General features: G+C 36.2%; 59 protein-coding genes and 1 riboswitch (2 of these 60 running past the window's edge). Of the genes, 36 read left to right on the top strand and 23 right to left on the bottom strand.

The annotated features are described in order from the left end of the window. Both FUA48_RS13455 and FUA48_RS13450 read right to left on the bottom strand, forming a co-directional pair. Positions 1–82 carry the 5' end (the start) of an L-threonylcarbamoyladenylate synthase gene (locus FUA48_RS13455; RefSeq protein ID WP_129749900.1) on the bottom strand. The gene continues 539 nt to the left of window position 1, outside the view, so only the first 82 of its 621 coding nucleotides appear in the window; the start codon lies at positions 80–82; the stop codon falls past the left edge of the window. Positions 83–157: 75 nt separating this feature from the next. Then, on the bottom strand, positions 158–2,497 hold the full coding sequence (locus FUA48_RS13450) for an ATP-dependent helicase (RefSeq protein ID WP_147585007.1): 2,340 nt from the start codon (positions 2,495–2,497) through the stop codon (positions 158–160). A gap of 200 nt (positions 2,498–2,697) precedes the next feature. On the opposite strand from FUA48_RS13450, the gene FUA48_RS13445 reads away from it, so the two are divergent. From FUA48_RS13445 to FUA48_RS13420, 6 genes are all read left to right on the top strand, one after another. After that, the gene (locus FUA48_RS13445; protein WP_147584005.1) at positions 2,698–3,222 is read left to right on the top strand and encodes a DUF7935 family protein; all 525 of its coding nucleotides are present in this window, start codon (positions 2,698–2,700) and stop codon (positions 3,220–3,222) included. 49 nt (positions 3,223–3,271) lie between these two features. Next, positions 3,272–3,448: riboswitch (cobalamin riboswitch) on the top strand. 101 nt (positions 3,449–3,549) lie between these two features. Further along, the gene (locus FUA48_RS13440; protein WP_240732464.1) at positions 3,550–4,245 is read left to right on the top strand and encodes an adenine nucleotide alpha hydrolase; all 696 of its coding nucleotides are present in this window, start codon (positions 3,550–3,552) and stop codon (positions 4,243–4,245) included. An 18-nt stretch (positions 4,246–4,263) separates the two neighbouring features. Then, a complete protein-coding gene (locus FUA48_RS13435) occupies positions 4,264–4,647 on the top strand; it encodes an acyl-CoA thioesterase (protein ID WP_147584003.1) in 384 nt (127 codons plus the stop codon). Positions 4,648–4,709: 62 nt separating this feature from the next. Next, on the top strand, positions 4,710–5,300 hold the full coding sequence (locus FUA48_RS13430) for a hypothetical protein (RefSeq protein WP_147584002.1): 591 nt from the start codon (positions 4,710–4,712) through the stop codon (positions 5,298–5,300). A gap of 7 nt (positions 5,301–5,307) precedes the next feature. After that, entirely contained in the window at positions 5,308–5,880 is a 573-nt protein-coding gene (locus FUA48_RS13425; protein WP_147584001.1) for a hypothetical protein, read from the top strand. A 1-nt stretch (position 5,881) separates the two neighbouring features. Then, positions 5,882–6,139, top strand: a complete 258-nt coding sequence (locus FUA48_RS13420; protein WP_147584000.1) for a DUF7660 family protein — start codon at positions 5,882–5,884, stop codon at positions 6,137–6,139. On the opposite strand, the gene FUA48_RS13415 is transcribed toward FUA48_RS13420, so the two are convergent. Next, positions 6,140–8,215: a M1 family metallopeptidase gene (locus FUA48_RS13415; protein WP_147583999.1), complete on the bottom strand. Its 2,076-nt coding sequence runs from the start codon at positions 8,213–8,215 to the stop codon at positions 6,140–6,142. A gap of 106 nt (positions 8,216–8,321) precedes the next feature. On the opposite strand from FUA48_RS13415, the gene FUA48_RS13410 reads away from it, so the two are divergent. Together FUA48_RS13410 and recG are read left to right on the top strand one after the other, a co-directional pair. Then, the gene (locus tag FUA48_RS13410; RefSeq protein WP_147583998.1) at positions 8,322–9,236 is read left to right on the top strand and encodes a hypothetical protein; all 915 of its coding nucleotides are present in this window, start codon (positions 8,322–8,324) and stop codon (positions 9,234–9,236) included. A 15-nt stretch (positions 9,237–9,251) separates the two neighbouring features. Next, complete coding sequence (recG, locus tag FUA48_RS13405) at positions 9,252–11,354, top strand: ATP-dependent DNA helicase RecG (RefSeq protein ID WP_147583997.1); 2,103 nt, start codon at positions 9,252–9,254, stop codon at positions 11,352–11,354. A 51-nt stretch (positions 11,355–11,405) separates the two neighbouring features. On the opposite strand, the gene FUA48_RS13400 is transcribed toward recG, so the two are convergent. The 3 genes from FUA48_RS13400 to FUA48_RS13390 all read right to left on the bottom strand — a co-directional run bounded on the left by FUA48_RS13400 (position 11,406) and on the right by FUA48_RS13390 (position 13,114). Continuing rightward, on the bottom strand, positions 11,406–12,062 hold the full coding sequence (locus FUA48_RS13400) for an HAD family hydrolase (RefSeq protein WP_147583996.1): 657 nt from the start codon (positions 12,060–12,062) through the stop codon (positions 11,406–11,408). Then, entirely contained in the window at positions 12,062–12,718 is a 657-nt protein-coding gene (locus tag FUA48_RS13395; protein ID WP_147583995.1) for an HAD family hydrolase, read from the bottom strand. Before FUA48_RS13395 ends, FUA48_RS13400 begins: the two co-directional genes overlap by 1 nt. Positions 12,719–12,793: 75 nt before the next feature. Next, positions 12,794–13,114: a four-helix bundle copper-binding protein gene (locus tag FUA48_RS13390; protein WP_147583994.1), complete on the bottom strand. Its 321-nt coding sequence runs from the start codon at positions 13,112–13,114 to the stop codon at positions 12,794–12,796. Positions 13,115–13,264: 150 nt separating this feature from the next. Between FUA48_RS13390 and FUA48_RS13385 the strand changes: the two genes are divergently transcribed. The 3 genes from FUA48_RS13385 to FUA48_RS13375 are packed head-to-tail and all read left to right on the top strand — an operon-like array spanning position 13,265 to position 14,696. Further along, positions 13,265–13,807, top strand: coding sequence for an RNA polymerase sigma factor (locus FUA48_RS13385; RefSeq protein WP_147583993.1), 543 nt, complete (start codon positions 13,265–13,267; stop codon positions 13,805–13,807). A 30-nt stretch (positions 13,808–13,837) separates the two neighbouring features. Continuing rightward, positions 13,838–14,251 (top strand): hypothetical protein, encoded by a 414-nt coding sequence (locus FUA48_RS13380; protein WP_147583992.1) that lies wholly within the window; start codon positions 13,838–13,840, stop codon positions 14,249–14,251. 4 nt (positions 14,252–14,255) lie between these two features. Next, a complete protein-coding gene (locus FUA48_RS13375) occupies positions 14,256–14,696 on the top strand; it encodes a sensor of ECF-type sigma factor (protein WP_147583991.1) in 441 nt (146 codons plus the stop codon). A gap of 63 nt (positions 14,697–14,759) precedes the next feature. Here FUA48_RS13375 and FUA48_RS13370 read toward each other — a convergent pair whose 3' ends face one another. Continuing rightward, positions 14,760–15,806 carry a WD40/YVTN/BNR-like repeat-containing protein gene (locus FUA48_RS13370; RefSeq protein ID WP_147583990.1) on the bottom strand — a complete coding sequence of 349 codons (1,047 nt, stop codon included), beginning with the start codon at positions 15,804–15,806 and terminating at the stop codon, positions 14,760–14,762. Between the two features lie 174 nt (positions 15,807–15,980). Between FUA48_RS13370 and FUA48_RS13365 the strand changes: the two genes are divergently transcribed. Continuing rightward, positions 15,981–16,508, top strand: coding sequence for a hypothetical protein (locus FUA48_RS13365; protein ID WP_147583989.1), 528 nt, complete (start codon positions 15,981–15,983; stop codon positions 16,506–16,508). Between the two features lie 15 nt (positions 16,509–16,523). On the opposite strand, the gene FUA48_RS13360 is transcribed toward FUA48_RS13365, so the two are convergent. Then, positions 16,524–16,892, bottom strand: a complete 369-nt coding sequence (locus FUA48_RS13360) for a DUF983 domain-containing protein (protein WP_147583988.1) — start codon at positions 16,890–16,892, stop codon at positions 16,524–16,526. A 92-nt stretch (positions 16,893–16,984) separates the two neighbouring features. Here FUA48_RS13360 and FUA48_RS13355 point away from each other — a divergent pair, with 92 nt between their 5' ends. The 8 genes from FUA48_RS13355 (at position 16,985) to FUA48_RS13320 (ending at position 24,815) form a co-directional block, all read left to right on the top strand. After that, positions 16,985–17,866 (top strand): AraC family transcriptional regulator, encoded by an 882-nt coding sequence (locus tag FUA48_RS13355; RefSeq protein ID WP_147583987.1) that lies wholly within the window; start codon positions 16,985–16,987, stop codon positions 17,864–17,866. 63 nt (positions 17,867–17,929) lie between these two features. Then, positions 17,930–19,144, top strand: a complete 1,215-nt coding sequence (locus FUA48_RS13350) for an RsmB/NOP family class I SAM-dependent RNA methyltransferase (RefSeq protein WP_147583986.1) — start codon at positions 17,930–17,932, stop codon at positions 19,142–19,144. A 65-nt stretch (positions 19,145–19,209) separates the two neighbouring features. Continuing rightward, the gene (locus tag FUA48_RS13345; protein WP_147583985.1) at positions 19,210–19,791 is read left to right on the top strand and encodes a Crp/Fnr family transcriptional regulator; all 582 of its coding nucleotides are present in this window, start codon (positions 19,210–19,212) and stop codon (positions 19,789–19,791) included. Positions 19,792–19,862: 71 nt separating this feature from the next. Further along, on the top strand, positions 19,863–20,324 hold the full coding sequence (locus FUA48_RS13340; RefSeq protein WP_168196986.1) for an acyl-CoA thioesterase: 462 nt from the start codon (positions 19,863–19,865) through the stop codon (positions 20,322–20,324). Between the two features lie 38 nt (positions 20,325–20,362). Beyond that, positions 20,363–21,136, top strand: coding sequence for a helix-turn-helix transcriptional regulator (locus FUA48_RS13335; RefSeq protein ID WP_205729411.1), 774 nt, complete (start codon positions 20,363–20,365; stop codon positions 21,134–21,136). A gap of 67 nt (positions 21,137–21,203) precedes the next feature. Further along, entirely contained in the window at positions 21,204–21,941 is a 738-nt protein-coding gene (locus FUA48_RS13330; RefSeq protein ID WP_205729410.1) for an antibiotic biosynthesis monooxygenase, read from the top strand. A gap of 33 nt (positions 21,942–21,974) precedes the next feature. Next, positions 21,975–23,225, top strand: coding sequence for a GldM family protein (locus tag FUA48_RS13325; RefSeq protein WP_147583983.1), 1,251 nt, complete (start codon positions 21,975–21,977; stop codon positions 23,223–23,225). Positions 23,226–23,390: 165 nt separating this feature from the next. After that, entirely contained in the window at positions 23,391–24,815 is a 1,425-nt protein-coding gene (locus tag FUA48_RS13320) for an L-serine ammonia-lyase (protein WP_147583982.1), read from the top strand. 46 nt (positions 24,816–24,861) lie between these two features. Here the strand turns inward: FUA48_RS13320 and FUA48_RS13315 are convergent, their stop codons facing one another. Further along, complete coding sequence (locus FUA48_RS13315; RefSeq protein ID WP_147583981.1) at positions 24,862–25,299, bottom strand: nuclear transport factor 2 family protein; 438 nt, start codon at positions 25,297–25,299, stop codon at positions 24,862–24,864. A gap of 126 nt (positions 25,300–25,425) precedes the next feature. On the opposite strand from FUA48_RS13315, the gene panB reads away from it, so the two are divergent. The 5 genes from panB (at position 25,426) to ypfJ (ending at position 30,359) form a co-directional block, all read left to right on the top strand. Beyond that, entirely contained in the window at positions 25,426–26,244 is an 819-nt protein-coding gene (gene panB, locus FUA48_RS13310; RefSeq protein WP_147583980.1) for a 3-methyl-2-oxobutanoate hydroxymethyltransferase, read from the top strand. Between the two features lie 42 nt (positions 26,245–26,286). After that, positions 26,287–26,976: an RluA family pseudouridine synthase gene (locus FUA48_RS13305; protein ID WP_147583979.1), complete on the top strand. Its 690-nt coding sequence runs from the start codon at positions 26,287–26,289 to the stop codon at positions 26,974–26,976. A 165-nt stretch (positions 26,977–27,141) separates the two neighbouring features. Further along, complete coding sequence (locus FUA48_RS13300) at positions 27,142–28,512, top strand: hypothetical protein (protein WP_147583978.1); 1,371 nt, start codon at positions 27,142–27,144, stop codon at positions 28,510–28,512. A gap of 18 nt (positions 28,513–28,530) precedes the next feature. Next, the gene (locus tag FUA48_RS13295; protein ID WP_147583977.1) at positions 28,531–29,424 is read left to right on the top strand and encodes a hypothetical protein; all 894 of its coding nucleotides are present in this window, start codon (positions 28,531–28,533) and stop codon (positions 29,422–29,424) included. Between the two features lie 74 nt (positions 29,425–29,498). Beyond that, on the top strand, positions 29,499–30,359 hold the full coding sequence (ypfJ, locus tag FUA48_RS13290; RefSeq protein ID WP_147583976.1) for a KPN_02809 family neutral zinc metallopeptidase: 861 nt from the start codon (positions 29,499–29,501) through the stop codon (positions 30,357–30,359). Here the strand turns inward: ypfJ and FUA48_RS13285 are convergent. Next, the gene (locus FUA48_RS13285; RefSeq protein ID WP_129749930.1) at positions 30,356–30,589 is read right to left on the bottom strand and encodes a hypothetical protein; all 234 of its coding nucleotides are present in this window, start codon (positions 30,587–30,589) and stop codon (positions 30,356–30,358) included. The genes ypfJ and FUA48_RS13285 overlap by 4 nt on opposite strands. A 127-nt stretch (positions 30,590–30,716) precedes the next feature. On the opposite strand from FUA48_RS13285, the gene FUA48_RS13280 reads away from it, so the two are divergent. From FUA48_RS13280 to FUA48_RS13265, 4 genes are read left to right on the top strand one after another with little or no spacing between them, the layout of a single operon-like run. Further along, a complete protein-coding gene (locus tag FUA48_RS13280) occupies positions 30,717–31,214 on the top strand; it encodes a metallophosphoesterase family protein (protein WP_147583975.1) in 498 nt (165 codons plus the stop codon). Next, on the top strand, positions 31,214–32,497 hold the full coding sequence (locus FUA48_RS13275) for an anthranilate synthase component I family protein (RefSeq protein WP_147583974.1): 1,284 nt from the start codon (positions 31,214–31,216) through the stop codon (positions 32,495–32,497). The genes FUA48_RS13280 and FUA48_RS13275 overlap by 1 nt, the downstream gene beginning before the upstream one ends. Before the next feature lie 33 nt (positions 32,498–32,530). Continuing rightward, complete coding sequence (gene tilS / locus FUA48_RS13270; protein ID WP_147585004.1) at positions 32,531–33,841, top strand: tRNA lysidine(34) synthetase TilS; 1,311 nt, start codon at positions 32,531–32,533, stop codon at positions 33,839–33,841. Positions 33,842–33,847: 6 nt separating this feature from the next. Then, positions 33,848–35,821, top strand: a complete 1,974-nt coding sequence (locus tag FUA48_RS13265) for a protein-disulfide reductase DsbD family protein (RefSeq protein WP_147583973.1) — start codon at positions 33,848–33,850, stop codon at positions 35,819–35,821. A 32-nt stretch (positions 35,822–35,853) separates the two neighbouring features. On the opposite strand, the gene FUA48_RS13260 is transcribed toward FUA48_RS13265, so the two are convergent. Beyond that, the gene (locus tag FUA48_RS13260) at positions 35,854–37,209 is read right to left on the bottom strand and encodes a CoA-disulfide reductase (RefSeq protein WP_147583972.1); all 1,356 of its coding nucleotides are present in this window, start codon (positions 37,207–37,209) and stop codon (positions 35,854–35,856) included. A gap of 76 nt (positions 37,210–37,285) precedes the next feature. Next, positions 37,286–38,347, bottom strand: coding sequence for a T9SS type A sorting domain-containing protein (locus tag FUA48_RS13255; protein ID WP_147583971.1), 1,062 nt, complete (start codon positions 38,345–38,347; stop codon positions 37,286–37,288). 98 nt (positions 38,348–38,445) lie between these two features. Here FUA48_RS13255 and FUA48_RS13250 point away from each other — a divergent pair, with 98 nt between their 5' ends. The 4 genes from FUA48_RS13250 (at position 38,446) to FUA48_RS13235 (ending at position 43,206) form a co-directional block, all read left to right on the top strand. Beyond that, positions 38,446–39,981, top strand: a complete 1,536-nt coding sequence (locus FUA48_RS13250; protein WP_147583970.1) for a YifB family Mg chelatase-like AAA ATPase — start codon at positions 38,446–38,448, stop codon at positions 39,979–39,981. A gap of 88 nt (positions 39,982–40,069) precedes the next feature. Further along, positions 40,070–40,582, top strand: coding sequence for a hypothetical protein (locus tag FUA48_RS13245; RefSeq protein WP_147583969.1), 513 nt, complete (start codon positions 40,070–40,072; stop codon positions 40,580–40,582). 130 nt (positions 40,583–40,712) lie between these two features. Further along, positions 40,713–41,456, top strand: coding sequence for a tRNA pseudouridine(38-40) synthase TruA (truA, locus tag FUA48_RS13240; RefSeq protein WP_147583968.1), 744 nt, complete (start codon positions 40,713–40,715; stop codon positions 41,454–41,456). Between the two features lies 1 nt (position 41,457). After that, on the top strand, positions 41,458–43,206 hold the full coding sequence (locus FUA48_RS13235; RefSeq protein ID WP_147583967.1) for an ABC transporter ATP-binding protein: 1,749 nt from the start codon (positions 41,458–41,460) through the stop codon (positions 43,204–43,206). 366 nt (positions 43,207–43,572) lie between these two features. Here FUA48_RS13235 and FUA48_RS13230 read toward each other — a convergent pair whose 3' ends face one another. Continuing rightward, complete coding sequence (locus FUA48_RS13230) at positions 43,573–44,058, bottom strand: DNA-deoxyinosine glycosylase (protein ID WP_147583966.1); 486 nt, start codon at positions 44,056–44,058, stop codon at positions 43,573–43,575. Positions 44,059–44,235: 177 nt separating this feature from the next. Between FUA48_RS13230 and FUA48_RS13225 the strand changes: the two genes are divergently transcribed. The 3 genes from FUA48_RS13225 to ligD all read left to right on the top strand — a co-directional run bounded on the left by FUA48_RS13225 (position 44,236) and on the right by ligD (position 48,229). Continuing rightward, positions 44,236–44,811 carry a YciE/YciF ferroxidase family protein gene (locus FUA48_RS13225; RefSeq protein ID WP_147583965.1) on the top strand — a complete coding sequence of 192 codons (576 nt, stop codon included), beginning with the start codon at positions 44,236–44,238 and terminating at the stop codon, positions 44,809–44,811. An 83-nt stretch (positions 44,812–44,894) separates the two neighbouring features. Continuing rightward, the gene (ku, locus tag FUA48_RS13220; protein WP_147583964.1) at positions 44,895–45,677 is read left to right on the top strand and encodes a non-homologous end joining protein Ku; all 783 of its coding nucleotides are present in this window, start codon (positions 44,895–44,897) and stop codon (positions 45,675–45,677) included. A gap of 5 nt (positions 45,678–45,682) precedes the next feature. Beyond that, on the top strand, positions 45,683–48,229 hold the full coding sequence (ligD, locus tag FUA48_RS13215) for a DNA ligase D (protein ID WP_147583963.1): 2,547 nt from the start codon (positions 45,683–45,685) through the stop codon (positions 48,227–48,229). A 50-nt stretch (positions 48,230–48,279) separates the two neighbouring features. Here the strand turns inward: ligD and sucD are convergent, their stop codons facing one another. The 10 genes from sucD to FUA48_RS13165 all read right to left on the bottom strand — a co-directional run. Beyond that, entirely contained in the window at positions 48,280–49,152 is an 873-nt protein-coding gene (sucD, locus tag FUA48_RS13210; protein ID WP_129749945.1) for a succinate--CoA ligase subunit alpha, read from the bottom strand. A 192-nt stretch (positions 49,153–49,344) separates the two neighbouring features. After that, positions 49,345–49,707, bottom strand: a complete 363-nt coding sequence (locus FUA48_RS13205) for a nuclear transport factor 2 family protein (RefSeq protein WP_147583962.1) — start codon at positions 49,705–49,707, stop codon at positions 49,345–49,347. A gap of 2 nt (positions 49,708–49,709) precedes the next feature. Next, positions 49,710–50,639, bottom strand: coding sequence for a UDP-3-O-(3-hydroxymyristoyl)glucosamine N-acyltransferase (locus FUA48_RS13200; protein WP_147583961.1), 930 nt, complete (start codon positions 50,637–50,639; stop codon positions 49,710–49,712). A gap of 63 nt (positions 50,640–50,702) precedes the next feature. Further along, positions 50,703–51,269 carry an elongation factor P gene (efp, locus tag FUA48_RS13195; RefSeq protein WP_129749948.1) on the bottom strand — a complete coding sequence of 189 codons (567 nt, stop codon included), beginning with the start codon at positions 51,267–51,269 and terminating at the stop codon, positions 50,703–50,705. A gap of 22 nt (positions 51,270–51,291) precedes the next feature. Continuing rightward, the gene (gene lpxA / locus FUA48_RS13190) at positions 51,292–52,077 is read right to left on the bottom strand and encodes an acyl-ACP--UDP-N-acetylglucosamine O-acyltransferase (RefSeq protein WP_129749949.1); all 786 of its coding nucleotides are present in this window, start codon (positions 52,075–52,077) and stop codon (positions 51,292–51,294) included. 10 nt (positions 52,078–52,087) lie between these two features. Continuing rightward, positions 52,088–53,476 carry a bifunctional UDP-3-O-[3-hydroxymyristoyl] N-acetylglucosamine deacetylase/3-hydroxyacyl-ACP dehydratase gene (locus tag FUA48_RS13185; protein WP_147583960.1) on the bottom strand — a complete coding sequence of 463 codons (1,389 nt, stop codon included), beginning with the start codon at positions 53,474–53,476 and terminating at the stop codon, positions 52,088–52,090. Between the two features lie 10 nt (positions 53,477–53,486). Further along, on the bottom strand, positions 53,487–54,509 hold the full coding sequence (gene lpxD / locus FUA48_RS13180; RefSeq protein WP_147583959.1) for a UDP-3-O-(3-hydroxymyristoyl)glucosamine N-acyltransferase: 1,023 nt from the start codon (positions 54,507–54,509) through the stop codon (positions 53,487–53,489). A 23-nt stretch (positions 54,510–54,532) separates the two neighbouring features. Then, positions 54,533–55,777 (bottom strand): HD domain-containing protein, encoded by a 1,245-nt coding sequence (locus tag FUA48_RS13175; RefSeq protein WP_147583958.1) that lies wholly within the window; start codon positions 55,775–55,777, stop codon positions 54,533–54,535. Positions 55,778–56,359: 582 nt separating this feature from the next. Next, positions 56,360–56,593: a hypothetical protein gene (locus tag FUA48_RS13170; RefSeq protein ID WP_147583957.1), complete on the bottom strand. Its 234-nt coding sequence runs from the start codon at positions 56,591–56,593 to the stop codon at positions 56,360–56,362. Positions 56,594–56,610: 17 nt separating this feature from the next. Then, positions 56,611–57,671 carry the 3' portion of a THUMP domain-containing class I SAM-dependent RNA methyltransferase gene (locus tag FUA48_RS13165; RefSeq protein ID WP_147583956.1) on the bottom strand. 109 nt of this gene lie beyond the right edge of the window, so 1,061 of the gene's 1,170 nt are visible here — the last part of the coding sequence; its start codon lies off the right edge, out of view — the gene reads right to left on this strand; the stop codon is at positions 56,611–56,613.

Genomic DNA, 57,671 nt, shown 5'->3' with positions numbered 1-57,671 from the left:
CTCCGTCCTTTAGTATTTTAATCACTTTAGCAATTTCTCGCTCATTCGGATTTTCGGGGTATATTTTAATGAACTGTGCCATAGGTCGTCTATTTCAGTTTTCGAACTTTAAAGTTACGAAAGGGATTTATTATAAGCGTTAATTTAAATGTAAAGCTTATCCTATAACGTCAAGTTTTGCAAAACGTAATAAAAGTTTTTTAATCCCTCCTACATCAAATTTAATTTCGGCTTTCTTATCAGGCCCTGCTCCTTCAATATTAAGCACCTGCCCTTTACCAAAGCGTTCGTGCATTACAACATTCCCTACCGCTAGTTTACTGTCCGGCATGGCAGGTCCTGATGAAGCTGGTGCCGAACCGCTCGACATAGGCTTAAGCCTGCGTATACCGCTATCCGGTTTAGGATCATTATCAGTAACCCACTTAGGCGGAATACCATTTGTTGGCTTATTTAATCTTAGTTTTGATTTATCTACGTCACCAAAAATATCATTATTTATCATTGGTTTGTAGCGATAATTAGTCTCTACAGGGGTAAGGTATTCCAGGAAAGAATCTGTAATTTCCTCTATAAATCGTGAAGGTTCACTATCAACCAGTTTCCCCCATCTGTAACGCGATTGTGCATAGGTAAGATAAGCCTGATGTTCTGCACGTGTAAGCGCCACATAAAACAGCCTTCGCTCCTCCTCCAGTTCACTACGTGTATTCATACTCATGGCACTAGGAAATAAATCTTCCTCCATACCTACAATAAACACGTGAGGGAATTCAAGGCCTTTTGCAAGGTGAATAGTCATAAGCGCTACCCTGTCATCATCACCGGTGTCCTTATCCATATCGGTAGCCAGAGCCACATCTTCAAGGAATTCAGATAAAGCTCCTCGTGCTCCGTCTACCTCTTTCTGTCCTTCAATAAAGTCCCTTATACCGTTTAGTAATTCTTCTATATTTTCTATACGGGCAATACCCTCGGGAGTTGCATCTTTTTTAAGCTCCTGTATTAATCCCGTTTTCTTGGTAACATGTTCTGCCAGATAAAAGGCATCCTGAGTCTCATTAATTATCTGGAAGCTCTTAATCATGGTTACAAAATCCTGTATCTTGTTTTTTGTACCGGCATTTAATCTAAGGTCTATCCTGTCTATGTTTTCCATTACTTCAAAAATGGAACGCTTATAGTGGTTAGCGGCAACAGTAAGTTTTTCTATAGTCGTACCCCCTATTCCCCTTGCAGGATAGTTGATAACCCTTACCAGAGCCTCTTCGTCTTTAGGATTGATAACAAGCCTTAAATAGCCTAATACATCTTTTATCTCTTTTCTTTGATAGAACGATAATCCTCCGTAAATCCTGTAAGGAATGTCACGTTTACGCAAAGCATCCTCAATTGCCCTGGATTGTGCATTGGTTCTGTACAGCACCGCAAAACTTCCGTTTTTAAGCTGCTGTTGCATTTTCTCCTCAAAAATAGTACTGGCTACAAACCTGCCTTCCTCACCATCGGTAAGGCTTCGGTGCACTTTAATTTTAGGTCCGTCCTCATTGGCCGTCCAAACCACTTTATCAAGCTTGGTTTTATTCTTATCTATAATAGAGTTTGCTGCCTCTACAATGTTTCGTGACGAACGGTAATTTTGCTCCAGGCGGTACATTTGTACATTATCATAATCCTTTTGGAAGTTAAGGATGTTGTTGATGTTAGCCCCCCTAAAAGCATAGATACTTTGTGCATCATCACCTACCACACAAATATTCTGGAACCTGTCTGATAACGCCCTTACAATTAGATACTGCGAGTGATTGGTATCCTGATACTCATCTACCAGTATATAACGGAAACGATCCTGATATTTCATCAGTACATCCGGGAAACGGTTAAGCAACTCGTTAGTACGTAACAGAAGATCGTCAAAGTCCATCGCTCCCGACTTAAAGCAACGTTCCACATACTGCTCGTATATTTCGCCAAGTCGTGGTTTTTTAGACATTGCATCTGCTTCCTGAAGTTCAGGGTTGTTATAATAGGCCTTAACGGTAATAAGGCTGTTTTTATAAGTAGAAATACGGCTTAGTACCTGCTTTGGTTTATAGACATCCTTATCAAGCTGCATTTCCTTGATAATAGAACCTATAAGGCGTATACTGTCCTGAGAGTCATAAATAGTAAAGTTTGACGGATAACCAAGCTTATCGGCCTCAAAACGCAGTATTTTAGCAAAGATTGAGTGAAAGGTACCCATCCATAAGTTTTTAGCTTCAGAGTTACCCACAATGTCGGCAATACGCTTTTTCATCTCACGGGCAGCCTTATTGGTAAAGGTAAGTGCAAGTATATTAAATGCATCCACTCCCTGTGCCATAAGATAAGCAATACGCATGGTAAGCACCCTTGTTTTACCCGATCCTGCACCCGCAATTACAATCATAGGCCCGTCTTTCTGTAAAACCGGAGCCCTTTGCGCTTCATTTAACTGGCTTATATATCTTTCTATTTCCGTCATAACTTTTATAAAGAGCAAAAGTAACGAATTTTGGTTGGGATTTAAACCTCTTATTTATCTCTACTACCCTACTTTTTGTTAAAAATTATTCACAATAAATTTACCTTACAAAAAGTATTTGATTATTTTCGCCTCTTACAATTTTATAATAAAAAACTGCGTTACACTATTACACCAAACTATTACTAAACATGGATTTCACAAAATTTATTGATGTACTTGCCTATACACTACCTTCTATAATAGTAGGATTTGTTGCCTACTATTTTTTTGACACACAACGTAAAAATGACGAAGGCCGCCGCCGTTACCTTTTACACAAAGATGCACAAAAGCATGCAATGCCTTTAAGGCTACAGGCTTATGAAAGATTGGTGCTTTTTCTTGAAAGGATTAATCCTTCTAAACTACTTATAAGAATTGCACCGCAGTCATCAAACAAACTTGATTATGAAGATTATGTAATTGCACAAATTGAGCAGGAATATGAGCACAATCTTACTCAGCAGATATATATATCGGCTGAAAGCTGGGATATAATTACTACTGCTAAAAATGCTACCATACAAATGATACGTAAGGCTAGTATGAGTGAAAAGGTAGATTCTGCAAACAAATTAAGAGAGGTTATACTTACCGATTTGTTTGATAAACAAAGCCCCAGCAGTGTAGCTGTTGCTTACCTTAAAAATGAGGTAGCAGAAATGTGGCAATAACATCTTTACAGTATTTTATATAAGGCATCCCTAAAAAGGATGCCTTTTTAGTTTATATTTGCCAAAAGGTTCTGCTTAACGCAGATTAATAGGGAACCGTGTGAAAATCGCGGGCTGTCGCGCAACTGTAAAGTACTATAAAAGTTTTATCAAAATATCCACTGCCAGTGCGGGAAGGAAGATAAAATGTACGAGCCAGGAGACCTGCCTTACTAAATAATGACTATGCTTTCGCGGTTAAAGTGATGTCCTGGCACTAATCTTTGTTTAAAGAGAAAGTGTGCCATGCCTTCACCCTGCTCCGCAAAGCATTATAAACTCAAAAAAGTGACGGAGAACAAACAAAAAACTTATTTTAACTGGAGCAGCGGCAAAGACAGTGCGCTTGCACTACATTATCTGTTACAGGATAAAAACTACAGTGTAGACTGCCTGCTAACTTCGGTTAACTCTCATTACGATCGTGTAAGCATGCACGGACTACGAAAAGAACTTCTTTTAAAACAGGTTGAAGCCATTGGTATACCTATAACAACCATAGAACTCCCGTTACAACCAAGCAATGAAGATTATGAGGCTATAATGCGTGCTAAGGTTGATGAATTACTTGAGCAAAATTATACTACGGCTGCTTTTGGAGATATCTTTTTGGAAGATCTTAAAGTTTATAGGGAAAAGCAACTGGAACCATTTGGCCTTAAAGCGGTATTTCCCCTTTGGAAGAAAGACACAAAACAATTGCTCACTGAATTTATAGACTCCGGATTTAAAACCATAACGGTTTGTGTAAACGGTACTAAACTGGACAAATCATTTGTGGGCCGTGTTATTGACCATGATTTTATTAAGGAACTTCCGGACGATGTAGACCCATGTGGTGAAAACGGAGAGTTTCATACCTTTTGCTTTGACGCCTCTTACTTTAAAAAACCAGTAGATTTTACTATTGGTGAAACTATTTACAGAGAATATGATAATCACGGCACCAAAACCGGATACTGGTTTTGCGACTTATTGCCTTAACAAATAACTTCCATAAACATGACAACTGAAGAAAGAATAAAACTATCGGAAACAAGAATATTTAAAGCTGTATTTCCTAACACTACAAACCATTATGATACGCTATTTGGAGGAACTGCCATGCATCTAATGGACGAGGTTGCTTTTATAACCGCAACACGTTTTAGCCGTCAGCGTATGGTAACCGTTAGCAGTGACCGTATCGACTTTAAAAAGCCCATACCTGCGGGAACTATTGTAGAACTTATAGGTAAGGTTACTTATGTAGGTACAACCAGCCTTAAGGTTAGAGTAGAGATTTATGTGGAGCAGATGTATGAAAACAGCAGGGAAAAAGCAGTAACAGGAGAATTTACTTTTGTGGCTATAGATGAAAATAAAGTCCCTGTAAAAATCGTTTAATTAAAAGGCATCTGGAATCGGATGCCTTTTTTGATTATGTTTGCTACTAAATAATTTAAGCCATGAAAAAGACATTAATAGCCCTTTTACTTCTGTTAAGCGTAAGTTCTGCCTTTGCACAAAAAATATACAACAACAAGGCTTTCGGGTTTACTATTGAGATTCCGCAAACATGGTGGGAAGACAATCGTGACGGATTTCCTGCACATATTGAGGTTAGTGATGCCGAAAGAAGAAAAATACTGGACGACAGCCGTTCTGTATTCCTTACTCTTTTTTATGACAGGGAAACTATTAAAGAAGGTGGTAATTATACTCCTAAAATGCAGTTTAATGTAGCCGGCAATTCTGAAAAAGATCCTAAAAAACTTTTAAAGGCTACCGAGAAAAATGCTGAAGCCTTAAAGAAATACCAACTGGACTTTAAATTTGTACAGAAGCCTAAACAAATAGAAATTTCAGGGATAAAGAGCGTATATTATATTGCTACCTACTCTATGATGGTAAACGGTAAGAATACTACAATACGTACTTATACCTACGTTATACCATATAAAAACTATGTTTTCCATCTTAATTTTACCGATGAGATAAAAGGCAAAGACCGTTCTAAAGAATTTGAAGCAGCGGTAAAGACTATTAAAGTTGGTTAATAAAAATATGAAGCAAAAAATATTTTACACCTTACTTATTTGCTTTAATCTATCATTTGCACAAGAAAGATTTGAAAGTAAAACTTTTGGCTTTTCAATAGATATTCCTGAAGGATGGGTAATCGATAATGGGGATGATGTGACAATAGTCCCTCCAGATACGATATTAAGTGAAGCCGAAAAGGATGATTTATTTAAAGACGGTTATCTAGTTTCTTTAGTACATTCTATAAAACCCCATAATAGAATTTACCCGCACATGACATTTAGCATGGTTTTAAACATAATAGATGATTTTGATATTTTTAAAAAAGAAGTAACATCTGGTTTAAAAAAAGTAGACTACTATGATAATTTCAAAATCTTAGTCGAACCTACAGAAATTATTATTAATAACAATAAATACCTATATCTAATAATGACTTATACTACAGAAAATAGTGACCAAGTCATTAGAAACACAGTTTACTTAACACGTTATAAAAAATATGTATATCAGATGGAATTTCTAGATATTCCGTCAGAAGATGACTATTCAAAATTATACTCAGAACTTATCAAAACGGTGAAAATTGAGTAACATGGAAGATGAACTGTATAATAAACAAATTACAAGTAGGAAAGATTTTGTTGAGTTTCTAAAACTTCTGCATAAATACTACACCTCAAAACCAGAAAATTGGGAGAACAATGCCCTCGAATCTTTTTTAGAAGCACTGTCTGCTTACGCTGTGGATATACCTGGTGCACATAAAAATACAAAACAAGACAGAAATCCTGATATAGCAGACTGGCAGGTATTTGCAGATATACTAAGAGGAGCTATTGCCTACGAATAACTATTCTACCAGTAACTGCTCGAGTCTTTTTCTTTCGTTATCCTTAAGCTGAGGCAATATTGCTGTAAAGGCATCCCTATAACCGTCTTTTTTAAGGAGCTTTCTTATGTTGTCACGGCCAAATTTGGCAAACTGCCATTTGTGGTGCTGTGTGGCACGGGCAAGATTAATTAAAACAACCTCGTCCTGTTTACCAATATACATAAGATTAGACAATGCATTTTGGCGGATACTGCTTTCATATTTAGGAGAGGCATACTCCTGAAGTTCGCTATAATAACTTTCTTTAAGGTCACTTCGATAACCTTCGGTAGTATAGGCAAAAGTAAGCCACAGTATACGAAGATTCTTGTCATTAAACCCAACCCAGGTATCCGAAACATCTAAAAACTCCCCTATCTTTTCAGGAAAGCGGGTACAAAGTACATTCAAGGCTATTTCCCTTGTAATGTATGATTCATCCTTCATTAAGGATTTATATTCATCAAAAAACTCGTCCGGAATAGTTGTAACTGTTCGTGCTACAGCCTGCCTAATCTTTACATTATTTGTTTTCATGGCAGCTCGCACTATTACCGCCTTTTTATCAAAAGGAACTTCTGCCAGCTGAAACAATACTTCTTCCTTTAAAGGCCAAAAAGCATCCGACTCCATTATATTCGTAAACATTTCCTGATTTTCCTCAAAAGGCTTATCCTGCAGGCCGCCTATAGCAAAATACTGCTGAATAAATTCGTTTTTCTGTAAAAGGTCTATGGCCTCCCCTACTTCAAACTTCGGGTTTTCCAACCAGCGCTTTTTAAACGATTGAGTGTCGTAATTAGATACTTTATTTATCTCTGCCAGGAAATCATCGGTATCAACATTTTTAAAAGCATACTTTTCAAGATAAGCCTTTACTGCTTTCCTAAAGTTTTCATGCCCTACGCCTTCTCTTAGAACATGCAATGCCCAGGCACCTTTTTGGTAAAAGCTTAAAGAGCTTGCCTTTTCGTTAAGTATAGGTATCGTATCAGTTTTTGAAGCCTGTTGAAGCCTTTCGGCCATTTGGTAGAGTTCGTAATAAAAATGATTGTCTCCATAAAGCTCCTGTTCTGCAAGCAATGCATAATAGGTAGCAAAACCTTCCTGTAGCCAGTGATGTTCACCTGATTTGGCCGTAATAAGATCGCCAAACCATTGATGTGCCAGCTCATGGGCATTTACATTTACATAAGTGCGATCGTTAAAACCTATATTATCAACCACATAATCCTGAGAGAATATGGTAGAAGTCGTGTTTTCCATACCGGCATAAAGAAAATCCAAAACAGGTATCTGCCTGTAAATTCCCCAGGCATACTGTACCCCTATTTCCTTTTCAAAAAAATCGAATATCTGTTTGCTGTAACGATAAGTCGGTTCAAATTTACTTAGATCTTCAGGCCTATAATATAAATGTATTGGTGTTCCTGATTGTGAAATCTCAATTTTTTTATCAAATTTTCCTATAGCCAGCATTACAAGGTAGCTGCTCATAGGGTTTTGCATTTTGTAATGCCAATAGAGGTTTTTGTCACCAATAATAGATTGAGTATGCGCTGATCCGTTTGATAAAACGGTAAATCCCGGTTCATAGCCAATAGTAATATTAAATATTACCTTTTCATTCATATCATCAAAACTGGGTAGCCAGTGGCTGGTATACTTCCCCTGCCCCTGTGTCCATATCTGTAGACCATCTCCCTCACCTACAAAATACAGCGTTTGCTTGGGTTGGGCTGTATAGTCAAACTCCAGCGTATTCTTCCCTTTTTTATAACCTTTGTATAATTTTAGAGCATGCGGGGCATCTACAAAACCTGCTTTTTTCCCATTAATGGTTACGTTAGCATAATCCATGTCGTGGGCATCAATGGTAATGGTGTCGGTTTTTTCAAGTAAATCAAAAGTATATTTTACCTTACCCATCACTTTTTTATGAGAAACATCAAACGTAAGATATGCATCAAGTGTTTTAAAGTCCGCTTTTTTATATTGTTGGGCAAAACCCGAAAGGCTTAGTAAGAGTATAGCGGCAAGAAAATAGTGTTTCATGGAAGTTCTTAGCATTTACACAAATCTAATAAATACAGAGGTAAATATTACGTTTTAGTTTTATTGAATAATCTTTATCTTCGTAACTCAATCCTTATAATTAAAAATGAAGAAACGAATTTTAATCTTACTGACATTATTTTCAATGCAACTTTTGTTCAGTCAGAAAAACATTTCTTTTGATAAAAATATACAGCCAACAGCTAAGAAACTTATTATTACCCGATATTCTCTGAAGGATAGTATATCGGTACTTTCTCTAAAAAGAGAAGCCAAAACTGTTGGTGATGTTATTGGAAAAGATACAATATCAGTAATTGTAATAGATGGTGGATATACTCTTGAGGGTTTACTATTAGAGTTTACAAAAGGTAAAATAACACCTAAATATTATTACTGGGATGATGGTGGTGGTATAGTTACTCTAAGAGATTTTGATTCTTATGAACTTGTTCTAAATAATGACTTTTTTAATTGGGACGAAACCATTACAGGCAGGTTTATTGGTACTATTAACAAAATGAACTATACAAACGGAACAGAAGATTTTAAGATCAGTATTGAAGGAGATTTTACACATGTTATGGAAGATACTCCACATAAAGATGAAAGAATTTATGAGGCTGTTAAAAAGAGGGAATATTGTGAAACAGGTTTTTACACAACAATAAGTGACTATTACACACACAAATATAAACTTCCTGCATACAAATATTTAAATCTGGACGAAGAGACATCTATTAGTTACCGTAAAAAGCTTGATAACAGTATATTTAAGGGTGTTGTTATGGAGCAGACCGATGATACAGAGTTAAAAGCAAAATTTTTACTCAAAACAGAATACTTAAATGACTGGACTAACGTCAACAAGGGTTCATGTATTTATGTAGTTAACAATAAACTTCTAGCGTACTGCTCTTATAAAGACATATTGGAAAACGGAATCCTTATTACTGTTAAAACAAAAGATAAAGCCGAAAAACTTTCTGTTTATAAAGAGATAATTGAAAGTTTTAAATAAAGAATACAAGCCAAAATGAATAACCTGTTAGAAACTCCTATAGAATACCTTAAAGGCGTAGGCCCTGCCCGGGGTGAATTGTTGCGCAAGGAGTTGGGCATTCATAAATATGGCGACCTTATAAATCTTTACCCCAACCGATATATAGATCGTACACGCTATTACCGTATAAACGAACTGCAAAACAGCAATTCGGAAGTACAGATAGTTGGTAAGGTTGTAAATATTAAAACCGTTGAGCAAAAGCGCGGCAAACGCCTTGTAGCTACGTTTACAGATAATACCGGACAAATGGAACTGGTTTGGTTTCAGGGACATAAATGGATAAGGGAAAACATAAAGATCAATGTTCCCTATGTTATTTTTGGTAAAGTGAGTTCTTTTAACGGAGTGTTCAATATGGCGCATCCTGAAATGGAACTGCTTACTGAGCATGAACAAAGCCTGCGCAGTGCCATGCAGCCCATTTACCCCAGTACCGAAAAGCTTACACAACGCGGTATCACTAATAAGGTGGTAAACAAGATAATGCAGCAACTGTTTATTGAAACACAGGCATTGTTTAAGGAAACGCTTCCGGCAAACCTGTTACAGGAATTAGCGCTTATCCCTAAAAATGCAGCACTGTTTAATATTCACTTCCCTAAAAGTCAGGAAATACTGGCTAAGGCACAGTTCAGGCTAAAGTTTGAAGAATTGTTTTTTATTCAGTTACAACTTATCACCAAAAATCTTATCCGTAAGCATAAAATAAAAGGACATGCGTTTGATAAGGTTGGCGATATGTTTAATGGCTTTTATCAAAACCATTTGCCGTTTGAACTTACCAATGCCCAAAAACGTGTGCTTAAAGAAATAAGGAACGACATGGGGCAGCCTGCACAAATGAACCGATTATTACAGGGAGATGTAGGTTCGGGTAAAACCATTGTGGCATTAATGAGTATGCTTTTGGCTCTTGATAACGGTTTTCAGGCTTGCCTAATGGCACCTACCGAGATTTTAGCCAATCAGCATTTTTCAGGTTTATCTGAATTGGCTAAACCTTTGAATTTAAATATAAAAATACTTACCGGTTCAACTAAAACTTCAGAACGAAAAATTATTCATGAAGAGCTTGAAAACGGTACACTCGATATAATAATAGGTACTCATGCCCTGCTTGAAGATAAGGTACAGTTTAAAAACCTGGGACTTGCCGTTATAGATGAGCAACATCGTTTTGGTGTAGAACAACGTTCCAAACTATGGAAGAAAAATGAAATTCCGCCACATATACTGGTGATGACGGCTACCCCTATTCCGCGTACGCTGGCAATGAGTTTGTATGGCGATCTTGATATATCTGTTATAGATGAACTTCCTCCGGGACGTAAGCCCATTAAAACAGTACACCGTTACGACAGTAACCGCCTAAAAGTATGGGCTTTCCTTAAAGAGGAAATTGCTAAAGGAAGACAGGTTTATATAGTATATCCGCTTATTCAGGAAAGTGAGAAAATGGATTATAAAGACCTGATGGACGGATATGAAAGTATTTCGCGCGATTTCCCTTTACCGCAATACAGTGTCAGTATAGTACACGGCCAAATGAAACCCGCCGAAAAAGACAGCGAGATGGAGCGTTTTGCCAAAGGTAAAACCAACATCATGGTTGCCACTACTGTAATTGAGGTTGGTGTAAATGTACCTAATGCCAGTGTTATGGTTATAGAAAGTGCCGAGCGTTTCGGGCTTTCTCAGCTGCATCAGTTAAGAGGTCGTGTAGGCCGTGGAGCCGAACAGAGTTACTGTATTATGATGACAGGAGGTAAACTTAGTAACGACAGCAAAGTGCGTATGGATACTATGGTAAGAACTAATGATGGCTTTGAAATTGCGGAAGTTGATCTTAAACTGCGTGGTCCCGGAGATATTATGGGCACACAGCAAAGTGGTGTGCTTAACCTACAAATAGCCGATTTGGTTAAAGACCGGGAAATACTGCAAATGGCAAGGCATTTTGCTATTAGATTACTTAAAGATGACCCTAACCTTAACAGATCGGAACATGCTGCCTTAAAGCATACTTTTATTGAACTTACAAAGAAGAAAAATATCTGGAATTATATTTCTTAATCTAAAGCTTAAAGTCGAAAGTCATAAAGCTTTTGCTAATAATATTAGCAATTAAATAAGATTCTTTATTGTTTTATAATCAAGCTGTTTAAAATCTGTTATAACCTTATCTGCCAGCGAAGTATTTTGTCCCATTGAGTGTTCACTCTGGTAACCTACACAAAACACACCTGCTCCTTTTGCTGCTTTTATACCGTTAGTGCTGTCTTCTATAACTATACATTCTTCCTTTGGGAATCCGGTTTGTTTTACAGCTTCCACAAATATGGCGGGATTAGGTTTTGATTGTTCAAAATCCTCACCGCTTATTTTGGTTTTGAAATATTTGTGCAAATCAAACCTTGTAAAAACGGCCTCAATTTTCCTTTTTGCCGCAGAAGATGCTAACACTAAGGTCATCCCGTTATTATACAAATCTATAATAAGGTCTTTTACACCGGGTAACAGCTCAAGATCTTCACTGCTTTCAAAAGCATCAAAGTAATACTTATAGCTCTCTTCAAGCAATTCTTCTTCCGATTGTTGCAAATCAAATATATTGCGCAGCTTCTGGATAATATTCTTATCGGAATTACCTATAAAATCAGAATAGATTTCATCGGTAACATCTATCCCAAGGGTTTTATAAAATTTGCGGTTCGCTTCAAGTCCTACGGGTTCAGTGTTAACCACTACCCCATCCATATCAAAAATTACAGCGTTTACCATTACTTAATATCCCTTATTTTTAGGTAATCAAGCTCACTAAAATCGCCAATAATCATATCGGCCTCGGCAAGTTCCTGTAATTTTGAATTTTCACTCTGATAACCTATGCAGTAAATCCCAGCAGCTTTAGCTGCTTTAATTCCATTAGTACTGTCTTCTATGACTACACATTCTTCTTTTGGTGCTACAGATAACGAAGCTGCATGCTCAAAAATAGCAGGATGCGGTTTAGACTTAGGAAAATCTTCCCCACTAACGATATGCGTAAAATACTGATGAAGCCCGAAACGGTTAAAAACCCTCTCGATAGTAACTTTTGATGCCGAAGAAGCCAGTATAAGCTGTACTCCGTTATTATAAAGATCTACAATAAGTTGTCTTACTCCCGGTAAAAGGTCCAGATCTTCCTTAATATCAAAAGCTTCATTAAATAAAGATCTTTTGGTTTGTACCAAATGCTCTACCTCATGCTCAAGACCAAAAGCCTCTTTTAATTTTTGGTATACATTTTTTGTTGAGTTTCCGGTAAATGTAGCATACATTTCGTGGGTAACTTCAATGTCAAGGTTTTTAAAATGCTGGTAGTATGCAAAATGATGTACGGGCTCTGTATCAACAATAACCCCATCCATATCAAATATTACAGTCTTTATCATAGTGAAAATTAAAGCTGCAAAATTACAACATACAATTGGAAGCCAAAAGCTTTAGGGAATTAAGATGACGTTAAATTAGTAGGCCATACATTCTTCTGCACATTTACGGCAGGCTTCTGCACACTCTTTGCAATGGTCGTCTTCATCTGCAAATTTTTCACACTCATCGGCACAGGCATTACAAACATCAGCACATAATTTCATTAATTGCTCCTTATAGTCAGAGCCTCTGCTCATAAACTTAACGCACAACATACATATTTCAGCACAATCACGGCAGCTGGCAATACATTTTAAATGTTCTTCATTTACCATTTTAATACATTCGGTAGCACACAGCTCACATGCAGCAAAACACGCAAGGCATGCATCAATCATAGTTTGATTTTTTTTCATGACTAATTGTTTAAGGTTGAACTTATTACAAAGTTACCAAGCACATTCCCTAAAGCTCGTAATGCTATGTTAAACGTTTCTGTAAAAAATTATAAATAATTTATTTAAACCTTTTGCCTTAACTTTAGTCTTACCTATAAATAATTAAAATTGCAGGACGAAAAGGCTTTTATAGCAGAATTGCTTAATCCTGAAACGCAAAATAATGCGTTTAGGCAGCTTGTATCCCAATACAGCAGGCCATTGTACAGTCATATCCGAAATATTGTGCTGGATCATGATGATGCTAATGATGTGCTGCAGAACACCTTTATTAAAGTTTTTCGTAACCTGTCAAATTTTAAAGGCGAAAGCAAACTTTTTTCCTGGATTTACCGCATTGCTACAAACGAAGCCCTTACCTTTATTACCCAGAAAGCCAAAAAAGCAGGGATAAGCAACGAAGAAGTATTAGAGAAACAGGCACAGGAACTGCATGCCGATAATTACTTTGACGGTGATGAAATTCAGCTAAAGCTGCAAAAAGCAGTCGCCAAGCTTCCTGAAAAACAACAGCTTGTTTTTAAAATGCGGTATTTTGAAGAAATGAAGTACGAAGACATATCAGAAATACTGGATACTTCTGTTGGGGCACTTAAGGCTTCCTATCATCATGCGAGTAAAAAAATTGAAGATTATTTAAATAACGATTAAACCTTTTGTAAATTATTCAGTCTTAAATATATGAAACCATTTAATTTAGATAAAGAGCCAAAAATAAAATCAGGGTTTACCACACCTGATAATTATTTTAATGACTTTACCGAAAAACTGATGCAGCAGCTTCCTGAGCGGGAAGTTAAGGTTGTACCGCTATACAAAAGGGCAACGGTTTGGGTATCATCAATAGCGGCTATATTAGTGGTAGCACTTGGGGTTTCAGTATTTTTTAAAATGGATACCCAAACTGTTGTTCAACCAGATGCAACAACCCTGGAAAACTATCTGGTTTACCAAACGGATATAACGCCAAGTGATTTCATTCAGGGATTGGATGAAAGTGATATTAAGGAACTGGAAGCTTCTATTGCTGTTAGTGATGAAGCTATAGAGAACTATTTTTCTAACGAGAATTATGATATTTACATAAATGAATAAGACTATGAAAGCAAAGTTATTACTAACCTTATTTTTAAGTTTTTCTTTAAGTGTTTTTTCACAGGACCACAAAGAAAAACGTGATCAGATTAAAGCTTTAAAAGTGTCTTTTCTAACTACCGAGCTTAACCTTACCAGTGACGAATCGGCTAAATTCTGGCCGGTATATAATAATTATGAGGAAAAAGAATATCAAATAAGACACGATAAAATGCGTTCTATCATTAAAAAGATAGATCAGGCAGGAAATACTTTGACCGAGAAAGATGCCAATGCTTACCTTACTCAGCTACAGGAAGCCGAAGAGGAGCTCTTAGCGTTGAGAAAAAAGATGGTTACTGAACTTAAACCAATAATAGGTGCAGTAAAGGTAATAAAAATGCAAAAGGCAGAATTTGACTTTAAAAGAAAATTACTCTCTAAATACAGGGATAAAAAGAAATAGTTTAGTTAGGTTATTTTGTTTACTTTGGATAGGAAGACCAGTTGTGTATACGACTGGTTTTTTTTATTTAAGTTTTATCCTGATTATCTTGTTTTGCCCGGCAGCTATAATAGTCTTATTGTCAGCAAAACGCAAGGTATGTAACTCTTTATCATCTAATATTTTTTTCCAGGATCTACCTCTGTCATAAGAATAGAATACTCCCGAAGGGCCTGCGGTAACCAGTTCGTAACCTTCACTATCTGGTAAAAACTGTACACAAGAAGCATAGCCAAAACCTATTCCGTCACCAACGTTCTTCCATCGCCTGCCTCCTTTTACGGTGACAATCTTGTTTCCTGTGTTCATATCCGGTTTTGTATAATCTCCCCCTACGGCAAAACCAATATTCTCATCATAAAAATCGGCAGAATATATCCCTTCAGTTTCCGTGCCCTGAACTATAGGTGTCTTATACTGTTTCCATTTATTTCCTTTATCCGGTGAGTAATACACTCTCGATTTTTTACCTCCCGAAACAATCCATGTCTTATCTCCTTTTACAATGAGGTTTGTATTGCTTGCCGCAAAAGCAGCTTCTCCCTCCTCTACTTCAGGAAGTTTGTCGCAAGATAACTTACTCCAGCTTTCACCTCCGTCTCTGGTAATAATTACAGAAAGACAGTCATCAGTAGGGTCCCCTATAGCAATACCTTCTTTGTCATTATAAAACTGCATACTGTCATAAAACACCTTTTCTCCTTCTTCAGTGTATACTACTTTATTACTCTTTCCGTCTTTAGCTATTTTATATAGCTTTGCCGGCGAACCCACATTAAGAATAAAAATATCTGTTTCGGTCTGGGCTATAGATCTAAACTCGGGTAAACCATTTTCCATAGCCATTACTCCGGTAAAAGCCTTTCCTTCCCCTAACGAAACATAACCATATTTACCTCTGCTACCTGCATACCAAACCTTATCATTATCTGTGGTTATAGCACGTATACTTATGCTGTCTGTAAGTAATGTATCTGTTTCTACTTCAGTAAATGAGGGTTTAAAATCTTTTTTCTCCTCTTTACAGGAAACTAAGGCAAGTATTAATAGTAAAGGTAAAATCTTTCTCATAAGCTAATTTTAGCCCTAAATTAATAAAATTGCTCAATAAACTTTCATAATTAAAACTTTATCATAAATGTATTTCATCGGTCATTTTTAACATTTCAACTAATCATTACTATCACATTATCAGTATATAGTGTTAAAATTTTATATTTACTGGTAACCATAAACCAACCAAAAATGAAAAAAGTTATCTTGACCATGGGACTCCTGTGTCTCATCAGCTCAGGGTATGCCCAAAGCCTTCAGCTACCTACGGTTGACCCTGTTACCCTTGAATCACTACCGGCTGCAGTATCAAGAAGTATCGAACTCAAAGAATTTGAAAAAGCAGCACTACAGGCTTCCGACTTTATTATAGCTTCACCTGTTAACGAGGTGAACGATGAAAAAGTTAAAGCCAGTAAAGGATATTTATTAGGATGGATGCAGGATAGTCCGGACTTTAATTTTGCAGTAGACCATACCATAGCGGTATTTGAAGACAATGACCCTTTAATGTGGATCTATATGGCATGTATGGCAAAATATACCATAGAACACAAGGAACAATCGGGTAATACCGATTATATAAAACTAGGCACTTGGGAACTCGTAGCCGGTTATATAGATAATCCTGACAACCGTGTTGCCAAAACCGAAAAACTTAACATGCTATGCAATGCCTATCGAAGCGGGGAGCTCGATGCGTTTCTAAAAAGCCTATAATAAAAAAAGAGCAGGTTAAGCCTGCTCTTTTTTTTCTTCCTTACTGTCAAACATATATATCCAAAGCATTCTCGACAACCTGAAATTAAACATACTGAGTGCTACTGCCATAAAAGCTATAAGTGCCAGCATGTAACCGAAATCTTTTATGAAAAAGTGTGCTATAGCGTATACACCAATCATTTCGGCTACTGTTAATCCATAACTTACATACATTGCCCCAAAAAAGTATCCGGGTTCTCTTAAAAACTTATGGTCACATACTTCGCAATGTTCATTCATTTTAGGTAAACGAAAAAGAAACAAACTCCCTTTGCTTTTAAACACTTTACCCTGTCCACATTTAGGACATTTTTCCTCTACTATATCTGTGAATTTTGACATCTTATTTTTATTTCAAATTTACGGCAACTATTAAAATACGGCAATAGCTTATTTACGCAATAATTTGTACTTTTAGGACATATTAAGCAATCATGAAGAAGACAGCCATATTAGATATCAGTCAGTTTAAACAAACCGGGTTAGAGGATTTTTATGTAAATACACTGGAAGATCACCTTATTACAAGCCATAAGGATATCGCTTTGCCTCATAAGCACAATTTTTATCTGGCAATACTATTTACCCATGGCATAGGAATACATGAAATTGACTTTACCGTTTATGATGTTAAGCCCGGTAGTCTTTTTTTTCTTAATCCGGGACAAACACATCATTGGGAATTATCCCCAGACACTAAAGGCTACATCTTCTTTCATACACAGGCATTTTATAATTTATATTATACTCAGAATCATATCAATAACTTCCCTTTCTTTTATAGTATGCACAGCTCTCCATGCCTTTATCTTGAAGGCGAAGAGTTTAAAGACGTAACACTCCTCTTTAAACAAATACTGAAAGAAAATGAAAGAGATGAGATATTGAAAAAACATCGCATCATTAACCTGGTTCAATATGTATATATAGAATGTACCCGTATTTATGCCAAACAAAATCCGGTAGCCGCTTTAGATACCCATAACAGTTATTACAGTAAGTTCCTTAAGCTGGAAGATTTAGTTAACGAACATTTCGTAAAAGAGAAATCTCCTGCCGTTTATGCAGAGATGATGCACATGACACCAAAGCATCTTAATCGTATTACACAGGCAGTAGCAGGTAAAACAACTTCAGATGTTATAACCGACAGGGTTTTACTGGAAGCCAAAAAGGAACTGATTTTACAACAGGATAATTTTGCCGGAGTTGCCGAAATGCTGGGGTATGAAGATTACGCCTATTTTTCCCGGTTGTTTAAAAAGAAAACTAATGAAACACCAAGTGAGTTTTTAAACAGGTATAAGAAAGGATAATACCCAATTTCATTAACAAACTTCTGCTAAAAAATAATACCTTTGCAGCTTCAATTCACAAAAATGAGATTACACAGAAATTTAGTGTTTACGGTTATCGACTCCCTTAACTTTATATTTAATGAGGGAGAATATGCCGATAAGGTTGTGGCAAAGGCTTTAAAGAAAGACAAACGTTGGGGAAGCCACGACAGGAAATTTGTTGCGGAAACAATATATGAAATAGTTCGCTGGAAACGCCTGTATGCAGAAATTGCAGAGGTTAAAGAACCTTACAACAGAGATAACCTTTGGAGAATATTTGCCGTTTGGGCTGTTCTTCGCGGGTATAACCTACCAGACTGGAAATATTTTGAAGAAACTCCGGTACGACGTATAAAAGGCCGTTTTGATGAGCTTTCTAAAGTAAGAAAATACCGTGAGTCTATTCCTGACTGGATGGATGAGCTTGGTGTTAAAGAGCTTGGTGAAAAGAAATGGGAAAAGGAACTTGCCGCACAAAACGAGCAGGCAAAAGTTATACTTCGTGTTAACACCCTAAAAACTACAAAAGAACAGCTTCGTGCCATTTTAATGGACAGCAATATAGAAACCGAATTTCTTAAGGAATATCCGGATGCGCTTGTATTAACAGAGCGTGCTAATGTATTCCTTACACAGGCATTTAAAGACGGGCTTTTTGAAGTTCAGGATGCATCGTCTCAGCTTGTGGCACGTTTTCTTGAAGTAGAACCCGGTATGAGAGTGGTTGATACCTGTGCAGGTGCGGGAGGTAAAACGCTGCACATGGCCTCTATGATGGATAACAAAGGACAGATTATTGCTATGGATATTTATGAAAGTAAATTAAAGCAATTAAAGCTGCGTGCAAAAAGAAATAGTGTTTTCAATATAGATTACCGTGTAATTGAAGGCACCAAAACTATTAAGAAACTTCATGAAAAGGCAGACAGGGTTCTTATTGATGCGCCTTGTAGCGGGCTTGGTGTTCTAAAACGTAATCCGGACAGTAAATGGAAACTGGAACCTGAGTTTATAGATAACATCAAGAAAACACAGAGAGAAGTATTGGAAAGCTATTCTAAGATAGTAAAGCCTGGAGGTAAAATGGTTTATGCAACGTGTTCGGTATTGCCTTCTGAAAATGAAGAGCAGGTAAAACACTTCCTTACTACAGAAATTGGTAAACAATTCACTTTCATAAAAGAAAATAAAGTATTGGCTTCAGAATCCGGATTTGACGGATTCTATATGGCACTTCTTGAAAGAAAAAAATAATTTAAACCTCCCAATCGGGAGGTTTTTTATTTGTGTAACTTTGAGTTATCCAAATAATTACTGCTATGCTAAAAACAGAAAAGAAAGTCAGTTTTTTTGACAGCGTCTCCCCTTTTGTAAAAGTAAGCCCGCAAAGTAAATCGGCACTTCTTTCTGTAATGGTAAAAGAACATTTTCCTAAAGGGCATGTTTTAGTACCTTTGGGTAATATCTGCAGGCATGTATATTATATAGAAAAAGGATTATCCCGTACATTTTATATAAAAGACGGCAAAGAAATAACTGAGAAGTTTTGCATAGAAAATACGTTTACCTGTTCTATGCCGGCATCTATAACCAATGTGCCAGACAACAGACAGATTGAGCTTTTAGAAGCTTCCATTATTTGGTCTATGCCATACACCGAACTGGAAAAACTATATGACGATTATCATGATATAGAAAGACTGGGACGTTTTGTGGTTACTAACGAGCTTGTAGGCATGCACCAAAGATTAAGCGATCTTCAGTTTCGTTCAGCAGAAGAACGTTATAATAACCTTGTACAAAACAATCCTACCCTTTTGCAAAGGGTTTCACTCGGACTCATTTCTTCCTATCTGGGTATAACTCAGGAAACATTAAGCCGTATACGTTCCAAAAACTGATTTTTTGATAAATGTCAAAGGAAAAGCATTTGTACTGTTCCAACTTTGTTTTCATCAAAAAAGAAACAATTATGGAACTAAAAACATTTTACAAAATCAGGTTTAACGACTGCGATTCATTTAAGCACCTTAATAATTCAGGTTATATAGATTATATGCTTAACGCCCGTGAAGATCATTTAAAAGAATTTCACGATATAAGCATGACTTATCTTTACAGTAAAGGATCAGGATGGATGGTAAACAAACACGAAATAATTTACCTTAATCCTGCCAATTATGGCGAACAGGTATGTATTAAATCTAACCTGATGAAGTATGGTAATGATTCATTACTGGTAGAAATGACAATGTGGGATGAAAACGAAACCCATATCAAAGCCATTTTATGGACAAAATTCACACACATAAACCTGCTTACAGGCAAAAGGGATAATCATCCTGAATGGTTTGAAAAAATTGCCATACCACTGGAAAACAGCGAAATATTAGTTAGCTCATTATCAGAAAGGCTTAAAGTTTTAATGGCTTAAAAAGTATAATTTGTAAATTTGAATAAAGTTTACAGGAAATGAAAATCAACAACTTTTCTCCTTCTCCTTCATTAAAACCTTACATAAAAGGTTACATGGTTATTGAAAGTATGGAAGGGATGAATACTACAACACTTCCTGACACTTCAATAGTAATAGCTTTCAGGTTAAGGGGGAAAGTTAGTTTTATTCATAACAATACAGTTAATACCATAACATCCAGCTCGGTTAGCGGATTGCGCAAAGGCGTACGTCAATTTAATTACTCCGCTGATACTGCTACTCTGTTGGTAAAATTTAAGGAAGGTGGAGCCTCTGCCCTTTTTAAAGATCCCATGCACGAGCTGTTTTCACACACAGTGTCTTTAGATAATCTTGTTAGAAATTCTATAGTAAGAGAAATTGAGGAAAGAATAGCCGAAGCTGACAATTATTATCAGGCTGTATTGATACTTGATGGCTTTCTTATGACCCTAGTTAAGAATAATGAGAAGGACAGCTTAATACACGAGGCCATAAAAAGAATACAACTTGCCAAAGGAAATATAAGGATAAACGAACTTGCCGGGTCTTTACCTATAAGCAGGGATCCTCTTGAGAAACGTTTCCGTAAAATAACAGGCACTTCGCCAAAACAGTTTGCATCCATTATTCGCTTAAGGAATGTTATTAGCAACCATAAAGAAAATACAAGCTTAACCACCATAGCTTTTGATGCCGGATATTACGATCAGTCACATTTTATAAAAGACTTCAGACTATTTACAGGAAAAGCACCTCAGGACTTCTTTACTTCCGGTCAATGGTGGTAATTCAATGATTTTTTACAATTACAGGGTTTTTATAGCGGCTAGCTTTGTATAAGCTAAATAAACTGATATGAAAACAAAATTTTTAATGTTGGTATACCTATTGGGCATCCAACAACTAACTGCACAAAATGATAAACCTGTAAATCAAAAAACCATGAACGAATACACTCTGTTTTTCCACTACCCTGCTATTAATTATTCTGATAAGCAAAACGAACAACTTAAGCAACAATGGCAGGCCGTGCTTAAAAACTGGAAAGAAAGAGATATTTATATCTCTGCAAATGTGTATCAGCCCAATGCCATAATTGTGGAGCAAAACTACAGTAAGGAAACCGACTTTACATCCGAAGGTAATTTTGTAGGAGCCATAGTAAAAATCAAAGCTGCAAATAAAGATGAAGCTATAATCTTAGCAAAAGAAACACCTGTTTTTTCTGTAAACGGCAGTGTTGAAATAAGAGAAGAACGACCTAGACCTAATAAAACGGTTCCGATACTATTTATAGATACTTTTACGGTCCCTGACAATGCAAAAGCAGATTTTTTGACCCGTGTAAAAATAAACAGGGATTTGCTTAAAACCTTACCCGGATTTATTGAAGACCATGCTTATGAAAAAACTGTAGGAGATGGTAGCTTTAATTATGTTACCATAGCGGCTTGGGAAAATGAGGAAGCTATTGAAAACGCGAAACAACAGGTAATGGCATCATACAAAAAATCCGGATTTGATATGCCTAAATTCTTAAAGAAGAACAAGATAATACTTCATCGGGCTACATATAAAGAAATAGAAAACTAATTTTACGTATGTTTGTTTCAAACCTTACACATTATGAAACAAACATTTTTCTTTTTGTTTTTATTTCTTACCAGTCAACTCTTAACCGCGCAGGATACTAACATCTCTGTTATTTCTGTAGAAAAATCAAACATAGTTTACAGAGGTATAAGCAACCCTATTAAGATTGCCGTGCCGGGAGCAAAATCGTATAAAGCTACCAGTAGTGGTAAGCTAACCAAGAAAGATTCTTTAGGTAATTATCTGTTAAATGTTAATGGTATTCAAGGACGGATAGTCAAAATAAATATTGAAGCGACGCTTGAAAATGACAGTATAATAAACGAGTACAAAGAATTTGAAGTAAAGGAAATTTCTACACCAAGAGCAAATATATTGAGTAGCTATTATAGAGGAGCCTGTGAGATGACTTTATCTCAGCTAAAAGAGCTTAATCTTAATATAGTAATTGATAATCTTGCTTTTACGCCAGACTCAACTTTCTTCAGAATACGCTCATTTGAAGTATATGTAAAAGGAAAAGAAAGAATATGGATAAATGGAAGTAAAATGACTGAAAAAGCTTTCGAATCCATTAAAGATATTCCTGTAGGTACTGAAGTTTTAGTTAATATTCATCAACACACTCCCTATGGTTATAGATTGAGGCCTATACCTCCTTTAAAGATAGAAATAATAGAGCCTGAAAACTTCAATATCCCACTACCGGAAGTATATACACAATATGGCAGTGATATTGTTTACAGGGGAATAGAAAATACCTTAAATATACGTGTGCCTGAAGCAAAATCATTTAAAGTAAAAGGTAAAGGGCTTAAAATGTTACATGACAGTACTTATGTTATAAACGTAAGTAAAATTAAGAAAGACAAAATCTTCCTGGATTTTGAAATAATAAACAAAAACGATTCGGTAATTCGTACTCAGGAGGTATTGTATATAAAAGAAAGGGATACAAGGCCTAAAAAAATTACCGTAAACGGAAAAGGATGTTCTGATTGTATTTTGAAAATGAAATTAGAAGAATTGAAAGATGCAATAATTGATATAAGGGTTGACGATGCTGAAAATACTCTTGCTCCACAAATAGTGGAACAATTTGAGATCAGTCTATCAGAAAACGAAACACTTTCAATTAATGGTAATACAATAAGTGAGAGCGCTTTTGAGCTATTATCTGTATTACCTGAAGAATCAGTTATTACAATTAAAGCTTCGTTTTATCTCACATTTAGTTTTTCTCATGATCCTACCCCTTTAAAGGTTATGATTACAAACGAATAATTGTTACTCAACCAACAAAAAATTTAAAAACTAACAATTTAGATGTTGTTTGTTATAAGCATTTTGCTATATCAACAATTTTTCATCTACATCGTTATAGTATCATCAATTTAATTACCTTTGGGCGCTTTGATTAAGCAGCAATAATTATATTTTTGTATTACTATGAATGAATGTATTTCAGTTTTCGATATGCTTAAAATCGGCGTTGGGCCTTCAAGTTCGCATACTTTAGGTCCATGGCGTGCTGCCGAACGTTTCCTTCAGGAGCTTCGTGATCAGGGCATTTTTGAAAAAATAGACCGCGTTAAGGTAGACTTGTACGGTTCACTTTCCCTTACAGGAAAAGGCCATGCTACAGATCTTGCCGTGATGCTTGGTTTAAGCGGTGCCGATCCTGAATATGTTCCCATAGAAAGTATACAAACAACTATAGATGATATTAACCTTCAAAAACAGCTGTTTTTAGGCAGCCTTAAGGTTATACCGTTTAACCCTGAAACCGATATTGTTTTTAACAGAGACTTCCTTCCTTTTCATGCTAACGGAATTACTTTTACAGCTTATTATGACAAGGTTGAGTATATCTCTACATTTTATTCTATAGGAGGCGGTTTTGTTGTTAAAGAAGAAAGAACCAATGCTCTGGAAAATGCCATTATTAAATGTGCATTCCCTTTCCCTACAGATAAGGCTGATGACTTGTTGAAATTTACACAGCAGGAAAACAAAATGATATCTGAGATTGTGTATGAAAATGAAAAATCCATACGCACTGAAGAAGAAATTCATAACGAATTAATGCGTATATGGAATACCATGTTGGAATGTATGTATATTGGTTGCCATAGTGAAGGTGTATTACCAGGCGGACTTAACGTTCGTCGTAGGGCTTATGATATGCACCGTAACCTGATTGGCGAGCTTCCGTACAACAATCCTCAGGAGTGGCTTCAGGTAATTAGAAAAACAGAGGTTAAATTCCGTCAGATATTAAAATGGGTAAGTTGTTTTGCCCTTGCCGTAAACGAAGTAAATGCGGCACTTGGCCGTGTGGTTACTGCCCCTACTAATGGCAGTGCAGGCGTAATACCGGCTGTACTTATGTACTATATGGTAATTGAAAACCACGATGCTAACGAAGAACACATAAAACAATTCCTTATGGTTGCCGGAGAAGTAGGCAGTATCTTTAAAAAAGGTGCTACCATATCTGCTGCTATGGGAGGATGCCAGGCAGAAATAGGTGTATCTTCAGCTATGGCTGCAGCTGCACTTTGTGAAGTTATGGGTGGTTCTCCGGAACAGTGCCTTATCGCTGCCGAGATAGCAATGGAACACCACTTAGGTATGACATGCGATCCTATTGGCGGGCTTGTTCAGGTTCCTTGTATAGAGCGTAACACAATGGGTGCAATTAAAGCTATTAATGCTGCCGAACTGGCACTTGAAACAGATCCTAAAAATGCTAAAGTACCATTAGATAAAGTGGTAAACACTATGTGGCAAACGGCTAAGGATATGAACAACAAATACAAAGAGACATCAGAAGGCGGACTAGCCGTTACAGTAAATATTGCCGATTGCTAATTTTATTAGCAACAATTTAAAAAGCCTGCTTTATCAGCAGGCTTTTTTATGCTCTTTTTCGGGTATCTATTATATATACTATTTTCCAGACTCCATTATCATTAAAAAGCTGAAAGGAATTTACTCCCTTATGGCTTAGCTTGCCATCAACATAAAATTCATAGGGTGTCCATACATGTGCCATTGCACCGTCATACTGAATTTTGTACTCTAATAGTTTTTCTTCCAGTTTTATAGCATTAGGCACAGCAGCGATAGCAGCAAAAAATTTGGCTGCCTCATCAGTTGTAAGTGATACCTCCCCTTTATCGTTCTGGTTTACTGACTGAAGTTTTAGCCCTTCATCACAAACCGATTTTATTTTTGTAACATCTTTAGAATTAAGCCCTTCAAAAAATACATCTATTGCTTTTTTAATTTCTTTATCCTGCGCAAAAAGTCCTGTGGTACATAATACAAAAACCAACAAAAATATTTTTCTCATAATCGGTAACTTTTACATAATAGTAAATGTAGTGCTTTATTGTTATTGTACAAGTCAATAAAACCAACTTATTATACCTATTCTTAGTGCAATTTAGTACATTTACGGTCTTAAAATTTTCAGGTTATGTCTACAGCTAAAAAAGATTATAAAAGAATTACTACAAGATCATTGATAGAAATGAAAGCTAACGGAGAAAAAATCTCTATGCTTACTGCCTACGATTATACTATGGCCGGTATTACAGATGGTGCCGGAATAGACGTTATACTTGTAGGAGATTCTGCTTCAAATGTAATGGCAGGACACGAAACTACGTTGCCTATTACCCTTGATCAGATGATATATCATGCCTCTTCTGTAGTAAGAGCTGTAAAAAGAGCTCTTGTAGTGGTTGATTTACCTTTTGGAAGCTATCAGTCAGACCCTAAAGAAGCTCTTAGATCATCTATAAGGATTATGAAAGAAAGCGGTGCTCATGCCGTTAAACTTGAAGGTGGTAGTGAAATAAAAGATTCTATCAAAAAGATATTACACGCAGGCATCCCTGTAATGGGACACTTAGGGCTTACACCTCAGTCTATTTATAAATTTGGTACTTATACTGTTCGCGCTAAAGAAGAAGCTGAAGCTGAAAAACTGATACAGGACGCCAAAATGCTGGAGAAATTAGGCTGTTTTGCTGTAGTACTGGAAAAAATACCTGCTAAACTTGCCAAAGTAGTTGCCGAAAGTATTTCTATACCTGTAATAGGTATTGGTGCCGGTGGCCAAGTAGACGGTCAGGTTCTTGTTATACACGATATGTTAGGTATGAACAACGAATTCAGTCCGCGTTTTTTAAGAAGATACCTTGATCTTTATACAGAAATGACTAAAGCTATATCACAATATGTAAGTGATGTAAAAGCGAAGGACTTCCCTAACGAAAACGAGCAATATTAATTTAGATTGTTAGATTTTTGGATTATTCGATTATTTGCTTAAATGAAGATAGTATCAGATAAAAACAATCTACAAGTCCTTTATGAAGATAACCATATTATAGTGGTTAATAAGCGTGTGGGAGACATTGTACAAGGAGATAAAACCGGAGACAAGCCCCTAAGCGATGTGGTAAAAGAGTACATCAAACAAAAATATGACAAACCGGGTAATGTATATCTTGGAGTAGTACATAGGCTGGACAGGCCCACCACAGGTATTGTACTGTTTGCCAAAACATCTAAAGCGCTTTCAAGATTAAACGATTTGTTTAAAAATCGGGAAACTCAAAAAACATATTGGGCAATAGTTAAAAACAGACCTGAAAAGGAAAGTGATACTCTAGTACATTATCTTAAGCGTAATGAAAAGAGTAACACTTCTAAAGCACACATTAAAGAAGTGCCAAACAGTAAAAAGGCAAGTCTGGATTATACTATTATAAAAACGCTGGACAATTATTATGCTTTGGAAATAAACCTGCATACGGGACGCCATCACCAGATAAGATCTCAGCTTTCTGCCATAGGCTCCCCAATTAAAGGTGATTTAAAATATGGTTTTGACAGGAGTAATCAGGATGGAGGCATACACCTGCATGCCCGTAAACTGGAGCTCACCCACCCTGTTACTAAAGAACACTTAAGTATTACAGCTCCCGTTCCTGAGGATAGGATATGGAAATCAATATAAAAATTAAAATACCCGGCTATGGGTATTTTTTTTGCCTTATAAATAACTGAAATTTGTTTAGCGGCTATTACTTTATTAAGTTGTTATAATGTTATTTTTTCACAATTTTACTGTTTAAGTAGCACATATTTTCTAAATTAGTTACACCAAAAACAAACAATTAATATGAAAAGAACTTTACTACTCTCGCTAGGTCTCTTAGCAACAAGCAGTTATGCACAAGAACATTTTTCCGGCATAAACACTTCTAGGCGAACAGGTATACTTAACGCATCTTTAAATCCTGCAGAACTTGTTAACTTAAAAAATGACAACGAAGTAAATGTATTTACATTTAGCGCAAACGTGTCTAATAATAAAATCTCTTTTGGTGATCTTGTAGGTGGTGAAGATTTGGGCAACCTGATATTTACAGGAAGTGAACCAGTTAACATGCGTGCCGATGTTGAAATTTTAGGGCCTTCTTTCGCTATGAAGTATGACAAATGGGCTTTTGCTGTTACTACAGGAGCTAAAATTAAAGCCAGTCTTGTTGATATAGATGTAAATCTGGGAGATGCATTAGCTAACTCAGGAGTTGATGCACTGTTAGGTAACCCTGTATACATAAATACAGACTATAATCAAAGAGCTGCTTCTACGGCATGGGGCGAAATTGGTTTCTCTGCCGCAAGAGAAATATTTGAAAATGATACTCACAAATTCTCTGGAGGTGCAACTTTTAAACTTATATTTCCCGGTACTTATGCAAATATGTCTGCCGATAAATTTAATGGAACTATAGAGGGCGTTGTAGAGCTTAATAGTCAGCAACAGGTAATTGATACTTATGTTGGTTTAACCGATGCCACAGCAAATGTTAATCTTGCATATTCCGGAGCATTAGGAGACAGTTTTACCGACAGCAGTAATTTCAGTGAATTCTTTGCCGGAGGGTTAAACGGTTTTTCAGCAGATTTAGGCGCTAATTATCAGTGGAAGAATGAAAATGGAGGATATAATATAAATGCAGGTGTTGCAGTAAGAAATATAGGCTCCATGACTTTTAAAGATGATAATAATGTGAATAAAAGTTATGAGGTGAATGTTCCAAATGGACAATATCTAAACCTGGATCAATTTGAAGACGTTGATAATATTGATGAGGTAGAAGAAATATTAGTGAATAGTGGCTATGCTACACTTATTGAATCTGGAAAAGATTTCAAGATAAAACAGCCTACCGTACTGTCATTATATGCCGATGCCAACGTTTACAATAACTGGTATGTAACTGCTTATCTACAACAAAAACTAAGTGATGCCAGCGAAAATAACAGGGTTGGTTCTCAAAACATATTTACGGTTACACCCCGTTATTCAACAAACTTCTTTGAAGCCTATGCCCCATTTTCAAGTAATGAAATCTCAGGATTTACTGCCGGTATAGGATTCAGGATTGGCGGATTCTTTATTGGATCAGGCTCAATACTTTCTGCCGCTATTGGAGATACAACACAGGCAGATGGCTACTTAGGCTTCCGTTTCGGATTTTAATAAACACATAAAAATATAATGAAAAAAGTACTACTGGGGTTAATTCTCTTAACCCCTTTTTTTAGTTTTTGTCAAATTAACGTTGCTGATTCTACCGTTCAGGTCATAACCTATTGGGACAAGCATGAAAAAATGACTTATGATATAGCTACCTCAAAAGCTACAGTGAAAGGTAATGATACAACATATACTCAAAAAGTAAAATTTAAAGTCGATATTGAAGTATTAGACTCTACCGCTACTAGCTATACCATACAATGGAAATTTAAAGACTATGCCTCCCTCTTATCTGACGAATCAGCAGAAATACAAGCCAATCTATATAATGGCTTAACAATTGAATTCACCACAGATGAGTTGGGCACATTTAATAAGCTTTTAAACTGGAAAGAAATAAAAGAGCATAATGAACGGGTTTTCTCAGAATTAAAAGGGAAAACAAATTCTCAGGAGGTGTTAGTAAAAATGCTTCGTCAAAAGTTTTCTTCACAACAGGCAATTGAAGAACATTCTATAAAAGAAGTACAGTATTTTCACTCATTTCATGGTGTTGGAATGAAAGAAGGTGAAGTGGTTGAGGAAAATGTATCCAGAGATACTTTTATAGGCAAAAGTGTACAATCTGACATTACACTTGAATTAACCGAAATCGACTATGAAAACAGCACTTATATTATAAAATATTGGGAAGATTTTGAAGGCGAAGGTGTTGTAAACCTTATTGGCAGTATGTTTCCTAATTATAAAGAAAAAATTGAAAATTCAATAGGAGACGATATGTCTTTAAATGATTTTATGGGAGCAAACATGCATGAATCAGGATGGCCACTATATCTTGTATATGAAAGGACTCTCAGTTTTAACGAGAACCACATGTATTTTGAGCAATGTACAATCTCTTTAGAGGAGTAGTTTATTAAAACCTTAATAGAACCTAATCTCAATTTTTAGTAAATTCACTACATCAAAAAGTAATCTTTATTCTTATGAAATGGAAAGGTCGAAGAGAAAGTGGTAATGTTGATGACCGCAGAGGTATGTCTGGCGGTAAAATTGCTGCCGGAGGCGGTATAATAGCTATAATTGTTGTACTCCTTAATATGTTTATGGGAGGAGATAGTACAGAAGTTATAAACGAAATAAACAATCAGCTACAACAGCAAACCACAACAGAAGAGCCTGTTCCTTTAAGTGCCCATGATGAAGAAATGGGACGAATGGTAAAAGTAATACTGGCGGATACTGAAGATGTATGGCATAAAATATTTCAGGAAAACGGCATGGTTTACAAAGAACCTACACTTGTGCTTTTCCGTAACTCCGTTCAAACTGCATGTGGAGGAGCTTCTTCTGCTTCAGGGCCTTTTTACTGTCCGTTAGACCGTAAAGTTTATATGGATTTATCCTTTTTTGAAGAACTCCAATCTCGATTTGGTGCAAAAGGCGGCGATTTTGCAATTGCCTATGTAATTGCCCATGAAGTAGGACACCATGTACAAACATTATTAGGTACTTCTGCAAAAGTTAGGGAACGGCAACAGCAAATGTCGCAAACACAAGGCAACAAACTATCTGTGGCATTAGAGCTTCAGGCTGATTTCTATGCCGGGCTATGGGCACATTATAATGAAGAAATGAATCAGGTTCTTGAAGCCGGAGATATAGAGGAGGCTTTAAGTGCAGCACATGCTGTGGGCGACGATGCCATACAAAAGAAAGCACAGGGACATGTTGTACCTGATTCTTTTACACACGGTACATCTGCACAACGCGTGCATTGGTTTAAAAAGGGATTTAATTCCGGCGATTTTAGTGCCGGGACAACATTTGATGATCTTGAACGCTAATTATTCTTTTTAGCGTTCATTATCTGCCACTGGTCTTCTATATACTTAATTTTTCGAACTTCTTTCATTATAGATTCCAGTTCGTCTTCATAATAATCAGCGTCATCTTCCTTATTTATAGAATCAAGGTCCTCTGCCCTTTCCAGTAATATATCTATAACAGGCATAACCCTGTTTTTTACGTATGGAGACAATTTGCCAAATGCTTCCTGTAATTGTGCTTTAATCATATTACAAATTTGGTGATTTTTAAAATAGCTTCCTTGCTAAAAAGCATCTTTTTTAAAACTCAACCATACTTGGCGATGTACGGTCAAACTTGTAACTTTGACGTTTAAAACAATAATCGGCTAACAGTTGAAAAAAATACTTCTCCTTTCGGATACCCATAGTCATATAGACGAAACCATAATGAAATATGTAAGACAGGCAGATGAAGTTTGGCATGCAGGTGATATTGGTGACCTTTCCGTTACGGATACCATTAAAAAGGAAAAACCTCTTAAGGCCGTTTACGGAAATATAGACAGTACCGAAGCTAGACTTGAGTTCCCTTTAAACAACAGGTTCTTTTGTGAAGGTGTAGATGTATGGATTACACATATTGGCGGTTACCCCGGAAAATACAATCTGTCAATACGGGAAGAAGTAAAGGCAAACCCTCCTAAGTTATTTATTTGCGGGCATTCGCACATACTTAAGGTAATGCCAGATCCTAAACTTAACTTAATACACATGAATCCCGGAGCAGCAGGAATACACGGCTTCCATCAGGTTCGTACCATGCTTCGTTTTGAAATTAATGGAGAAAACATTCAAAATCTTGAAGTAATAGAAATAGGCAAACGCGTTTAATGAGAACTTCAGTTACACATACACTAAACAACCCAAAACTTTTTAAGCAACAGCTCCTTAAATGGTCACAGCAATACAGGGAAGTTGAATTTTTAGACAGTAATGATTATCATCAGAATTACTCCTCTTTTGATGCAGTTTTAGCAGCAGACGCAATAACTTCTGTAAAAACAGATTTTGTAAGGGCTTTTGAAGACTTAAGCGCTTATCAGCAAACTACAAGGGACTGGCTTTTTGGGTATTTATCCTACGATCTGAAAAATAATACCGAGGCTTTACAGTCCAATAACTTCGACGGACTTGAATTTCCTGATTTGTTCTTCTTTCAGCCAAAAAAATTGTTCTTTATAAAAGGAGATACTGTTGAGATAGCCTATTTGGTAATGTGTGATGATGAATTAGAAGATGATTTTAAGGAAATACTCTCAACAGCTATTGATTCCGTCACCGACCTACCGCTAACAATCAATCAGCGAATTTCTAAAGAGGCTTATATTGAGAAAACAAGCAAAATGCTGGAGCATATACACATTGGTGATATATATGAAGCTAACTTTTGTATGGAATTTTATGCCGAAAATGCTGTTATTAGTCCGCTCTGTAAATATCAAGCTTTAAACGCCATATCAGAACCTCCTTTTGCAGCATTCTTTAAAAACCATAAGCATTACCTGCTATCTGCCTCTCCCGAAAGATATATCAGAAAAGAAGAAGAGAAAATTATCTCTCAACCTATAAAAGGAACAGCAAGACGCAGTACTGATCCAGTTGAAGATGAAGCCATAAAACTGGAACTGACCCAAAACGAAAAGGAACGGTCGGAAAACATTATGATTGTTGACCTCGTGCGCAATGATTTGTCGAGGACAGCACAAAAAGGTTCGGTTAGTGTAGAGGAATTATGTGGGGCTTATACCTTTAAGCAGGTACACCATTTAATATCAACAGTTGTATCAAGACTGGATTCAGAATTTAAACCTGTAGATACAATAAGGACATCATTTCCTATGGGAAGCATGACGGGTGCTCCTAAAATTTCGGCCATGCAGATTATTGAAAACCTTGAGGAAACCAAACGCGGACTTTATAGTGGTGCCGTAGGCTATTTTACCCCTATCGGAGATTTTGACTTCAACGTGGTAATAAGAAGTATACTTTATAACGAGGAAAATAAATACGTTTCATTTTCTGTAGGTAGTGCTATAACATCCAAATCAATACCTGAAAAGGAATATGAAGAATGTCTGCTTAAAGCACGTGCCATGAGGAGTGTTTTGGAGTAGTCTCTTAAATTCAAAAATTCATTACTTTTGGAGATGCTTTTAAAACTGCAGAAACATCTAAATCAAAATCTTCCTTTTTTACAGGATAAAAAACTGTTGCTTGCCGTAAGTGGCGGCATAGACAGTATGGTTTTGGTACACCTTTTCCAAAAACTGAATTATGATATTACTATTGCCCACTGCAATTTTGGTTTAAGAGGAGATGAAAGCGACGGAGATGAAAATTTCATTAAAGACTACGCGTCTAAAAACAATATAAAAATATTTGTAACTCATTTTGATACAAATAAATATGCTTTAGATTTTAAACTATCCATTCAACTGTCTGCAAGACAGTTAAGATATAACTGGTTTTACGATTTGATGAAGGAAAAGCAGTTGGATTATCTTCTTACAGCACACCATCTAGATGATAGCCTTGAAACTTTTTTAATAAATCTTAGTCGTGGCACAGGAATTGAAGGGCTTACCGGCATACCACAGCAAAACGATAAAATTATCCGTCCGTTACTTCCTTTCAGCAGAAATGAAATTGAGGAATATGCCAAGGAAAATAATATCAGTTGGAGAGAAGACAGTAGTAATGCCTCAAATAAATACCTGAGGAATAAACTACGTCATGATGTGGTTCCTGTTTTAAAATCCCTGAATACATCCTTTATGGACTCATTTCAGGATACTCTTATACATTTACAGCAAACACAATCGCTTGCTGAAGATGCATCGGTATTAGTTTATAAACAGGTTGTTACAGAAAAAGAAAATCAAAAGCATATTAATATAAATGAGCTTAAAAGATTACCTAACTATAAAGCCTATTTATACCAATGGTTAAATCCGTTTGGTTTTACAGCCTGGTATGACATTTATGAATTATCTGACTCACAATCAGGTAAACAGGTATTGTCAGATGGGTACAGGCTTTTAAAAGACAGGGAATATCTTATTTTGGAACCTATTGAAGAGCCTGTTACAAATGTTTATGAAATACCCGAAGGTATAACAGAAATATCACAGCCGTTTCCTATAAGGTTGATAAGTGTTAATAAAACATTAAAAAAAATTGAGAATAATGCAATTTACGTGGATGCTGCTACGTTAAAATTCCCGTTATTTGCAAGGAAATGGCAGGAAGGTGACTATTTTTGTCCCGCCGGGATGAAAGGACAAAGAAAAAAGGTCTCTAAATATTTTAAGGATGAAAAAATGTCCTTAAGTGAAAAAGAGAAAACATGGCTTCTTTGTTCGGGTGATCAGGTTGTGTGGATCATTAATAAACGTGCCGACGAACGATTTAAAGTTACCTCCCAAACAACACAAATTTTAAAAATAGAAGTTTTATAAATTAAAATGAAAAAAGCTGCTTTACTATTCTTATTCCTGTTTTCATTTATAACAGGAAGTGCACAAATTCTGGAGCCGGTAAAATGGACTTCTAAAATTGAAAAAAAATCCGACACTGAGTATCTTCTTACCTTAAAAGGAACTATTGAAGAGCACTGGCATGTTTACTCCCAGTTTACTGCTGATGGTGGAGGATTACCATTAGAATTAATTTTTGAAAATTCTGATAATAATTATGAGCTTGTTGGTAAGGCTGAAGAAAGCGAAACAAAAACAGCTTTTAGTGATATATTTGGTGTAGACGAGACTTTTTTTGAAGAAACTGTAGAGCTACAACAAACTATTAAAGTAACCAACACTAATAACAATAATGTTCAGTTACATCTTTTTTACCAAGTATGTAAAGAGCAATGTTTACAGGAAGATAAATTCTTTGTTTTCAATTTAAAAGACCTTACATCAAAGGAAGTTCAAAGCTTTGATGAGCCGGAGGTTAAAGCTGATAACAATAAAGAAAATGCTAAAGAAGGTACTGCAACAGATGCACCTAAAAAAGATAAGGAAAAAGGACTTTTCAAAATCTTTATAATTGCATTCTTCTCAGGTTTTGCAGCATTACTTACACCTTGTGTATTCCCTATGATACCAATGACTGTAAGCTTCTTTACAAAACAGAGTAAAACAAAAGCTGCAGGTATTAAAAATGCTTTTATTTATGGTATTTCCATTATAGTAATCTATGTATTATTGGGTACATTAGTAACAGCAATTTTTGGGGCCGATGCTCTTAATGCGCTCTCTACTAACGTTATTTTTAACCTTGTTTTCTTTGTGCTTTTAGTTGTATTTGCTTCATCTTTCCTTGGTGCATTCGAAATTATGTTACCAAACTCATGGGCAAATAAAGTTGACCGTCAGGCAGACAGAGGTGGTATAATAGGTATACTGTTTATGGCTTTAGCCCTTGCGATAGTATCTTTCTCCTGTACAGGACCAATTGTAGGTACACTACTTGTAGAAGCTGCTTCAAAAGGTGGTATAGCTCCAATTGTGGGTATGTTTGGTTTTTCATTAGCATTAGCTTTACCTTTTATGCTTTTTGCAATGTTCCCTGGATGGTTAAATACTTTACCAAAATCAGGAGGATGGTTAAATACGGTTAAAGTATTTTTAGGTTTCCTTGAACTGGCACTTGCTTTCAAATTCCTTTCAAATGCTGATCTTGTATTACAATCACATATACTTGAAAGAGAAACTTTCCTTGCTATCTGGATAGCTATATTTGGAGCAATGGCATTATACCTTTTCGGAAAAATAACATTACCTCACGATAGCCCATTATCATCAATATCAGTTGGAAGATTATTTTTAGGACTTTTAACACTTGCTTTTACAATATATCTGGTTCCTGGATTATGGGGTGCCCCACTTAAATTAATAAGTGGTTTCCCTCCTCCAATGCATTATAGCGAATCTCCACAAGGTTTTGGAGGTGGCGGTATAGCTTCAGGCGATACAAAATTACCGGAAGGAGCAAAACTGGGTGCTCATAATATCATCACTTTTGAAGATTATGATACAGGACTTGCTTATGCTAAAGAAGTAAAGAAACCTGTACTTATTGACTTTACCGGTTATGCTTGTGTAAACTGCCGTAAAATGGAAGAGCACGTTTGGTCTGACGAGCGAGTACTATCTGTTTTAAAAGATGAAGTTGTTCTTATTTCATTATATGTAGATTATAAAAAAGAGCTTCCTGAAAATGAACAGTATATCTCTAAGACAACAGGAAAGAAAATAAAAACTATTGGTAATAAATGGAGTGATTTTGAAATCACTAAATACAAAGCCAATGCACAACCTTATTATGTACTTATAGATCATGCAGAAGAAAATCTTAACGATCCTGTAGGTTACACACCGGATGTAGAAGAGTATTTAAAATGGTTGCAGGAAGGAACTGCAAACTTTAAAAAATAATAAAAAGCCCTCAAATAAGAGGGCTTTTTTATTTATATATCATTAATGAGTTTTCTTGCTGCTGTTTGTACAGGATCCCAAACAGGGGAAAACGGAGGCGCATAAGACAAGTCTAAATCGATAATATTTTGAAGGGTAAGATTATGAGTTAAAGCGGTTGCAAGTACATCTATACGCTTTGCTGCCCCCTCCTCTCCTATTATCTGTCCTCCCAATAACCTCCCGCTATTTTTCTCGGCAAGGAGCTTAACAACAATCTTCTTTGAACCCGGATAATAATGTGCTCTCGTCCGGCTTTCAATTTTTGCCGTTACATAGTCGATATTTAGTTTCTGTAACTGTTTTTCCAGTAATCCGGTGCGGGCAACTTCATAACTGCATACTTTACACACTGCAGTACCCACTACACCTGGAAATACTGCCTTCTCTCCGGCTATACTACCTCCGGCTACAAGTCCGGTTTTATTAGCAATTGTACCCAAAGCAATATACACCTGCTCTTTACTTACCAAATGATGTGTTAGGGCACAGTCTCCGGCAGCCCAAACATCAGGAATATTGGTTTGCTGTTGAGCATTTACCTTAATGGCACCTTTAGCATCTAACTCAACAGCACTTTCCTTCAAAAAATCGGTGTTAGGTCGGGAACCCATCCCTAAAACAACCATATCTGTAGGAATGTTTCGTTTATTACTTATTACGGAGGTTACTTTACCGTCATTCACTTCAAAACCTGCCAGTTCCTCATTTAAAAGTAACTTAACTCCTAAACCTTTTATAGCCTCCGAAACCAATTCTCCCATGTCAGGATCAAGGGTATTCATAACCTGTTCAGACCGGTTAATCATGGTAACTTCAAGTCCGCGTTCTAAAAGCGCTTCAGCCATTTCAAGACCAATATATCCCCCTCCTATTATTACCGCATTTTTAGGTTTCTTTTCCTCAATATAGCATTCTATATTGATACCGCTTTTAAGCGTGGTAACACCAAAAACATTTTCAGAATCATATCCTTTTACATCAGGGCAAAAAGCCTTACCTCCTGTGGCAATTAGCAACTGGTCATAACTTTCCCAAAACTCCTTATTCTCCTTCTTATTTAATACCTTGATTTTTTTATTATCAGTGTCAACTTCAAGAACAAGGTGTTGAGTGCGCACATCGATATTATATTTATTCCTGAAAGTTTCAGGGCTTCTTACAATAAGCTCTTCATAGGTCTTAACCTTTTCCGAGACAAAATAAGGTATACCACAAGCCGAATAAGATGTGTAATCTGATTTTTCAAAAACTATGATTTCCCTTTCAGGTTGTTCCCTTCTAACTTTAGATGCAGCAGTCATCCCGGCGGCATCACCACCTATAATTACCAGCTTATTATTTGCCATTTTTAGTTGTTACTCTTGGTTATCTACTAAAGGTAGTAAGAAATTTAGTGGCATTGGGTTAAAAAGGATTTAAAAGCTATTCAATAATAATCTTTTTTGAGATTTTCTGTCCGGTGCTTAATTTAAGCTCTAATATATAAGTACCGGAAGACGCACCTGAAACATAAAATTCATCGAAACTTTTGTTACTGAAATCTCTGATAATTCTTCCTGAAATATCAAATAACCGTGACTCCAAAATATTATTTTGATCGATGTTAGTTTCAATCTCAATCTTATTGGTTACCGGATTAGCAATATTCATATAATTCCCTGCCTGTTCTGTATCCGGCAAACTCAAAACACCACAAACAGAATTTAAAGAGGTTCTTTCGTATACAGCTGCTGCTCCTGTTATGTAAGAATTATTTATTTGATATATTGGTTCCCCTAATTCATACTGCTCCATATCTAGTTCATATACAGTACCTGTAACGGTACCCTGATCAAAAACAAGAATATAAGCTTTGGAATATATTCCAAAATCAATACTAAATGCACCATAAGCCTGTAGGTTACCTAAACTCATTACATTACAACTGTTGTTAACATCCTGCATATTTATTTCATATATACCACAACTGGGCAAATCCCAATTTTTAGTGGTAACATAAAATCTGTTTTGGTAAAAAAACAAGTCTCCTGCAGGAATTATTTCATTAGGTAAATACCCCATAAAAGAAAATACACCTGTAGTGATATTATATTTATAAATATAAGACTCACCATTTTGAAAACCCGCAGCATATATATAATTACTTCCATCTGAACATAGAGAATTTATAGCAATATTAAATGTCCCTAAATATTCACATGACAAATCGTCTGTAATACTTTTTCTATATAAGCTACCCCAGGCTGAGCAATAATAAATATGAGATTTTGTAACGGCTATATCATGATAGCGCATTTCAAAAACCTGATTATCTGAATTCGTTGTTGGACAGGCATATATTTCTTCCTGAGTCAGGGTGTTCAGGTCAATTTCATAAATGTAATTTTCTGTCCCGGCATTGTTGGTAGAATTGATAAAAAAAGACTGAGAGAAACAAAAAAATGGTAAAAAAAGTAAAATTAAAATAGGTGTGGTTGTTTTCATAATTATAGCAGTTTATTTTGTTCTAATTTAAAAAAATAAATTACATAAATAATTATTTTCTTACTTTTAGGCCACTTTTTAAAACCTTACCTTATAATATGCTTATAAAAGTATTTGGAAGCGCCGTATTTGGAGTTGAAGCCACAACAATAACCGTTGAAGTAAATATTGATAAAGGAATTGGTTATCACCTTGTAGGATTGCCCGATAATGCAGTAAAGGAAAGCAGCTACCGTATAGCTGCCGCGTTAAAGAACAACGGTTACCAGTTACCCGGTAAAAAGATAACCATAAACATGGCTCCGGCCGACTTAAGAAAAGAAGGCTCTGCCTACGATCTTACCCTTGCCATAGGCATACTTGCAGCTTCCGGGCAAATACCCTCTGAAGATGTTGACAAATACATCATTATGGGTGAACTTTCGCTTGACGGAAGCCTTCAGCCAATTAAAGGAGTGTTACCTATTGCCATAAAAGCCAAAGAAGAAGGTTTTAAAGGTTTTTTCCTGCCGAAACAAAACGTAAAGGAAGCTGCTATTGTTAGCGGGCTTGATGTATACGGAATTGAAAACGTAACCGAAATAATAGATTTCTTTAACGGAAATGCTACCGTACAGCCTACGGTAATAAACACTCGCGAAGAGTTTTATAAAACCCTCGACTTTCCTGAATTTGACTTTGCCGATGTAAAGGGACAGGAAAGTATTAAGCGTTGTATGGAAATTGCAGCAGCAGGCGGACACAATATTATACTTATAGGCCCTCCGGGAGCAGGTAAAACAATGCTGGCTAAACGATTACCCAGCATCCTCCCTCCTATGACTCTTAAGGAAGCACTGGAGACAACCAAGATACACAGTGTGGCAGGAAAGATAAAAGATGTCGGCTTGATGAATCAACGCCCATTCAGGAGCCCGCATCATACTATCTCGAATGTGGCATTAGTAGGCGGTGGTAGTTTTCCCCAACCGGGAGAAATATCTATGGCTCACAATGGTGTACTGTTTTTAGACGAGCTACCTGAATTTAAAAGAGAGGTACTGGAAGTAATGCGCCAGCCGCTTGAAGACAGGGAAGTAACCATTTCAAGGGCCAAGTTTACCATTACCTATCCGTCATCATTTATGTTAGTTGCCAGTATGAACCCTAGTCCGGGAGGGTATTTTAATGATCCTGATGCTCCGGTAAGTTCCTCACCACATGAAATGCAACGCTATTTAAGTAAAATATCAGGTCCGTTACTGGACAGGATTGATATACATATTGAAGTAACTCCTGTACCTTTTGAAAAACTCTCTGATAAACAGGTAGCCGAAAGCAGTGTGGAGATTCGAAAAAGAGTTACTCAAGCCAGGGAAATACAAATCAGGCGTTTTGAGCATCTGGAAAATACACATTACAATGCACAGATGAGTACGAAACAGATTCGTGAATATTGTGAACTGGATGAAACTTCATTACTGTTATTAAAAACAGCAATGGAAAGGTTAAACCTTTCTGCTCGTGCTTATGACAGGATTTTAAAAGTATCACGAACCATTGCCGATTTGGACAACTCTCCAAATGTTGAACCACAGCATATATCAGAAGCTATACAATACAGAAGCCTTGACCGTGAAGGATGGTTGGGGTAAATAGATTTGGAATTTTAGGATTATGAATAAAAAATATATTATAACAATATCATTACTTAGTTTAGTTTCATTAGCCTCTTGTACACCAATGGCTAAAATTATTTTTGGCATTAAAAAATATGAAACCTACGTTACTAACGAAAAAAGAGTTGAATATTATAAACCATATTTTGAAACATCTGAAAACAAAGTAAGTATTTATGCTTTTAAAAATTGGGAAGGTATTCAGGCTACTTCTGACTCTGTGCACATTCCGCGAATTTTTGTCCAAAATATAGCTACTGACTCCGTATATGTTCTTAGCTGTTATGAGGATATTCCTTATGATGTTGAAGAAATTAATAACGGAAAATATGATGGAATAAGTAAAGCAGATATAAAAGAATTTACTAATCTTAAAAACATAATAGACACAAGCGCAGTTTTAACTTCTACACAAAATGTAATCAACAACAATGGCAAATGGAAAGTTTATTTGGTAAATGGCACTTTTATGGGTAAAAAATTGAGAAAAAGAACTTTACCTATAACAACCATAAATGGATTACAGGAAATAATTGTTGTTGATATAAGTATAGACGGAGAAAGACCTAAACAATAAAAATTTGCTTTTAAACCTAACTCAAATTTAACACTGTTAAATAATTAAATTTATTACTTTGCCTGTCTGTAACTTTGCGCCTGCGATACCTAAAAAAGAGTATCTTTGTATAAAAAATTAGCTACAGGTTTTGAGGTATTTTATTGAATTTGCTTACAACGGAAAAAATTATCACGGATGGCAGTATCAGCCGCATAGTATTTCGGTACAGGAAGTATTAAACAAAGCCCTCTCTACCCTGCTAAAACAACCTATTGATGTTACGGGAGCCGGTCGTACCGATACCGGTGTACATGCCAAACAGATGTATGCCCACTTTGATTACGACAATGTGATTAACAGTGACTCCTTAACTCAAAAACTCAACTCTTTTTTACCAAAGGACATTGTAGTATACAGGCTTATACCACTGCATGACGATGCTCATGCCCGTTTTGATGCTACAAGCAGGACTTATGAGTATCATATACATACTTTTAAGGATGCCTTTATTGGCGAAGGCAGCTGGTTTCATTTTCATCCGTTAGATATGGATAAGATGAATGAGGCAGCCAAAATTCTTTTTGAGTATAAAGATTTTAAGTGCTTTTCTAAAACGCATACAGACGTAAGAACGTTTAACTGCGTTATTATGGAAGCAAACTGGAAAAAGGAAGGCAACAATCTTGTTTTTACCGTTGCTGCCGACCGATTTTTAAGAAACATGGTAAGGGCTATTGTGGGCACACTTGTAAACGTGGGCCTTGGCAAGATTACCTTACAGGATTTCAGGGAAATTATAGAAAGTCGCGACAGAAATAAAGCCGGCTTTTCGGTCCCTGCACACGGGTTGTACTTAACAAAAGTAGTATACCCATATATACAGGAAGATTAATATGAAAGCTATAAAATCCACATCATTAAAAAAGGTTTTAAAATTTGCAAAGCCTTACCGCACACGTTACTATCTAGTTGTTGTTTTTGCGGTATCACTTTCACTATTTGCAGCAATAAGGCCTTATCTTTTAAAAAGAACGGTTGACGAATACATCGACCCTAAAGACGAAACCGGACTATTATTCTATATAGTGCTTATGGGTGCTGCACTTATGTTTGAGGTGGCATCGCAGTTTTATTTTGTATACTGGGCAAACTGGCTGGGTCAGGATATTGTAAAAGACATTCGTGAAAAGCTTTTTATGCACATTTCACGCTTTAAAATGAAGTTTTTTGACAATGAACCAGTAGGAAAACTTGTTACCCGTACAGTATTTGATATCGAATCAATTGCCCGTATTTTTAGTCAGGGACTTTTCATGATAATAAGTGACCTGTTAAAAATGATGGTTATCCTTGGCTTTATGTTCTACATGAACTGGAAGCTAACCATTATTGTATTATTGGCTATGCCAATACTGTTGTATGCTACAAGGGTTTTCCAGATCAAGATGAAAAGTGCTTTTGAGGAAGTTCGTACTCAGGTAGCAAACCTTAACACTTTTGTACAGGAGCGTATTACGGGTATGAAAATCGTTCAGCTGTTTAATCGTGAAAAAATTGAATACGAAAAGTTTCAGGAGATAAACAGGAAACATAATAAAGCCTGGTTAAGGAATATATTATACAACTCTATCTTCTTCCCTATTGCCGATATTATATCTTCTGTTACATTAGGTATTATAATATGGTACGGTGGTGTGAGCATTCTTAACGGAGATAATGTAACAACTCCGGGAGACCTGTTTGCTTATCTGATGTTTATAAGCATGTTGTTTAACCCTTTACGACAAATAGCGGATAAATTTAACGAGCTTCAGATGGGTATAATAGCTTCAGACAGGGTATTGGAATTGTTAGACTCAGAAATGCAGGTTCAGGATGCAGGCACACTTATAGCGACACACTTTAAGGGCAATCTTGATTTTAAAGATGTACGCTTTAGCTATGTGGATAATGAAGAAGTAATTAAAGGTATAAACCTTAAGGTTAATGCTGGTGAAACTGTTGCTATTGTAGGTGCTACAGGTGCAGGTAAGTCTACCATTATAAACCTTCTTAATCGTTTTTATGAAATAAAAGGCGGAAGCATTAGTATAGATGGTACTAATATTAACGACTTTAATCTCGAAAGCCTGCGCAGGCAAATTGCCATAGTGCTTCAGGACGTATTCCTTTTTGCAGATACTATTTATAATAATATAACACTTAATAATCCTGAAATTACACGCGAGCATGTTATTACAGCCGCAAAAAATATAGGTGTTCACGATTTTATTATGAGTCTGCCTAACGGATATGATTATAATGTAAAAGAAAGAGGTGTAATGCTTTCGTCCGGACAGAGACAGCTTATTGCCTTCTTAAGGGCTTATGTAAGCAACCCAAGTATACTTATACTTGATGAGGCTACTTCGTCTATTGATACGTATTCTGAAGAGCTTATACAAACCGCTACCGAAACAATAACTGCCGGAAGAACATCAATAGTTATAGCTCACAGGCTGGCTACTATCATCAATGCCGATAAGATTATCGTTATGGATCAGGGTAAAATTGTGGAAGAAGGCACACACTACGAACTCATTAATCGTGACGAGGGTTATTACAAAAACCTCTACTACTCTCAGTTCGCTGTTGAAAGTTAAAATATTAAGCTACCCTTCGGTAGCTTTTTTTATTTGTAAAATCCATTTTTTAAATAATTACGTAAGTAATGTTTTATTAAAGTACAATAATATAAGAATCAATGCGTTAATAAAATTATAAATACTCATGTTATTAACAAAAACTTTTAATAAAAATTTAATATAATATTAGGCTTATTTAAAATGTAAATACGGAACTTGCAAGTATCAAAATCAACCCCACTTATTATGACACTGAACAACTTTAAAAACAGGCTAAAGCTCCTTATAGAAGCCGGAATTAGAAGTTACCGACAAAAAAGGCTAAGGAGGTATTTTATGTCGTGAGCAATTCAAACAATCACGAAAAATTTTTGCCATTGGTTTTTAAATCAGTGGCAAAATTTTTTTAGACCATTCCTCTAGTTTTTCACTAAACGATTTTGTGGCGTTTGCCCCACTTGGCGAAGGCAGTATTTCATAGGTTATATCCGGTTTTCTGCCTACATATTTATCATAGTATTTAGCGGCATTCTTACTTGAAAAAAATACATGTTTAATATTAGGATAGTTTATATAAAAACTCTCAAAATCATTAGCTGTTTCATTCTTTATATTACTATCCAGGCTTCCCTCCCTCTCACATATTTCCAATACATCCCATAGAGCAATATTGTGTTTTTCGAGTAATGTTTTACGTTTCTCATAATCGTGGGTAAACTCAGCATCCAATAAAGTAAAAAGTAGCTTCCAGAACTGATTGCCTCTATTACCATAATATTGCTGCAGCTCTAAAGATTTTTCTCCGGGCATTGTACCCAATATCAATATTTTACACTTTTCATTCACAAGTGGCGGAAAAGCTTTTTTCATAAACAAAACAAAAAAATTAGGTATTCCTTAAGTCAATTTTAAGCAAGATATAGCATTAGCAGTTAATTAAATGTTATACCTAACAGATTTATGATTTAATTAATAATCAACACATTAACTCTTATCTAACTTTACTTAAAAAGCAATAACAAGCTAATCATTTAAATATAAAAAACTATGAAATCAGCAACAAAAACAACAGCTAAAAAAAGTACAACCGCTAAAACTGCTGCGGAAGGAAAAGTAAAATCTAAGTCTACTGCTGCAGAAGCATTACACGATCTTTATATAGATAGCCTTAAAGACATTTACTGGGCCGAAAAAGCACTTTTAAAAGCATTGCCTAAAATGGCTAAAAATGCAACAACTAAAAGCCTTAGCGATACTATTGACAGCCACATGACAGAAACTGAAGGTCAGATTGAAAGACTGGAAAAAGTTTTTGAAATGGCAGGAAAGAAAGCTTCAGGGAAAAAATGTGAAGCTATGGCCGGATTACTGAAAGAAGGTGAAGACATTTTAGAAAGCACTGAACCGGGAGCTGTAAGAGATGCAGGTATAATAGCAGCTTCTCAAAAAATTGAGCATTACGAAATAGCTACTTACGGTACACTATGTGCCTTTGCAAAAACACTTGGTTATGATGATGCTGCAAAAATTCTTCATGAAACATTAATGGAAGAAAAAGCAGCCGACCAAAAGCTAACAGATAACGCTTACAATAAAATAAACTTTGAAGCTACAGAAAACTAAGTAAACAGAAATAACGCGATTTATAAGCTATGGCCGGTATATACCGGCTCATGGCTTTTATAGTTAACCTTAAAAAACTCATTATGAAAGCACTATGGAAAGGAAGCATCAGTTTTGGGTTAGTTAATATTCCCGTAAGATTATATAGTGGTACCAGTCCGCACAGGATTGATTTGGATATGATAAGGCAAAAAGACCAATGCCCTATCCAATATGTGCGTGTTTGTAAAAAAGACGGTAAGGAAGTGCCGTGGGACGAAATTGCCAAAGGCTACAGAAAAGAAAACGGAGATTATGTCGTTTTAGATAAGGATGACTTTAAAAAAGCTTCACCCGAAAAAACACAAACCATAGATATCTTTGAATTTATAAAAGAAGAGGAAATCCCTTCTAAATATCTGGAAAAGCCCTATATAATAGAACCTGCTAAAGAAGCTAAAAAAGTATATGCTCTGCTTAGGGAAGCACTTAAAAAATCAGAAAAAGTGGGTCTCTGCAAGTTTATTATGCGTACTACCGAACACTTGGGTATATTAAAAGTTGAAGATAATGTTATACTTTTAATACAAATACGATTTAATGATGAGCTAAGGGATCCCGGTGATGCAAAGATACCTTCAAACATTAAAATCACTAAGAAAGAGCTGGACATGGCTCTCTCCATTATCGATCAGCTTACAGATAAGTTTGAACCAGCTAAGTATAAGGACACATATAAGGCTGAACTTATAAAGATGATTAAAAAGAAAGCTACTGCAAAATCCGAAACTAAAGAGCCTGCACCAAGAAAACGAAGAAAAACCACAGCCGCAAAAGATGATTTGCTGGAACAGCTTAAAGCAAGCCTGGCAGCTATTAAAAACTAATAGTCATGAAATTATCAGAATATAATAAGAAAAGGGATTTTACTAAAACTGCCGAACCAAAAGGTAAAGTAAAAAAAGGAGGTAAGAAATTACGTTTTGTCGTTCAAAAACACGATGCCTCTCACCTGCATTATGATTTCCGGCTTGAAATAGATGGTGTTTTAGTGAGTTGGGCGGTACCAAAAGGGCTATCGGCAGATACTTCTGTAAAAAGACTCGCAATGCATGTGGAAGACCACCCTATGGATTATATTGATTTTGAAGGAACCATCCCTAAAGGGCAATATGGTGGCGGTACGATTATGGTTTGGGATACAGGGACTTATTTAGCAGAAGGCAGTGACAATGCAACAGAAAGCGAAAAGATACTGAAACAGCAATATGTTGAAGGAAATATAAAGATCGTTCTAAACGGAGATAAACTTAAAGGCTCCTATCATTTAGTACACATGAAAGGTAAGGATAAGGAATGGCTTTTAATGAAAGGGAAAGATGAGTTTGCTACTAAAAAAGATTTTGATCAGCATTCCGTATTAACGGGGAGAACCTTAAATCAGATTGAAAAAGATAAAGATTCTGATACTTGGGAGAGTTCCCCTAAGAAAAACAAAAAAAATAGTACAGATAATATTCTTAAAGAACCCGATAATAGTAATACAGGATTTGCCGCAGATGATGTTACCAATGCAAAAAAACTGAAATCCTTTCCAAAAAACTGGCGACCACAACTTGCCACCCTAACCGATGAAGTTTTTGATAACGACGAGTGGGTATTTGAGAATAAGTTTGACGGCTACAGAGCACTTATCGAAATAAAAAAAGGGAAAGTAAACCTAGTATCAAGAAATGGAATTTACTTTAACAAAAAGTATCCTGAAATGGTCGAAGCTTTTTCAATAATAAAAGAGGATGTAATACTGGACGGTGAAATTGTAGTAGAAGACTCTAATAGTAAAAGTCATTTTCAGTGGCTGCAATACTATCACGATGAGCCTGACAGAGGTACTTTAAAATGTTATGTTTTTGACATATTATATTTTAACGGATATGACCTTACAGGTCTTGAACTACTTAACCGTAAAAAAATACTAAAAGCCCTTCTTCCAAAATCAGATGTAATAGTATATTCAGAACATACCGTTGGTAAGGGCACAAAGACATTAAAGGAAGCTCAAAAGATAAAGAGTGAAGGACTTATTGCTAAAAAAGCAGATTCCCGTTACCATTTAAGCAAAAGATCTTCAGACTGGCTTAAAATAAAAGTAACCAATGAGCAGGAAATGGTTATAGGTGGTTATACCGAACCCCAGGGTTCACGAAAAGGGTTCGGCGCACTTCTTATTGGATATTATGATGGAGATAAACTAATATATACAGGAAAAGTTGGAACCGGTTTTAATGATGACTTATTAACGGAGCTTCACACCAAACTGGAAAAAATAGAGCGAAAAACATCTCCTTTTTCAGGAGAGACTGGTGAAAAGAATGTGCATTGGGTAATGCCTACCCTTGTAGCACAAATTAAATATTCTGAATGGACTGAAAGTGGGAGCCTGAGGCATCCCGTATTCATTGCTTTGAGAAATGATAAAGATGCCAAAGACGTAGTACGCGAAACCAACAAAAATATAAATCCGGATAAAAAAACTACCTTAAAGAAGAAAAAAGATACTGATACTGAAAAGGTAGAATTTACCAATACAGATAAAATATTCTGGCCCAAAGAAAAGATAACCAAAGGCGATGTAATTGAATATTATAAAGAAATGGCGCAATATATAATCCCTTTGGTTATAGACAGGCCACAATCGCTAAGAAGAAACCCAAACGGAATAAAAGATCAGGGGTTTTTCCAAAAGGATGTTTCCGGTGCTGTTCCAAACTGGATTAAAACCCGAAAACTTAAATCTAAATCAACCGGAGAAACTATAGAGTATCTTATCTGTCAGGATAAAGAAACGTTGCTGTTTATGGCAAATTGGGGTTGTATTGAAATAAACCCCTGGAGCAGCAGGTTAGGTAACCTTAATAACCCTGACTATATTATATTTGACTTAGACCCCAACGAAGCCTCAATAAAGGATTTAGTAACCACAGCCAAAAAAGTAAATGAAATACTCGACAGTATTGGTATAAAAGGATATTTAAAAACCTCCGGAGGCAAAGGCCTTCATGTTTTTATCCCTGTATTGCCAAAATACACATACAATCAAACCCGTGATTTCTCGCATATCATAAGCCAACACGTAAATAAGGCGTTGCCTGATATAACCAGCCTGGAAAGGTCGCCTTCCAAAAGAAAAGGTAAAATATATCTGGATTATCTTCAAAACGGGAAAGGCAAAACCATGGCCTGTGCCTACTCTCTGCGTCCCCGTGAAGGAGCAACGGTAAGTACACCTTTAGACTGGAGCGAACTTACCAATAAATTGGATTTAAAATCGTATAACATAAATACTATAGGCGAAAGAATAAAGAAAAAAGGCGATTTATGGAAAGACTTTTTCGATAACGCTATAGATTTAAAAAGCGTATTAAATAAACTCAGCTAAATAAAAAAAGCCCCACATAATGTGAGGCTTTTATTTTATAGGGAAAGAAATTATCCTAAAACTTCTTTTACTTTTTTACCAATTTCTGCAGGAGAGTCAACAACGTGAATTCCGTTCTCTCTCATAATGCGTTTTTTAGCTTCAGCTGTATCATCAGCACCACCAACAATTGCACCTGCGTGACCCATTGTTCTACCTTTTGGAGCAGTTTCTCCGGCGATGAAACCAATAACCGGTTTTCTGTTACCGTCTGCTTTAATCCACTTAGCAGCATCTGCCTCAAGCTGTCCACCAATCTCACCAATCATGATGATAGCTTCAGTCTCTGGGTCATTCATTAAAAGCTCAACAGCCTCTTTAGTAGTAGTACCAATGATTGGGTCACCACCAATACCAATAGCTGTAGTAATACCTAAACCTTGTTTTACAACCTGGTCTGCAGCTTCATATGTAAGAGTACCTGATTTAGATACGATACCTACTGTACCTTTTTTGAATACGAAGCCCGGCATAATACCAACTTTAGCTTCACCCGGAGTAATTACACCCGGACAGTTAGGACCTACTAAACGGCAATCTCTATCTTTAATATAATCGTAAGCTCTAATCATATCTGCTACAGGAATACCTTCAGTAATAGCGATAATTACTTTGATACCAGCTTCAGCAGCTTCCATAATTGCATCAGCAGCAAATGCCGGCGGAACAAAGATTATAGATGTATCAGCACCTGCAACATCAACTGCATCTTTTACAGTATTAAAAACAGGACGGTCTAAGTGAGTAGTACCACCTTTACCAGGCGTTACACCACCTACAACGTTAGTGCCATATTCAATCATTTGGGTAGCGTGGAAAGTACCTTCGCTTCCTGTGAATCCCTGTACAATTATTTTGGAATCTTTATTAACCAGAACACTCATGATATATTTTTTAAATTATTTTTTAAATCGCATTGCAAAAATAGCTTTTTACTAATTATATATAAAGCTTTTTTTAATTTTTATGGAGTTATTTCATCAAAAAAAGCCTACAGCATAATTTTGACTTTTTAAGTTACAAATACCTAAACTTTACCTAACAAAATAACCGCTATAAACTCGAGTTAAACTCAATTAACCTAACTGACTCATTAAGTAACCTTTATAGAACTGATTATCTTTTACTTCCCAAATAATCATAAAGTTAGCCAGTACCATTTCCTCATCAGGATTCTCAAAAGCATGGACGTAATGTGTATATCTTACACACACATTTCCTTCTTCTTCAATAATATGCGAAATGGCAACGCGGGAAGAAACATACGACTTACCAAGTTCCTGTGCCAGTGCCAGTAAATCGTTCTTGTCAAGTTCAAGGTAGCCTTTGGAACTGTGCCATTGCAGTACAAGGTCTTTATGAATAAAACGTTTCATGGCATCTACATTTCTGTATGCGCCGGAATTATAGTACTCTTTAACCAGTTCTTTTGCTTCCATCTTTATTTAAGTTTTTCTATTATCTCAGGTATACGTTTAATGTAAGCCATCTGTTTAAGCTTGTCTCTCGACTCTTCTGCCGGAGAGCCAAAATAAACTTTTCCGCCTTCCAGCGATTTACTTACGCCCGACTGTGCCAGTAATACCGCTTTACTACCTATGGTTATACCGCTGGTTGTACCTACCTGACCCCAAATGGTAACTTCATCTTCAATTACCACACATCCGGCAATACCTGTTTGGGCAGCAATAAGACATTTTTTACCAATAACGGTATCGTGGGCCACATGTACCTGATTATCAATTTTCGTGCCTTCTCCAATAACTGTATCGCCTGTTACACCTTTGTCTATAGTACAAAGTGCGCCAAGGCCTACATTGTCTTGTATTATTACTCGACCACCAGATAATAACTGATCGAAACCTTCGGGACGCTTTTTGTAATAAAAAGCATCTGCACCTAAAATAGTTCCGGCATGTATAATCACATTATCCCCTATAATGGTATTATCATAAATAATAACATTAGGATGTATCAAACAGTTTTTACCGATTTTAACATTGTGGCCTACAAAAACATTAGGCTGAATTACGGTCCCCTCTCCTATTTGGGCAGTTTCAGATACTGTAGCACTGGCAGCCTTAAACGGCATAAAATGTTTAGTAAGTTTATTAAAATCCCTAAACGGATCATCTGAAACCAAAAGTGCTTTACCCTCAGGACATTCAACCTCTTTGTTGATAAGAACAATAGTCGCTGCCGACTGTAAAGCCTTATCATAATATTTAGAATGGTCTACAAAAACTATATCTCCGGGCTCTACAACATGAATCTCGTTCATACCGTGAACCGGAAAATTTTCATCGCCCACAAACCCACAGCCAATAATTGCCGCGATTTCTTTAATAGGATATATTTTAGGGAACTTCATAAAATGAGTTAAGATAAAAAAGCCAATTTGAAATTGCTCTCAAATTGGCTCGTGTCGAATAAATTATTCTTTAACACGCTCTATATAAGAGCCTGTTGCTGTATCAATTTTAATTTTGTCACCTTCGTTGATGAATAAAGGAACGTTTACAGATGCTCCGGTTTCAACTGTAGCCGGTTTAGTAGCATTTGTAGCAGTGTTACCTTTAACACCCGGTTCAGCATAAGTTACTTCAAGAACAACAGAAGCAGGCATATCTACTGAAAGTGGAGCGTCAGTTTCTGTATTGATAATAACCATTACCATTTCACCTTCTTTTAGTAAATCCGGTGCATCAAGAATTTCTCTGTTAAGAGATATTTGCTCATACGTTTCAGCATGCATAAAGTGGAACTGATCTCCCTCTGGGTAAAGGTACTGGAACTTGTGAGTTTCTACCCTTACGTCCTCAATTTTGTGACCTGCAGAAAAAGTATTATCTAATACTTTACCTGTAGTTAAACTTTTAAGTTTTGTTCTTACGAAAGCTGGGCCTTTACCCGGTTTTACGTGAAGGAACTCAATAATCTTATAGATATCGTTGTTATACTTAATGCATAATCCGTTTCTAATATCTGAAGTACTTGCCATTTGTATTTAGTTTGTATGTATATTAATAAATTCCTGTATATCCTTTCATGATACCCCTTGAAGAGTTTCTGATGAAAAGAATAATCTCATCACGCTCAGGTGTAGCTTCCATTTCTGCTTCGATAAGGCTAAGTGCCTGAGTAGTGTTATAGTTCTTTTGATACAATATCCTGTATATATCCTGTATCTCTCTTATTTTCTCAGGAGTAAACCCTCTTCTTCTTAAACCGATAGAGTTGATACCCACATAAGAAAGAGGCTCTTTTGCTGCTTTTGTAAAAGGAGGAACATCTTTACGTACAAGAGAACCACCTGAAATCATTGCATGGTCACCAATACTTATAAACTGGTGTATTGCTGCAAGTCCGCCGATAATTGCAAAATCGCCAACTGTAACGTGACCTGCAAGCGCAACTCCGTTTACAATAATGGCATTATCTCCAATATGGCAGTCGTGAGCAATGTGTGCCGTCGCCATAATAAGACAGTTTTTACCAATTTTTGTTTGTCCTGATGCAATTGTACCCCTGTTAATGGTTACACACTCACGAACAGTTGAATTATCTCCTATAATGGCAAGTGAATCTTCACCTCCAAATTTTAAATCCTGCGGAACAGCAGAAATTACAGCTCCGGGGAATATGTTACAATTTTTACCAATTCTGGCCCCTTCCATAATAGTTACGTTAGAGCCTATCCAGGTACCCTCACCTATCTCAACATTGTTGTGGATGGTTGTAAAAGGCTCAATCACTACATTTTTAGCGATTTTTGCTCCCGGATGTACATATGCTAATGGTTGATTCATAAAGTCTGTTTTAGCTGTTTTTGACAATTTGTGCCATAAGTTCTGCTTCTGCTGCCAGTTTACCGTTAGCATAAGCATTTGCCTGCATATGGCAGATACCTCTTCTTATTGGAGATATAAGGTCGCATTTAAATATAAGCGTATCACCAGGTAATACTTTTTGCTTAAACCTTACATTGTCAATTTTCATGAAATATGTCAGATAGTTTTCAGGATCCGGTACAGAACTTAAAATAAGTATACCGCCTGTTTGAGCCATTGCTTCAACAATAAGAACACCCGGCATTACCGGTGCCCCGGGGAAGTGACCAACAAAGAAACTTTCGTTCATTGTTACATTTTTAAGCCCTACCACGTGACTGTCGCTCATCTCTATTATCTTATCAACTAACAGGAATGGCGGACGGTGAGGCAGCATGCTCATAATTTTGTTTACATCCATAAGCGGCTCCTGATTTAAATCGTATGTAGGAACCTGGTTGCGCTGCTCTATCTTAACCATTTTAGACAGTTTTTTAGCAAACTGAGTGTTTACAAAATGTCCTGGTTTGTTAGCAATAACTTTTCCTTTAATTCTTGTGCCTATCAAAGCTAAGTCTCCTATCACATCAAGTAATTTGTGACGGGCAGCTTCGTTAGGGTAATGAAGGGTAAGATTATCTAAAATACCGTTTGGCTTAACGGCAATAGACTCTTTACCAAAAGCCACCTTAAGGCTCTCCATAGTTTCAGGAGAAATCTCCTTATCTACATAAACAATAGCATTATTTAAATCACCTCCCTTAATAAGACCGTTGTTTAATAATGTTTCAAGTTCATGAAGGAAACTGAAAGTCCTTGCATCGGCAATTTCAGTTTTAAAATCTTTAATATTTTTTAGGGTCGCATTTTGAGTACCTAATACTTTAGTACCAAAATCAACCATAGTAGTTACCTGATAATCATCAGAAGGCATAACAATAATCTCGCTGCCTGTAGTTTCGTCTGTATAAGAGATAACTTCTTTTACTACATATACTTTGCGCTCTGCATCCTGCTCTACTACTCCTACCTTTTCAATAGCCTCTACAAAAAATTTAGATGAACCATCCATAATTGGTGGCTCAGAAGCATCAAGCTCAATTATTACGTTATCAACATCACAACCCACAAATGCTGCAAGAACGTGCTCTGAAGTTTGAATTTTAACTCCTTTTTTCTCAAGGTTTGTTCCTCTTTGTGTATTTACTACATAATTAGCATCGGCTTCTACTATAGGCTGGCCTTCAAGATCTACCCTTACAAAAGTATAACCATTGTTTACAGGAGCCGGTTTAAAAGTCATTGTAACTTCCTTACCGGTGTGTAAGCCAACACCTTTTAATGAAATTTCGCTGTTGATTGTGGTTTGCTTAACCATATATCTGTATTTATTGTTTTATTTGTTGTTTAATATCTTCTACCTCGGCTACTATTTTAGGAAGGTTCCTAAAGTGTACATACGACTTGTTGAAGTCGGCATAACCAAGAGCAGGCGTGCCCTGTACGGCTTCTCCATCGGGTATGTTTTTTGAAACTCCCGACTGTGCCTGTATACGAACATTATTACCTATAATAATATGGCCTACAATACCTACCTGTCCGCCTATAATACAGTTCTTGCCTATTTTGGTAGATCCTGCAATACCGGTTTGTGAAGCTATAACCGTATTTTCACCTATTACAACATTGTGTGCAATTTGTATTTGGTTATCAAGTTTTACACCTTTCTTTATAACTGTAGAACCTAGTGTTGCCCTGTCTATAGTTGTACAGGCACCTACATCTACATTATCTTCCAAAATCACATTACCTATCTGCGGTACTTTACTATAAACACCTTCTTCGTTAGGTGCAAATCCAAAACCATCAGATCCTATAATAGAGCCTGAATGAATGGTACAGTTATTTCCTATCTGAGTTTCAGAATAAACCCTTACTCCTGCAAAAAGAATGCTGTCATCGCCTATGGTAACATTATCACCAACAAAACTGTTAGGATAAATTTTTACGTTGTTACCTATTTTTACATTCTTACCTATATAGCAAAAACTACCCAGGTAAAGTCCCTCGCCATACTCTACTCCTTCTGAAATAAAAGAAGGCTGCTCAATACCAGATTTCATCAGTTTAACCTGGTTGTAATATTCAAGCAGCTTGGAAAACGACTTATAAGCATCGTCTACCTTAATAAGAGTTGTATTAAGATCGGCTTCAGGTTCAAAAGTCCTGTTTACAATAGTAATTGTTGCCTTGGTTGTATATATATATTGAAGGTATTTTGGGTTAGCCAAAAAAGTAAGGGAACCATCGATACCCTCCTCTATTTTAGCCAGTGTATGGACCTCCGCATTGGGATTTCCCACTACGTCCCCTTCTAAAATACCCGCTATTTGTTCTGCTGTAAATTTCATCCCGACAAAAATATAAAATTTAATTAAATCACTGCTTTTTCCAAAAGCACTTTTGGAAAGCACAGGTAGTACTTGGTTACGGGTTTAGATAAAGCCTTCAGATTCAGCTGATCCGATGCTTCAACCACGTCTTCCACACTTCTGTCTTTTTTTAATATATGTATAGGCTCTCCGGTTTTGTTGTAAGCCTGATTTTTTATTTTACCTTTAAATACAAAGTACTCAGCTTCTTTTTCAGAAAGGTTATAATCTTTTTTAAATTTCTCTCTTAATTCTATAACCTCTTCTTTACTTACCTTTTCTGCCTGAAGCCTTATTTTTGGTAAGTCGCGGTTAATAGTCATCCTGCATAGCTGACTCAATACAAAGTCATCATCAAACTGCCACTCTTTAATAGCCGAGATAACATCAAAATCATCCAGTAATGAAAATGTATAAAGTACATCGTCATTAAAATCTTCCAGAGTAATTTTATTCTGAAGGAAGAACTGTAGAGGTTTACTGGCATGTAGTACCCTGCCTTGTTGCGTAAGTTCTTTTGCTCTCTTTAATATTTTGGTCAATACCAATTCAGCCGCTAAGCTTGTTTTATGTAAATAGGCCTGCCAGTACATTAGCCTGCGGGCCACAAGGAATTTCTCAACCGAATAAATACCTTTCTCCTCAATCACAAGCTTATCATCTTCCACATCAAGCATTTGTATAAGCCTTTCAGAATTTATATTTCCTTCGGCAACACCCGAATAAAAACTATCCCTTTTTAGGTAATCCATCCTGTCCATATCCAGCTGACTTGAAATAAGGTGCAGCATAAATTTCCTGTGGTACTCTCCCCTGAATATTTTTATGGCTAAATCAAGCTGACCATTAAACTCACGGTTAAGCTTATCCATAAACAGTAACGAGATGGACTCATGGTTAACGTCCTCCACTATACTATGCTCCATAGCATGAGAAAACGGACCATGACCAATATCATGCAGTAAAATGGCTATGTAAAGTGCATTCTCTTCCTGATCGGATATTTCAACTCCCTTAAAACGTAATACCTGAATGGTTTTCTGCATAATGTGCATGCAGCCTAAAGCATGATGAAAACGTGTATGGTGAGCTCCCGGATAAACAAGATAAGACATTCCCATTTGAGAAATACGCCTTAATCGCTGAAAATAAGGATGCTGTATAAGGTCGTAAATAAGCGGGTTGGTAATGGATACAAATCCGTAGATAGGATCGTTAAATATTTTAAGTTTATTGATGTTATTCACTAATCGGGAAATTTTAAACAAATATACAATTTATGCCCTTGGCTAAAAGAAGGTTCGCGTGTTTTTTTAACACTTAAATGAGCGGAATTAACGCAAATTAATAAAGTGTGTTAAACATTGGTTAATATCCTTGTAAATCCAAAAGTTTAGATTCGAAATTTTTAAATTTATACTGTTTAATTAAAGAAATGCGAAAACACTCCAACTCAACCTAAAAGGTTATTAACAAAAAGTCTTCAACCACCTGAAGAAAACAATAATAACGTTATTTTTTGTTACTTAGGTTATTGAAGGAAAAGGTCTGTAAACAAAATTTACAGGCCTTTTTTGATTATATTAGACGCCGTTAATATCACTTGAAAATGATAAAGATAATCCTTTACCACTTCCTTTTATTTATAGCATTGTCTGTAATTTTTTTGTTACTGTCAGAAACAATCACAAAGACTCTGTTTTACGGTTACGACAATGTTAGCTTATGGCTAGGTACCTTATCAGCAGGAATTGTATTTTTATTCATCGCCACTTGTATCTCTTGTTTTATTTTTATTCTTAAAAAGAGAAATAAATCAAGAAGAGAGTTTATTTAACCTCCTTAATGCCTTTTACAAAAAGCCATTTCATAAATATCTTTTCCTCTCCCTGAAAGCGGGCAACCTGAAATTTTGGTGATAATATTGTTGAAATCACAGCCGATGTAATAGGTATCCAATAACCCGTTAAATGAGTAAAAGTGATTATTAGAAAATAAGCTACTATGTAAAAAAAGGCAAAACCTATAAAGTTGTATAAAAATGACTTGGTCTTTTTGCTCATAATTGTATTATTTCAGGTTACTGATTATCTCTATTTTGAAATTTGGTACGCTTGCTTCCCTCATACATTTCATACTTCACCAGTCTTGCTTCCAGCTTACCGTTAAACAGTTTTATTTTACGTGAAGGCTTTAGCCCCACAAACTTAAGTGCTTCAAGGTTTGCCGTTATAAACCAGGCATTTGTATTAGGGTAACTCTGTTTAAGGGTGTCTCCTATCTCCCTGTAAAAACGCTCTAAATCTATATCAAGCCTTTCACCATAAGGCGGGTTAAACACCATATGTAAAGGGCCTTTGCTTTGTTTTTGGGTATCAAAAAAGTTTTCCTGAGAAATGGTTACATATTCATCAAGGTTTGCATTCCTGATATTATCTTTTGCTTTCATAACTGCAGACGGAGCCTTATCATATCCTTTAATGGTATAATGAAACTCTTTTGTCTTTTTCATCAGGGAATCCATTATGGTATCAAAAAGGTCGTTATCCCAGTCATTCCATTTTTCAAAAGCAAATTCCTTACGGTTTATGTTTGCCGGAATATTACAGGCTATCATAGCTGCTTCTGCAAGTATAGTACCACTACCACACATCGGGTCCAGGAAATCTCCCTGACCGTCCCAGCCTGACAATAATAACATACCCGCTGCTAATACCTCATTTATAGGAGCAATATTAGTCGCTGTCCTGTAACCTCTGTGGTGCAACGATGCTCCCGAAGTATCTAACGCTACAGAACACTGATCTTTTTGAATATGTATATTAATTCTTAAATCAGGAAAATCTTTATCAATATCCGGCCTTTTACCAAATTTATCCCTAAACTGGTCTACAATGGCATCTTTGGTTTTTAGCGCCACAAACTGAGAATGATTAAAATAATCAGAATTAGTGGTAACATCTACAACAAAAGTGTCGTTAACACCTAAATAATTATCCCAGTCTATAGATTGGATACCTTTATAAAGGCTTTGGTCGTTATATGCCTTAAACTGTTTAATAGGCTTAAGAATCTTTAAAGCAGTGCGTAATGCAAGGTTTGCCTTGTACATAAACCCTTTATCTCCCTTAAAGCTTACCA

Origin of the sequence: Flavobacterium alkalisoli (assembly GCF_008000935.1) — a bacterium.
Classification (GTDB): Bacteria; Bacteroidota; Bacteroidia; order Flavobacteriales; family Flavobacteriaceae; genus Flavobacterium; species Flavobacterium alkalisoli.
The sequence above is the reverse complement of the archived record's forward strand: the minus strand, read 5'-3'. Positions and strand labels throughout refer to the sequence as shown.

Bases quoted from the DNA above. Each gene is read 5' to 3' on its own strand.
- FUA48_RS13355 (WP_147583987.1), top strand. From the start codon at position 16,985: ATGAAGAAGACAGCCATATTAGATATCAGTCAGTTTAAACAAACCGGG.
- FUA48_RS13305 (WP_147583979.1), top strand. From the start codon at position 26,287: ATGAAGATAGTATCAGATAAAAACAATCTACAAGTCCTTTATGAAGAT.
- FUA48_RS13245 (WP_147583969.1), top strand. From the start codon at position 40,070: ATGGCTAAAATTATTTTTGGCATTAAAAAATATGAAACCTACGTTACT.
- FUA48_RS13345 (WP_147583985.1), top strand. From the start codon at position 19,210: ATGCTAAAAACAGAAAAGAAAGTCAGTTTTTTTGACAGCGTCTCCCCT.
- FUA48_RS13235 (WP_147583967.1), top strand. From the start codon at position 41,458: ATGAAAGCTATAAAATCCACATCATTAAAAAAGGTTTTAAAATTTGCA.
- FUA48_RS13330 (WP_205729410.1), top strand. From the start codon at position 21,204: ATGAAAACAAAATTTTTAATGTTGGTATACCTATTGGGCATCCAACAA.
- FUA48_RS13390 (WP_147583994.1), bottom strand. From the start codon at position 13,114: ATGAAAAAAAATCAAACTATGATTGATGCATGCCTTGCGTGTTTTGCT.
- FUA48_RS13420 (WP_147584000.1), top strand. From the start codon at position 5,882: ATGGAAGATGAACTGTATAATAAACAAATTACAAGTAGGAAAGATTTT.
- tilS (WP_147585004.1), top strand. From the start codon at position 32,531: ATGCTTTTAAAACTGCAGAAACATCTAAATCAAAATCTTCCTTTTTTA.
- FUA48_RS13430 (WP_147584002.1), top strand. From the start codon at position 4,710: ATGAAAAAGACATTAATAGCCCTTTTACTTCTGTTAAGCGTAAGTTCT.
- FUA48_RS13365 (WP_147583989.1), top strand. From the start codon at position 15,981: ATGAAAAAAGTTATCTTGACCATGGGACTCCTGTGTCTCATCAGCTCA.
- FUA48_RS13320 (WP_147583982.1), top strand. From the start codon at position 23,391: ATGAATGAATGTATTTCAGTTTTCGATATGCTTAAAATCGGCGTTGGG.
- FUA48_RS13350 (WP_147583986.1), top strand. From the start codon at position 17,930: ATGAGATTACACAGAAATTTAGTGTTTACGGTTATCGACTCCCTTAAC.
- FUA48_RS13395 (WP_147583995.1), bottom strand. From the start codon at position 12,718: ATGATAAAGACTGTAATATTTGATATGGATGGGGTTATTGTTGATACA.
- FUA48_RS13360 (WP_147583988.1), bottom strand. From the start codon at position 16,892: ATGTCAAAATTCACAGATATAGTAGAGGAAAAATGTCCTAAATGTGGA.
- FUA48_RS13435 (WP_147584003.1), top strand. From the start codon at position 4,264: ATGACAACTGAAGAAAGAATAAAACTATCGGAAACAAGAATATTTAAA.
- FUA48_RS13225 (WP_147583965.1), top strand. From the start codon at position 44,236: ATGAAATCAGCAACAAAAACAACAGCTAAAAAAAGTACAACCGCTAAA.
- lpxA (WP_129749949.1), bottom strand. From the start codon at position 52,077: ATGAATCAACCATTAGCATATGTACATCCGGGAGCAAAAATCGCTAAA.
- FUA48_RS13315 (WP_147583981.1), bottom strand. From the start codon at position 25,299: ATGAGAAAAATATTTTTGTTGGTTTTTGTATTATGTACCACAGGACTT.
- FUA48_RS13340 (WP_168196986.1), top strand. From the start codon at position 19,863: ATGGAACTAAAAACATTTTACAAAATCAGGTTTAACGACTGCGATTCA.
- FUA48_RS13200 (WP_147583961.1), bottom strand. From the start codon at position 50,639: ATGAAGTTCCCTAAAATATATCCTATTAAAGAAATCGCGGCAATTATT.
- FUA48_RS13300 (WP_147583978.1), top strand. From the start codon at position 27,142: ATGAAAAGAACTTTACTACTCTCGCTAGGTCTCTTAGCAACAAGCAGT.
- FUA48_RS13415 (WP_147583999.1), bottom strand. From the start codon at position 8,215: ATGAAACACTATTTTCTTGCCGCTATACTCTTACTAAGCCTTTCGGGT.
- FUA48_RS13255 (WP_147583971.1), bottom strand. From the start codon at position 38,347: ATGAAAACAACCACACCTATTTTAATTTTACTTTTTTTACCATTTTTT.
- FUA48_RS13285 (WP_129749930.1), bottom strand. From the start codon at position 30,589: ATGATTAAAGCACAATTACAGGAAGCATTTGGCAAATTGTCTCCATAC.
- FUA48_RS13400 (WP_147583996.1), bottom strand. From the start codon at position 12,062: ATGGTAAACGCTGTAATTTTTGATATGGATGGGGTAGTGGTTAACACT.
- FUA48_RS13295 (WP_147583977.1), top strand. From the start codon at position 28,531: ATGAAAAAAGTACTACTGGGGTTAATTCTCTTAACCCCTTTTTTTAGT.
- ku (WP_147583964.1), top strand. From the start codon at position 44,895: ATGAAAGCACTATGGAAAGGAAGCATCAGTTTTGGGTTAGTTAATATT.
- ligD (WP_147583963.1), top strand. From the start codon at position 45,683: ATGAAATTATCAGAATATAATAAGAAAAGGGATTTTACTAAAACTGCC.
- ypfJ (WP_147583976.1), top strand. From the start codon at position 29,499: ATGAAATGGAAAGGTCGAAGAGAAAGTGGTAATGTTGATGACCGCAGA.
- recG (WP_147583997.1), top strand. From the start codon at position 9,252: ATGAATAACCTGTTAGAAACTCCTATAGAATACCTTAAAGGCGTAGGC.
- FUA48_RS13205 (WP_147583962.1), bottom strand. From the start codon at position 49,707: ATGGAAGCAAAAGAACTGGTTAAAGAGTACTATAATTCCGGCGCATAC.
- efp (WP_129749948.1), bottom strand. From the start codon at position 51,269: ATGGCAAGTACTTCAGATATTAGAAACGGATTATGCATTAAGTATAAC.
- FUA48_RS13185 (WP_147583960.1), bottom strand. From the start codon at position 53,476: ATGGTTAAGCAAACCACAATCAACAGCGAAATTTCATTAAAAGGTGTT.
- FUA48_RS13410 (WP_147583998.1), top strand. From the start codon at position 8,322: ATGAAGAAACGAATTTTAATCTTACTGACATTATTTTCAATGCAACTT.
- FUA48_RS13250 (WP_147583970.1), top strand. From the start codon at position 38,446: ATGCTTATAAAAGTATTTGGAAGCGCCGTATTTGGAGTTGAAGCCACA.
- FUA48_RS13375 (WP_147583991.1), top strand. From the start codon at position 14,256: ATGAAAGCAAAGTTATTACTAACCTTATTTTTAAGTTTTTCTTTAAGT.
- FUA48_RS13425 (WP_147584001.1), top strand. From the start codon at position 5,308: ATGAAGCAAAAAATATTTTACACCTTACTTATTTGCTTTAATCTATCA.
- FUA48_RS13335 (WP_205729411.1), top strand. From the start codon at position 20,363: ATGAAAATCAACAACTTTTCTCCTTCTCCTTCATTAAAACCTTACATA.
- FUA48_RS13370 (WP_147583990.1), bottom strand. From the start codon at position 15,806: ATGAGAAAGATTTTACCTTTACTATTAATACTTGCCTTAGTTTCCTGT.
- FUA48_RS13230 (WP_147583966.1), bottom strand. From the start codon at position 44,058: ATGAAAAAAGCTTTTCCGCCACTTGTGAATGAAAAGTGTAAAATATTG.
- FUA48_RS13275 (WP_147583974.1), top strand. From the start codon at position 31,214: ATGAGAACTTCAGTTACACATACACTAAACAACCCAAAACTTTTTAAG.
- FUA48_RS13445 (WP_147584005.1), top strand. From the start codon at position 2,698: ATGGATTTCACAAAATTTATTGATGTACTTGCCTATACACTACCTTCT.
- sucD (WP_129749945.1), bottom strand. From the start codon at position 49,152: ATGAGTGTTCTGGTTAATAAAGATTCCAAAATAATTGTACAGGGATTC.
- FUA48_RS13380 (WP_147583992.1), top strand. From the start codon at position 13,838: ATGAAACCATTTAATTTAGATAAAGAGCCAAAAATAAAATCAGGGTTT.
- lpxD (WP_147583959.1), bottom strand. From the start codon at position 54,509: ATGAAATTTACAGCAGAACAAATAGCGGGTATTTTAGAAGGGGACGTA.
- FUA48_RS13170 (WP_147583957.1), bottom strand. From the start codon at position 56,593: ATGAGCAAAAAGACCAAGTCATTTTTATACAACTTTATAGGTTTTGCC.
- FUA48_RS13325 (WP_147583983.1), top strand. From the start codon at position 21,975: ATGAAACAAACATTTTTCTTTTTGTTTTTATTTCTTACCAGTCAACTC.
- panB (WP_147583980.1), top strand. From the start codon at position 25,426: ATGTCTACAGCTAAAAAAGATTATAAAAGAATTACTACAAGATCATTG.
- FUA48_RS13265 (WP_147583973.1), top strand. From the start codon at position 33,848: ATGAAAAAAGCTGCTTTACTATTCTTATTCCTGTTTTCATTTATAACA.
- FUA48_RS13260 (WP_147583972.1), bottom strand. From the start codon at position 37,209: ATGGCAAATAATAAGCTGGTAATTATAGGTGGTGATGCCGCCGGGATG.